The sequence below is a fragment of the Microcoleus sp. bin38.metabat.b11b12b14.051 genome, from assembly GCF_013299165.1.
Taxonomy (GTDB): domain Bacteria; phylum Cyanobacteriota; class Cyanobacteriia; order Cyanobacteriales; family Microcoleaceae; genus Microcoleus.
In genome coordinates this window covers 170679-228349 of sequence record NZ_JAAFKD010000007.1, presented here as the reverse complement: position 1 = coordinate 228349, position 57671 = coordinate 170679, and the positions used below count along the sequence as shown (strand labels likewise).

Sequence of the window (57671 nt, the reverse complement as noted above, 5' to 3'; positions counted from 1 at the left end):
TTGGTCTTGATGTCAGCAAGTCCTCGATTTCTTGCTGCTTATTGTTAGAAAAACCAACAGAACCTCGACAATTTTATTACGATTACAATTTCCATAAATTTGAAGCTACGGTTACTGGTATTTGTGGATTATTAGCACTAATTGGCAATTCATCCGAAACAATTGCGGTGATGGAACCGACGGGGGTAAATTATCAAAAATTATGGGGAACTCAACTTGCCAGGGCTGGTGTAGAAGTACGGTTAGTTGGTCATAAGGAGCTTCGCTCTTTTCGGGAACACCACCTCGCTTTACCCGACAAAGATGACGATGCAGACGCTCTAGCGTTGGCGATTTACGGCTGGGATTATTTAGATTCTCCCCGGCGATTTTTGCAAATTAGGGATGAAGCGATTGTCACTATCCGGCGGCTCGCACTTCGACTGGCGCACCTCAACCGAGTGCAATCTCCCATCATTAACCGTGCAAGACAGGATTTAGCTTGGCAGTTTCCCGAAGTAGCTCTAATTAAATCAGTCCGCCACGGCGAAAAAGTGCCGTTGTTGTGGGGCTGGCTGTGCGGTCAAAGGCCGAGCGTAAAATACGATCTGCTTTATGAAAAAACTGTTGGGTTGGGAATTGGTGACAGCGCAAGGCTTCACGCGGCAAGGTTGTGTGACTTGCAGCGGGAAGAAATGGCGATCGAACACGAACTGCGACAACTTCTGAACGCTCCTCAGTTTGTACCCTATCGCAAGGTATTTGCTCGTTTTGGCTTTGGTCAAAGGGTTGAAGCCATCCTTCTCAGTCAGATTTACCCGCTGGAAAACTATCTAAACACCGACGGCAAGCCTGAGGTACGAATCAAAAAGGGCAGGAAATCTGGCAAGCCAACTAAGCGACATTTATCTCTACGGCGGTTCATGAAGGCTCTCGGCTACGCTCCTTCGCAGGAGAGCAGTGGCGATTTGCCAAAATCAAAAGTTGTTGGCGGGTCTGACTTATGCCGAAAAGCCCTTTGGCAGTGGGTGTTTACTCGGATTGAGCCTAAGCAGCGTCGCTTAAAAAATGATATTGGAGATCAGCTTGGGAAACTCATTGATGCGGAAAAAGCTAGCGGTCGGCCGGTCAAGCTGGTGCGATCGCGCATGGCGGCTAAAGCTGTCAAATTGTTGTTTAAGGAATTGGTTCAAGAATTAAGTGGCTAGTTCTTGCACGAACTTTCACTGGGTTATTATATCCCACCGCCGATACTGCCTCGGTTCGCCACTGAATTGCTAGAGTGAAAGTTACCCCAAAGAATTGGTTGAAAGCGAATCCCTTGTAGGGATAAATTAAAATCAGACTATTGATTGCTCCAATCCTTGCTTCCAGGTAGAGGTCGCCGTCCTGCCGTCAACTCTCAACTCTCAACTCAACCGAGATTTCTTGGGTTTTGTCAACTTCTCCAAGATGTTACAATATATTCAATTAGGAAATTTGCTCAAAAGTCGATTTATTGTAAAAAGTAACAAATGTTCCTGTCGGAATGAAAAATTGTTACTCAAGGGCAGGAACTTTCTTGCCACCACTTTATTCAAAAAGATTAAGCCGCTCAGTGCAGTGTCATTTTTATCTATACGCAAGCAATTACCGACGACCATGAACACCTCACTCAACACCCCTAAATTTCGATTAAACCGGATGCTGCGACAATCGTTGTTTGCAGGCATGATTTCCGCAGCAGCTTTGGCTAGCGGATGGGCTCCTGGCTGGTACGCACAATCCTCAAGCCCAGTTTTCGGAGCGGCAGCCCAAGCTCAAGACATTAGCAACGCCGAAATTACTAGCTACGCTCGCTCAGTCTTGGGAATAGAACCCCGACGGGAGGAAGCTATGAAGGAAATTAAAGGAATGGCTGGTGGCTCGGTTCCCAGAATAGTGTGCAACGAAACTCAGGGAATTAACAGCCTATCTGGAGGTATGCGCGGCGTGGCCGTGAATTATTGCCAACAAGCTAAAAAAATTATAGAAACCAATGGTTTGACAGTTAGTCGCTTCAACCAGCTAACTTTGCTCCAGCAAGCGAACCCGGCAATCAAACAGCGAATTCAAGCTGAATTGCTGCGGTTGCAACAAGCGGGAAATCAATAAAATTGATGGTTTGAGTCTTTCTTCCTCTCCCGTTCTATTGTTGGAGTTACTGGACGGTACGCAATCATTTTTGAGTAAATGCCGATCGCCTGTAAAGAAGTGCTTGACAAAATAACCAAAACATGGTATAGAACGGGAGCGGTTGAGAAAGAGATATTTGGTGCGACTGCGTGTCGATCGCAATTAGAAAGAAAAAATATATTCCTCAAAAAGTAGATGTGAAGTCAATTCCTTTGAGGAATAGAATAGAAGAATGCTAACTTTCACAAAACATTTGCCTGCAAATCCCGATGCTGTGGTCAACTTGAGTTTGCCGATGACAGCGGACGATCGCACTCGCAGCCGCCACCGATTCGAGACGGATACGGGGGAAAGCCTGCACCTGAGTTTGCCTAGAGGTACGGTATTGCGCGATCGAGATTTATTGCAATCAGAAGACGGTAGCTGTTTGGTACTGGTAAGGGCCAAACCTGAACCGGTGCTGACAGCGCGGGCTTCGACTCGCCTGCTGCTGATGCGCGCGGCTTATCATTTGGGAAACCGTCACGTAGCCTTAGAAGTTGCTGATGATTATTTAAGGCTTTCTCCTGACTCTGTTTTGCAGGGAATGCTGGAAAAAATGGGTTTGGAAGTAATAGAGGAAATTGTGCCGTTTCAGCCGGAAATCGGGGCTTACGCGCACAGTCACTGAAGGAAGAAGGAAGAAGGAAGAGGGAAGAAGGAAGAAGGAAGAGGGAACAGGGGAGTTGGGCAACTAGCAATGTACGGGATTTAACGGATTTAACGGATGGGCGATCGGCAAATGGTAGTGTACGGGATTTAATGGATATAAGGGAATACGATTCACTTAAGATTGTCCGAAGAGAGGAACGAAGCAAACAAGAGTGTCTATTTTTCATCGGTTTTCCCTGTTCTCATCTCTTAATTGAACCCTATTGGATTATATTATGCTCTCTTTGTCTGCCTCCGCAGACTTCGTTTTTGTAGGCGCGGTTTCAACCGCCGTCTTCTTTTTTATAGGCTAGGTGAACCCTATTGGGATATAACGGATGGACGATCGCAGTAATTCTCTTTTGTATTTGTTGCAGTTAGCTTTTGCACCTGTGGGAGCTTATAGTTATTCTGAGGGAATTGAGAGTTTGGTAGCAGCGGGTGCGATCGACAGCGAGAGTAGTTTGAGGAATTGGTTGGAAAATTCGCTGGAATTTGGGGCGGTGCGAGTAGAAGCTGCTGTGGCGGTACGGGCTTTGAGGGCGGCGAAGATTGGGGATTTGAAAGCTTTGAGTTACTGGAATGCTTGGGCGACTGCGACTAAGGAAACTGAAGAGTTGCGGCTGCAAAGTTGGCAAATGGGACGGACTTTGACGCGGTTGTTGCTGGATTTGCGTGAAGCGAAGCTATCCCGCAGGGAATCGCCCGTAGCTTCTGGATTGACAACTATTGTAAAAGATTTGGTGGAAGTTGGCGGCAATCAGTGCAATTTTGCGATCGGCTTTGGGATGGCGGCCGCTTGTTGGCAGATTGAAGAAGAAGCCGCCGTGGTAGGATATTTGTACAGTTGGGCTGCAAATTTGGCGGGTGCAGGCGTGAAACTGATTCCCCTTGGTCAAACCGCCGGTCAACAGTTACTGTTAGATTTGCAATCTCAAATTAGTTTGACGGCGCGAGAAGTTTTACAATTAGAAGATGATGACCTTGGTAGTTGCAGTTGGGGATTGGGACTGGCTAGCATGGCGCACGAAACTCAGTACACTAGGTTGTTTCGGAGCTGAAAATACGAAGGAAGAAGGAAGAAGGAAGAAGGAAGAAGGAAGAAAAACAAACTATGCCCAATGCCCATTTACCAAAATCGCTATGAGTGCTTTTCGTGTAGGAATTGCTGGCCCGGTTGGTTCGGGGAAAACAGCTTTGCTTGATGCTTTGTGCAAAACGCTGCGCCAACAGTACCAGATTGCGGTTGTGACTAATGATATCTATACTCAGGAAGATGCACAGTTTTTGGTTCGGAGTCAAGCTTTGGAGAGCGATCGCATTTTAGGAGTAGAAACTGGCGGCTGTCCCCACACTGCTATCCGCGAAGATGCTTCGATCAACTTGGTAGCGATAGAAGAGTTAGAACAGAAATTTACTAATTTAGATTTAGTCTTTGTCGAAAGCGGCGGTGACAATTTGGCGGCAACTTTTAGCCCGGAGTTGGTAGATTTGACAATTTATGTAATCGATGTGGCTGCGGGTGATAAAATTCCGCGCAAAGGCGGGCCGGGAATTACTAAGTCGGATTTGTTAGTGATTAATAAAATAGACCTCGCGCCTTTTGTGGGAGCAGATTTGGGCGTGATGGAACGGGATGCGAAAAAGATGCGCGGGGAGAAACCTTTTGTTTTTACTAATCTGAAGACTCAGGAAGGCCTAGCGTCGGTGGTTGATTTTGTGAAGGTGAATGTGGTTTAGGCGAATTAAAAAGGTTCGTAGTAAGGACTTTAGTCCTCTGATTCTGCGGACTAAAGTCCTCACTACAAACCTTACTCTGATTCTGCGGACTGAAGTCCTCACTACAAACCTTTTTAATTGCGATGTGACGGCGGACATCATGTTATTTGGCTGGATAGAGACTTTACGCTTTACCCTGATTAAAAATATCTCGTTCAATTAGCAGCTCTGTCAAATTTGCGCTAGTTACTCAACAATTCCCTGACTAAATTTGCCAAACGTTCTGTACTGTCTGTCACTGCTAAGCCAGCAGCAGCTTGAGACATTTTTGCTAAATATTCGGTATCTTTTAACAAATACAGCACTTTGCTTTGTAATACCTCTGCTGTGAGTTCGCTTTGACGGAATACGAAGGCTGCACCGGCTGCGGCAAATACTTCGGCGTTAAATCTTTGGTGATCGTCGGCGGCGTGAGGAAATGGAATTAAAATAGAAGGTACTCCGGTAACAGCTAATTCTGTTAGCGCGCTCGCGCCCGATCGACTAATTGCTAAATTTGCTCGCTGCAACAAACTCGCTACATTATCATAAAATGGCATTGACAAATATTGCTCGTGCTTCAAACTCTCAGCATCCGGGTCATTATTTCCGGTGAGGTGAATTACCCAAGCACCCGCCTCAAACCAAGCCGGAGCACACTCGCGCACTAATTTATTGACTGCGACAGCACCTTGGGAGCCGCCCATGACTAAAATTACAGGTACGCTGTCAGGAATTGGTAACTTTAGAGGCTGCGGGGCGAGGAATTGCGATCGCACCGGCGTACCAGCAACCACCGTTTTCGCGCCCGGTAAATGCTTGGCGGCTGCTTCAAATCCGATCGCCACAGCAGTGCAAAAACGACTAAACCACCGCGTCACCTTGCCGGGAATTGCGTTAGATTCGTGGAGAATCACCGGCAAACCCAAAGAGCGAGCAGCCAAAATTGCCGGTGCTGCGATGTAACCGCCGGTAGTAAATACTCCCTGAAAATTTCCTGTTTTGAGCAACTTCCGCACTTGAAGGATCGAGCCGAGGAGTCCGCCCAAAATCCGTACTGTACCGAGTCCAAATCGCTGCTGAAAGCCTTCAACGGCGATCGTGTGGAGGGGGTAAAGGGAAGAAACTAACTGCGTTTCCATGCGGTCTGGCACTCCCAGCCATTCGATGTCACAGTCGTGCAACTGTGCAGCGGTGGCGATCGCCGGAAATAGATGTCCTCCCGTGCCGCTAGCTGCAACCAACAACCGCAGGGGGGCTTTTGTCAAGGTATTTGTTTGTTTTACAAGTTCCACAGGTCGATCGATTTTAGATTAGAGGTTTTAGATTATTATGCTTATTGTTCCGGCAGTTTCAGCCAATTTTCAATCAGCCATCTAAAATTAGATTGTGCCGTGTCCCTCCTTCCGTTGTCAGTTTTTCGTTGCAGGCGAACAGTAGCTCGCACCGCGGCCCCTGACAAATAACCAAGTTATCATCTAATGCGTAATTTTTTGAATTTAATGCCAAGTGTATCTCAATATTTTGCCAGCCGTCGGGACAAAAAAGCCGATCTGGCGATGGTTTTTGGCTTGAACTGCGGCGAGTCGATCGCTCAAATGTTGTTATGTTTAGCATTGGTAAGTGCTGGCGTGCTGCATCCAACTGCTGTAGGCGCGATCGGGGCGGAGGCTGCGTCGGAGCGATCGACAATTGCTCAAACCCCAGCCAACGCGCCCGCAGAGTTCGCGAAACTACTAACAGAAATGGACGCAGCAGCCAACCGGCGCGATGTCAAAGCAGTCATGGAATTTTACAGCCAGAATTTCACTCATTCTGACGGCTTAAACAGCACCATCATGGCAAAAGCCCTCACCCAACTCTGGGAGCGATATCCAAGTTTGAATTACCGCACCGAACTCAAGTCTTGGAAAACAGAAGGTAGCGCCATTGTCGCTGAAACAGTAACTACAATTATCGGTACTCAAAAAAAGGATGGGATAGACTTAAATTTCAAATCTACCATCGGTTCTCAGCAGCGGTGGGAAAGTAACAAAATAGTTAAGCAAGAGATATTAGCAGAACAAACTCAGCTTAGTTATGGCAAAAATCCGCCCGTAGTTCAAGTGAATTTACCAGAGCAAGTGAAGGTAGGCCAAGAATACCATTTTGATGCCATTGTGCGAGAGCCGATCGGCAATGACATTTTAATAGGAAGTGTTGTGGAGGAACCGGTTACAGAAAAAACATTTTTTAATCCCTCCGCAGTCGAACTGGAATTGCTGAATTCCGGGGGGATTTTTAAAGTCGGTAAAGCTCCTGCTACCCCTAACAATCGCTGGGTTTCAGCAGTGTTGATGCGGCAAGGCGGTATCACGACAGTCTCTGTGCGCCTGCGGGTTGTCCAGTGAAAGAAGCCCGTAAACTTGCAACGGGAGCATCTGATTTTAGTCATGGGGCATGGGGGATGGGGCATGGGGGATGGGGCATGGGGCATTTTACCCTCCGAGCGAAGCCGAAGGGTGGGCATGGGCCAAACGGGGCATTGGGCATTAGTGCTGTAGATAGCGATCGAACAGCAGTCATCAGTGATTATAAAAAAGCAAAACCCCAATCTGCTCGGCCCTTCCCAAATCTAAAATCTAAAATCTAAAATCTAAAATCCTATGATTTCTCTCCAAAATCAAATTGTGTTGGTTACGGGTGCGAGTAGCGGTATCGGAGCAGCCTGTGCGAAAATTTTCGCCAAAGGTGGAGCCAAACTAATTTTAGCAGCCCGCCGCCTGTCCAAGCTCGATCGCCTTGCTAACGAACTTGCAGACACCAAATTGATTGCGTCGGCGAGCGAGATTCAATTGCTAGAATTGGACGTGCGCGATCGCCCAGCAGTCGAATCGGCGATTAGTGCGCTTCCCGAAACTTGGAAAAACATCGATATTTTGATTAACAATGCGGGATTGAGCCGCGGTTTAGACAAACTCCACGAAGGTAACTTTCAAGATTGGGAAGAAATGATCGATACCAATGTCAAAGGCTTGCTGTACGTGACTCGCGCGATCGTACCGGGAATGGTCAGCCGAGGCCGCGGACACGTCGTCAATATCGGCTCAATAGCAGGCCGCCAAGCTTATCCGAAAGGTAACGTTTATTGCGCTTCCAAAGCAGCCGTGAGGGCGATTTCTGATGGGTTGAAACAAGACCTTTTGGGAACGCCTGTGCGGGTGACGGAAATAGAACCGGGTTTGGTGGAAACAGAATTTAGTAATGTCCGGTTTCACGGCGATGCAGAAAAAGCTCAAAATGTCTATAGAGGATTGACGCCGTTGACTGCTGATGATGTGGCGGATGTTGTGTATTTCTGCGCGACGCGATCGCCCCACGTCAATATTAGCGAAGTCTTGCTAGTTCCGACAGACCAAGCTACCGCAACTCTGGTTCACCGAAACGAGTTTTGAGTTTTTAGCGGTAAGTTTCCGGATTTGAAGGGAATTGTGAGGAAGCTTAATTGGTAGATGCACCCTGATTAATTAACTCCCGACCAATTTTGGCCGGGTTTTTTTTTGCGGTATCGAGGGAGATGCTAAAAAAATTTGAGATTGTCCGGATTTTGAGGGAATTGTGAGGAAGCTTAATTGGTAGATGCACCCTGATTAATTAACTCCCGACCAATTTTGGCCGGGTTTTTTTTGCGGTATCGAGGGAGATGCTAAAAAAATTTGAGATTGTCCGGATTTTGAGGGAATTGTGAGGAAGCTTAATTGGTAGATGCACCCTGATTAATTAACTCCCCACCAATTTGGGCTGGGAGTTTTTTTGTCTGTATCGAAGCTTTCGCCACAAATTATCGCAGATTTTCTGAAAGTGTCCTGAAGAAGGTGCTGTTGAGCCGGAGATTAAATTAGTAGATGCACCCTGATTAATTAACTCCCGACCAATTTTGGTTTGGGGTTTTTTTTTTGCATAATTTAGGTATGACAACACGCAGCTACAGTTTGAGGGTTCGCCCATGTCGAGAAACCCGGTTTCTACGAGTTGTGCGTGAAGTTCCCAGAAATTTACCAAGAAACCGGGTTTCTGAAATTGCAAATTTTCTGAAAATATCCTGAAGAAGGTAATGTTGAGCCGGAGATTAAATTAGTAGATGCACCCTGATTAATTAACTCCCGACCACTTTTGGCGCGGGAGTTTTTTTTCGGTATCGAAGCTTTCGCCACAAATTATCGCAGATTTTCTGAAAGTGTCCTGAAGAAGGTGCTGTTGAGCCGGAGATTAAATTAGTAGATGCACCCTGATTAATTAACTCCCGACCAATTTTGGTTTGGGGTTTTTTTTTTCATAATTTAGGTATGACAACACGCAGCTATAGTTTGATGACTCGCCCATGTCGAGAAACCCGGTTTCTAGGAGTTGTGCGCGAAGTTGCTAGAAATTTACCAAGAAACCGGGTTTGTGAAATTGCAGATTTTCTGAAAGTGTCCTGAAGAAGGTGCTGTTGAGCCGGAGATTAAATTAGTAGATGCACCCTGATTAATTAACTCCCGACCAATTTTGGTTTGGGGTTTTTTTTGCATAATTTAGGTATGACAACACGCAGCTACAGTTTGAGGGTTCGCCCATGTCGAGAAACCCGGTTTCTACGAGTTGTGCGCGAAGTTGCTAGAAATTTACGAAGAAACCGGGTTTGTGAAATCGCAAATTTTCTGAAAGTGCCGTGAAGAAGGTGCTGTTGAGCCGGAGATTAAATTAGTAGATGCACCCTGATTAATTAACTCCCGACCAATTTTGGCCGGGTTTTTTTTGTCTGTATCGAACTGGCGCCACAAATTATCGGAGATTTTTTGAAAGTGTCCTGAAGAAGGTGCTGTTGAGCCGGAGATTAAATTAGTAGATGCACCCTGATTAATTAACTCCCGACCAATTTTGGTTTGGGGGTTTTTTTTCATAATTTAGGTATCACAACACTCAGCCAAAGTTTGAGGGCCCGCGCATGGGCGTCGAGAAACCCGGTTTCTAGGAGTTGTGGGTGAAGTTCCCAGAAATTTACGAAGAAACCGGGTTTGTGAAATTGCAAATTTTCTGAAAGTGTCCTGAAGAAGGTGCTGTTGAGCCGGACATTAAATTAGTAGATGCACCCTGATGAATAAACCCCAGCCAATTTTGGCCGGGGTTTTTTTTTGATCGAAAGCTGGATTAGTCGATCGACCTACAAGACTTCAAAAGACTGCACCTCAAGCACTGGCCCGATCATTGCAAAAGTCATCACATCCTTGCGGATTTCACCTTTGACGCTGACTTTCAAAGCTGCTTTTTTCAACTCAGAAGGAGCATCCTTAAGTTCGTAAGTTTCCCCATCTTCGCCGACTAAAGCCCAAGTACCGGGGCCTAATCCTTTGCGTTCAATTACGCCTTTTACTGTAATACTCATGCTGACTGCGCCTCTGTTTTAATTGCCAAACGTGCCAATCCAAAACACAATAAAGCATTGACAATCAAGAATGTTTGTGCTACTAAACCTGTTCCCAATCCCCAAACTGCGGGAGAGAGAATAGCATTGACTGCTAAACAGCTAGCAAAGCCGATCGATGTGGCGATCGCAATCCACTTCCACTCTCTGTGTCCCAACAGCAAAACAATCAAAATGCTGGGAATCAACACGCTAGCAAATAAGGGATTCAGCATACTGCTGCCATTAATTGCGCCGCCGAGTTCGGGGATAGAACTACCCATGATTCTCATCGGCCACTGCGGCAAGTCAAAGACAAACAAGTTGCGTAGGAAAAAGAACCCAGAACTTCCAGCCATCAAGCCGCCGGAAAAGCCCCAAGTCCATTGGAACGGAAAATAATTCCGCAAAATGAAAGCCAGCAGGTAAGAACCGAGTACCATGGCAATTTTGGGTAACAGGGCGACTGCGCCGCCGTCAATCCAGAAGCGGGGGCTGAGATAACCGTTGTCGCGCAGCCAGCGGAAGAAGTCGCGGAAGTTGACTTGACCTTTTTGGGCTAGCTGAACTGCTGCGCCTGCGTCTAGGTGTCCGGAACCAAAATGGTTTAAGGGGTCTTCTGTGACATTTCGCGAGGACTGCAAGAGTATGCTGCGAATTTGGTCTGGTTCTGTGATACCCGATGCTTTGATGAGGGCTGCAACGCCGGCGACGTGGGGAGCAGCCATGCTGGTGCCTTGGTAGGCTTCAAAGACTTCGGCACCTGTTTCTGGGTCGATCGTACTTTGCAGAATTTTGCCGAGTTCAGAACCACCGGGGGCAGAAATGTCAACCCCTGCGCCGAAATTGGAATAATCGGCTTTTTCGTCGTTGGGGCCGAGGGCGGAAACGCCGATGACGTGGGGATAGCGGGCGGGATAGGAAGCGGAACTCTCGCCGGAGTTGCCGGCGGCTGCGATGATGACAACGCCTTTAGAATGGGCGTAGTCGATCGCCTCTGCCATTAACTGACTTTCGCCACCGCCGCCTAAACTCATGTTGATGACATCTGCGCCGTTGTCAGCCGCAAATTTAATCGCTTCGGCAATGTCGGAAACTGTACCGCCACCGCTGCCGCTTAATACTTTGAGTGGCATTAAAGATGCTTCGTAAGCGATGCCTGCGACGCCGTAATTGTTGTTAGTTGATTGGGCGACTGTACCGGCGACGTGAGTACCGTGGCCGTGGTCGTCGTAGGCTTCGGCGCGATCGTTTACAAAGTCGTAGCCCGGTACAAATTTGGTTTCTTTTAAGTCGGCGACGGGAGTTATGCCCGTGTCAATTATCGCTACTGTTGTGCCGCTGCCTTTGGTTTCGTTCCAGGCAGATTCTACGTTGATGCTGCGGAGATTCCACTGCTTGGTATACAGGGGGTCATTCGGAATCTCGAAGATGTCGTAGACGTAGTTCGGTTCAATGTATTCGGTATCTTTAGCCAAATTTGATTTTTTCAGGGCCGAAAGCAACGTGCGATCGCCCTTGACAACATAGACATTATCTGATGCTGAGAATTGGCTGTTGAGTTGCGGTGTGATTTGGTACTGTTGGGCGATCGCATTTACTTCTTTGGCAATCTCAGCAGCACCGATATCTTCGCGGAAATCCAGCACAATCGAGTCGTAAGTGCCTTGAGTAGCCAGTCCTGGGAAATTTGAAATTGCCCAGCCGATCCCGATTAAAAATAAGCACAAAAGGAAAAACTTTTTCATGGCCGATGTCCGTGTAGGGAAGGCTTGTTCACCACAATAACCCAATTTTCAGTGCGATCGCCAGTTTTAGGGGTTGCGACTTCTGGATAACTGGCGGGCTGGCGTTTGGTATTGGGGGGTACGGGCTGTTGCTCGATCGCAAATCATCTAATTTCTAGTTTAAATTGCCGAGCAAGTTTGAGAAGTTCAATCAATTGTATGATGATAGCAGATGGCAAACAGAAGCGGGAGTATTTTTTACAAGGATATTGCATGGAAAGAGGTTTAATGTGGCTGCCACTGCTGGCACTTTTTATCGGGCTCGCTTGGGCTGGATGGAACGAGTATCGAAAGCTAGAAGCGTATCGCGTCTGGGCGGAACAATTTGCCAAGGCAAAGTACGATATTTATGCTGTACTAGGTCAGCAAGAAGACTGTTTGACATGGGGGAAACCTACTCGCAGCGGGCCTGTGAATTTGCAAACTTTTTCCTTGAAAAATGTGCAGTCGTTACGGTTGTTAGTTAACGGTGCTGTGGTAGAAGATTTAGAGTCGCCGCCCAATTCGGGAAAGGCGATCGCCCTAGAATTTTTGTTAAAAGACGCTGCGCCAGTGCAGGTTCCTTTTACAGAAGTTCCTCTAGCGACTAAATGGGCAAAGTATTTGCAGCAAGAATTGCAGCGATTCCTCTAAAATATCGAGTCAACACCATTTCTAAATCTTCTAATTTCTGGCAGATAACCCGCCATCAAAAAGGTTCGTAGTGAGGACTTTAGTCCGCATAAAATCAGAGGACAAAAGTCATCAGTGCCAACGCAAAAAAGGTTTGTAGTGAGGACTTTAGTCCGCAAAAACCCGAGGACAAAAGTCCTCATTGCCAACGTAAAAAAGGTTTGTAGTGAGGACTTTAGTCCGCAAAACTCCGAGTCTAAAAGTCCTCATCGCCAACGTAAAAAAGGTTTGTAGTGAGGACTTTAGTCCGCAAAACTCCGAGTCTAAAAGTCATCATTACCACGTAAAAAGTGTTATGTAATCAGACTAAAAATCGTTTTACCTTCCCCTTTTCCTTCCCCTCCGAATGCAAATACAGGAATTTTTACAGCGCTATCAAGAGGGAGAGCGCAACTTTGCTCATATTGACCTCAGCGGTGCTAGTTTAAGCGGTGTCAATCTTCGAGAAATAGACTTAACTGGTGCTAACTTGACCGGTGCTAATTTGAGCTGGTCTTTTTTGAGCAATGCTAAGTTAATTGGGGCTTGTTTGCGCCGTGCAGATTTCCGCAGTGCGGGGATGGCTGGGGCGAATCTGACTGGAGCAAATTTGAGCGGAGCAAATCTTACGAAAGTCGATTTGCGGTTGGGTTGTTTGCAAGCAGCGGATCTTAATTGGGCGGCGCTGGGCGAGGCAGATTTGGGTGGTGCTAATCTTCAAGGAGTTAAATCTGACCAAATTAATTTGGAAAAAGCTAAACTCGACGGCGCGCAGTTGATGGCGGCGGAATTGATGGAGGCGAATCTGAACCGGGCGAGTCTTGTTGGTGCGAATTTAACGGGTGCTAATTTGCGGGAAGCGCATTTGGTGGAAGCGAATTTGCGATCGGCAATTTTGAGCGGTACAAATTTGATTGAAGCCGACTTGAATGGTGCTCAAATGCGATCGGCAAATCTGACTGGCGCTGACTTGCACCGAGCCGTGCTGGTGGGGGCGGATTTGACTGAGGCGGTGCTGGATCGGGCTGATTTGAGTCGAGCTAATTTGGTGGGTGCTTATCTGTTAAAAGCGAGTTTTAAACAGGCACTTTTGGTGCGTTCTAACTTGCAGGAAGTGTACTTGCTGCGGGCGGATTTGAGCGAAGCTAATTTGCGGAGTGCTGATTTGCGGAAAGCTGATTTGAGCGGCGCTTATTTGATGGATGCGATGTTGGCTGAGGCGGATTTAAGAGAAGCTTGTTTGATTGAGTGCCGTTTGATTCGGACGAATTTGGAGGGGGCGCAGCTTACGGGTTGCTGCATTGAAAATTGGCAGGTTCAAGATGTCGATCTGTCAAAAGTTGACTGTCGCTATGTTTTTACTGAGTTTGATTATATTTCCAAAGTTGCGGCAAATCGCTTGCCAGCAAATAGCGATTTTGAGTCTGGGGAATTGGGGCAGCAGTATCAACAGGAAAGTTCGATTGTGGAGGTTTGTTTTGCCCAATCTCCTAATTGGGAGGCTTTGGTGTTTACGGTGCGTCAGGTGGAGTTGGAGAGCTACGAGCTAAGGTTGAAGGTGAATTTTTTTGAGTCAGTGGGGGAACGAAATTTACTGCGGCTGAGCGCGAGCCGTTTGGTGAATGGCAAGATTTTGGGCGATCGCATTTTGGCGCTTTATCCAGATATGTTGGAAAAGGTTTTAGCTAAGGGTGCTGAAATTTTGAGTTTGCTAGGATTGGCTGTTGGCGATAACGGTTCGCAGGTGGAGTCAGCCACACCGCAGCCACCGATGCCAGTACCAAAAGAGGTGTTGCTCAGAAGGCAGGAAATCTACGAGCGAATGGTGCGCCAAATTTCGTTTATTTTGATGTCTCAGACGCCGGATAAATTCGCCCAAAGCGTGCAGCGGTTGTTGGATTATTTGAAGCAGCAAGGTATCCCGACAGAGCAGATTCAGAAGAAAGTCATCAGTCAGGCGATCGTGCAACGGGCGAAGCAAGATCCTGGTTTTCGGGAACAGTTGCTGAGGTGGGAGAAAACGGCGTCAGCGAGTGTTCGCTGTTCGATGATGGGGGAAGCGGTACGATTTGCGATCGCCCTGTTGTGGGAATAAATCGATTGGCGATTTGGGATTGTTAAAAACTGACAACTGACAACTGTCAACTGTCAACTGTCAACTGTCAACTGTCAACTGACCAATCTTGCCTCACCAGTCGGCGGCCCGCTAAGGCCCGCACTTGCTCGTCTGTGTCGGAAACTGCGAGCGATCGCACCAGCGGCAAAGTTTCTGGATTTTCGGGATAATGTTCGATAATTGCTTCGAGTGCTGTAAACCGGGGATTGTAAGCAAAAGAACCTATGCGATTGTAGGGATCGGTAAGAGCTCTCTGACGCAAAAACTCAAACATTCCCGGTTCGTCCTTCCATCCCCGGATTAACTCTACCAGGGCGATCGCCCGCACCTGCGAATCCTCATCCTGGGCGGCCCTAATTTTCAGCCACTCAAAAGTTTGAGGCCCATTTGTCCGCCCGCGGGCTAACTTTTGCAAAGCGATTTGCCTCAGAGCCGGACTCTCATCGCCCTCTGCTTTAGCCTCCAGCATCCGCAAAGTTTCAGCACCATCGGGCCAGTTGCGAGCGAGTTCATGCACCGCCACTTCGCGCACCTCTTCCTCTCTAGCCTCAAGCTGAATTTTCAACAAAGGCAAGGTTTCCGGGTCTTCGGACCATCCCCGTGCTATTTCTCGCACCAGCACGCTCAGCAAGTGAGCATCTGCTTCCGACTCCACCAGTTGCTTGAGAAAAGGCAGTGTCTCGCCCCGGTGTCCCCAGCCTCTTGCTATCTGTTCCACCGCCGTTTCTCGGACGTTGATGTGTCTGTCTGATTCAGCCAGACACATCAACCACTCAAAGACTTCGAGACTGGCTGACGGTAACGTGGCTGCTGCTACAACTACCACTTGGCGCACAGTCCAATAATCGTCTGAGGCAACAATTTGTTGCAGCAAGGGCAATGTCTCGGGGTGTTCGGGCCAACCGGAGGCGATTTGTTGCAGGGCTATTTCGCGCATTTCGGCGTCGATATCGGCAGTAGCTATATTTTGCAAAAAAGCCAGAGTAGCCGGGTTAGAGGGCCAGCCAGAGGCAATTGCTTGGACTGCTGCCTGCCGGACGCTGGAACTCGGGTCGGACTCGGCGACACTTGTCAGCAGCGGGTAAATGTCTGGTTCGTCGGGCCAGCGTGAGGCCAATTCTTCGATCGCCGCTGTGCGTACTTCTTCGCTGCTGTCGGAGGTGGCTAGGGTTTTCAGCAGCAGGCAAACCTCGGCCTCGGCGGGCCAGCCTGCTGCCAATTCCCGCACCGCTACTGTTCGCAGCGTAGAACTTCCTGTATGGGCAAGGTTTTTGAGCTGGGACAGCGTGCCTAAAATGCTGTGCCAACCTCTGGCTATTTCTTGCCACGCTACGACTCGCACTCCCAAATTTTCGTCGGATTCGGCGGCGGTTCTCAGCAGCAGCAAGGTATCTGTGCGATCGGGCCAATGAGTGGCTAATTGTTCCAGCGCGCAGGTGCGGACTGCGGGACTGCGATCGGATTGAGCCAGTATCGCCAGCAGAGGCAAGGTATCGCTCTTAGAGCGCCAACCTGAAGCCATTTCTTGGATTGCTGCCGATCGCACTGCCCAACTTCGATCGGATTTAGCCAGGTTTTTGAGCATCAGGTAAATTTCTGGTTCGTCGGGCCAACCGCAGGCTATGGCTTTGACTGCTGTAGCGCGGACTTCCCCGCTGTCGCTGGAGTGTGCCAGTATTTTCAGCCATGGCAGGGTTTGCGGGTCGTTTTTCCAAGTTTGGGCGATCGCCGCGATCGATCGATAGCGAATTTGATAAGTTTCCTGCAATTCTTGAGCGCTTTGATAAAGAATCAGAAAAACCGTGCCGTATTGCGATAGCTTTTTTAAAGCATTTAACAGTTTTTTTTCTGTTGCTTCATTGACGCCACCTTTAATTTTTGATAGACATTCTGCTGCTAAAAATAAATTAATAAATCTTTCTTGTTGCCCGTTAATAGCGGTCAGATATTCTATAATTTCATTCGCTGTTTCTCGATCGACCTTGGCTGCGATTTCTCTCAGGAATTCATGTAAAGATTCGTCGCGCCAATGCTGGCCGAAAACTTGTGTTGTAAGTTCGACCCCAGTCAGTTGACCGCTTTTGAGTTGTGCGTCGATTAACTCGGCGACAGTCTGGGGATTATTTTCGGAAACAAGTTTTTTTAACAACATACCGAGCTCTTGCCCCCTGGATTTTGTTGGTATCGAAAATCAGAAATCATCTTGGTTATTAGTTTAGAGGTTTTTGAGTTGGGCAAGTATGCAGCCGACGATCTAATCTATTTTATACCAAAGCTACTTGCTCTGGAGAGCCTCAAGGCAAAATCCGCCACCACCCACAGGAATGTTGGGTGGTGGCGGATGGATGTCGAACAATTAAGCTTTTGAATCTAGCTAACAGCTACTTGGACGCGAGATCCTGCAACCCGAACCGTAAAAGTCGGAATTTTTACGGTTTCATCGTCCAAACACTGGCCCGTGGCCAAGCTAAAATTCTGCTTGTAAATGGGAGAAGCAACTTTCAGAGTGCCGTTGCGATCGCCCACAAGTCCCCGCGACAACACAAAAGCCTTGCTAAACGGGTCGTAATTGCTCAAAGCATACACTTCATCCTCGTTTCCGACTCGGAAAACTGCCACCTGTTCCCCAGCTACTAAAGCGCACACGCCCGTATTCGGGGCGATCGCATCCAGCGAGCACACATCTACCCAAGTTGTCACTGTATCGGAAACCTGTAATGATTGAACCATTTTTTTTCCTGTTAATTTAATACAATTTCCTTCACAATTTCCGGTTACAAACCGCTAAATTGGCTTGTAGTGAGGACGCTCGCGTCCTCTTAAAACTTTTGCGGACTCAGCGTCCTCGCTACAAACGTTATCACGCTAAATTGGTTTGTAGTGAGGACTGAGAAGTCCTTTTAAAGCTTTTGCGGACTAAAGTCCTCACTACAAACCCGATCGCGGTTATTTGGTTTGTAGTGAGGACGCTCGCGTTCTTTTAAAGCTTTTGCGGACTAAAGTCCTCACTACAAACCCGATTGCGGTTATTTGGTTTGTAGTGAGGACTGAGCGTCCTTTTAAAGCTTTTGCGGACTAAAGTCCTCACTACAAACCCGATCGCGATTATTTGTCCGAAACTCCAGCTAGGGCTTTTTCACTATCGTAAGCAGGGCGAGTTTGTCCCCGTTCCTCGACGCGAACAATATTCGGATCGGGTAAATCGGAATTCACAAAATGCTGGAAGCGCTGTACTTTTTGCGGGTCTTCCACCGTTGTTTTCCACTCGCACTGATAGGTATTTACCAAATGCTCCATCTGCTCTTCCAATTCAGCACAAATGCCGAGAGAATCTTCAATTATTACTTGCTTCAAGTATTCAATACCGCCCTCAAGTTTGTTCAACCAGGTAGCGGTACGTTCTAAACGATCCGCCGTGCGAATGTATAACACCAAAAAGCGATCGATATACTTGATCAAAGTTTCTTTATCGATATCAGATGCTAGCAAAACCGCGTGCTGCGGTTTGATACCGCCGTTGCCGCACACGTACAAATTCCAACCATTCTCAGTAGCAATAATCCCAAAATCCTTGCTTTGAGCTTCCGCACATTCGCGAGTACAGCCAGAGACAGCAGATTTGAGCTTGTGGGGCGATCGCAAACCACGATAACGCAATTCAACTTCGATCGCCAAACTTGTCGAATCCTGCACCCCAAAGCGACACCAAGTGCTACCAACACAAGATTTTACAGTCCGCAAAGCCTTACCGTAAGCGTGGCCAGACTCAAATCCCGCATCGATCAAGCGGCGCCAAATATGCGGCAACTGATCCACCCGAGCCCCAAACAAATCGATCCGCTGTCCGCCAGTAATCTTAGTATAAAGCCCAAAATCCCTGCCAACTTCTCCCAAAACAATCAACTTCTCCGGCGTAATTTCTCCACCCGGAATTCGTGGCACAACTGAATAAGTACCGTCGCGTTGAATGTTTGCCAAATAGTAATCGTTGGTGTCTTGCAAACCGACGTGAGACTTCTCTAGAATATGGTCATTCCAAGTAGAAGCCAGCATCGAAGCAACAGCAGGCTTGCAAATTTCGCAGCCGCGCCCTTTGCCGTGTTTGGCGATCGTCTCATCAAAGCTTTTCAGCTCTTGAGTGCGAACCAAGTGGTACAATTCTTGACGGGAATATTCAAAATGTTCGCAGAGGTGATTTTTGACCGCAAACCCGGCTTTCTTCATCTCCGACTTAAAGATGTCTGTCACCAAAGGCACGCAGCCGCCGCAGCCCGTACCAGCTTGAGTGCATTTCTTGACGCTGGCGACATCTGTTAAATTGCGATCGCGAATCGCCTCACAAATCTGCCCTTTACTGACATTATTGCAAGAACAAATTTGAGCCGAATCTGGCAAACTCTCCACACCAAAACCCGCAGCCGCTCCGCCTTCCCGCGGTGGCATCAACAAATCTTCAGGATGCGGCGGCAAAGCAATTTCATTTTGCATGAATTGCAGCAAAGTTCCGTAAGCAGAAGCATCTCCGACGAGAATACCGCCTAAAATCCGGCTGCCATCTTGATTTAAAACTAATTTTTTGTAAGTACCTTGGAATGTGTCAGCAACAACAATCTCTTTAGCACCAACAGACTTGGCAAAAGCATCACCAAAACTCGCCACATCCACTCCCAAAAGTTTGAGTTTCGTGGACATATCTGCACCGGTGAAAGTGCTAGCGCTCTCCTCTGCTGCGCTGCTCAAAATATCTGCTGCAACGCCAGCCATTGTATAGCCCGGGGCAACTAAGCCGTAGATGCGATTTTGATAAAGCGCGCATTCGCCGATCGCATAAATATCAGGATCGGAAGTTTGGCAGCGATCGTTAATCGTAATCCCACCACGTTCTCCCACTTCTATCCCGCAACCTCTGGCAATTTCATCGCGCGGGCGAATACCAGCAGAAAACACAATCATATCTGTTGCCAATTCCGAACCGTCAGCAAACAGCATTGTAGTAACTTTGCCATTTTCGCTAACAATTTCGGTGGTAGATTTGCTGGTGTGAACCGAAACCCCTAACTCCTCAATTTTATTACGGAGAATCGCACCACCAACCTCGTCAACTTGCACGGGCATCAGCCGCGACGCAAACTCAACCACATGAGTTTTCAAGCCCATATTTTGGAGAGCATTAGCGCATTCTAAACCCAACAAGCCGCCACCAATTACCACACCAACTTGGCAATTTTTAGCATAATCCGACATCGCCTCCAAGTCGTCAATTGTCCGGTAAACAAAAGTACCAGCAGCGTCTTTGCCTTTGATCGGCGGTACGAATGGATAGGAACCCGTAGCGAGCACAATTTTGTCGTAGGGAACCTCTAAACCGTTGGCTGAAGAGACTGTTTTTTGTTCCCGATTGATGGTGACTGCTTTGTCACCGATGTGAATCTTTATGTCATTTTTGTGATAAAATCCAGGTGCAACTAGGGATAAATCTCCCGCTGTTTTGCCAGAGAAAAATCCGCTGAGGTTTACGCGATCGTAAGCAACGCGCTGCTCTTCACAGAAAGTAATTAAATTCCAGTTTTTGGCAGCATCCGAGCTCACCATTAACTCTAGGAATTTGTGACCTACCATACCATTGCCGATTACAATCAGGTTTTTTTTGGCTGTCATAAAAAATCTCGGTAAGTGGGAAACGAGCGTGGCTTGAGCCTCGCTCGTGGGAAACAACGCGGGTGGTTTTAACCACCGTGAATCTTTCCATTACCGCCTTGGGAATTGTTTGACTCTTGTGTACTTTTGTAATGTACTTTCAATGGGACAATTACCATTTCAAGCTTCACAATCCGCGATCGCATAATGGTTGCCTTTGTTGGGCCTCCCTTGCGGGGTAATGTTCGCTTCGCCAATGTTATGAGGGCTTGTGAGGCTAGCAGCACTGTCTCAGTGACTTTAAGACTGTTTAACCACTAGCGATAGAGCGGAAAACTAGCGTCGCATTCTCCGGTATCGTGACCCAAATAACGTAGACCTCAAAAGTCTTAGGCTGGTCAGAATAGCTTGCTTCGAGACTTGCTCGCGACCAAGCTCAGTGTCTTTAGACCTGAGTTCCTGACTAGAATCTCTTTTATCTGGTTTATCCGTCGTTGGCTTTATTAATATAAGAGTTTGTTATAAACTTTTGTATATCTAGATACAAAATATTATTTTTTATGCAATTTTTGAATGCTTCCGATTGCATTTTTGCATGAGGTCTGGTGGCAGTTGGCAGTTGACAGTTGATATAGCAATCCTAAATCATTATCAAAACCATAACATAAATTTGATTTCCCCAAAGTTCATCAGTACACTGACACATGGAAAATTATTTAAGATTGCTATATAATAAACTTAATACAACTTTACTGCCTATTCCCAGGAAATTTATAATTAAACCACGTCCGGTTAAAACAAAACCTATGACCTACACCCCATCCAAACTACTTAGGTTTGAGGAATTTATTACCCAATATGGGGATAATACACGCTATGAACTCATTGACGGAGAACTCAGAGACATGGAACCGACTGGCCCTCACGAAGCAGTTGCAGGAAGTATTGCGGGTAGAATTTATGTCGAAATATTTCGTGCTAATTTCAATTGGTTAGTGCCAAAAAATTGTTTAATAAAACCCCTATATGCTGAAGCAACAGCACTGCGTCCTGACGTAATTGTTTTAGATAAAGCAGAAATTGGTACTGAACCGCTTTGGCAAAAAGAACCAGTAATTTGTAAAGGTAGTACCGTTAAGCTTGTTGCTGAAGTAGTCAGCACTAATTGGCAAGATGATTATGCAAGGAAAGTGGAAGAATACGCTTTTTTGAATATCCCAGAATATTGGATTGTAGACTTTCGGGGGTTGGGTGGTTTCCAATTTATCGGCAATCCCAAACAACCTACTTTCACCATCTACCAGTTAGTAAATGGGGTGTACCAGCAGCAACAATATCGCTTGGGAGATACTATTTCTTCTTACCTATTTCCAAATTTACAATTAAAACTAGACGATATTATGCCCACTTGAAACTTCTTTATTTTGTTACTTTTACGTGTGGTTTGCCTCTGTCAACTGTCAACTGTTTAAGCTCCCATGCCCGAATACTGCTTCAAACCCTGCCGCCACAGCCAGCGATTCCACACAAAAAACAGTGCCACCCAACCCAGCATCACCAACAAACCGCGGCCAACATCAACAGGTAATCCTATCAAAATTGAAGCGGGAAAATGAATTAAATAAGGAAACGGAGTCCATAAAACCACTGCGCGCACCTGTGGTGGAAACACTTGTAGCGGTGCGATAAGTCCCGATAAAAACAGATAAATCAAAAACCAGAATTGTTCGATCGCCGTTGCGCGCTCTATCCAAAAAGCAAACAGCGCAAAGGTATACTGGATCAGGAACCGCAAGCAAAAAGCCAAGACGATAACCAAACAAAATAGCAAAAATCTACCGAAACTCGGCAGCCAAAAAGCTTGGGGATAAAGTGCAAAAAACAGCAGGATCAATCCGAATACAAACGGGAGCCTCGCAAACCTTTCGGAAACGTGAGACGCGAAGTGGTGCCATACTGGATCTAAAGGCTGCAACAATCTATTGGATAAATTGCCTTGCACTACTTGTTTTTCAAAGTCCCAAATCACCCAAACTACATTAGTTTGCCGTACAATGAAAGCTGCTAAAAAGTAACGGGCAAAATCGAGCGAATTCAGCCCGAATTGACCAGTTTGTGATGCCTGCATCCACACGCCCATCAAGATAAATGGTAAAGCTCCCGACAGCGCCCACAAAAATAACTCCGCCCGATACTCGAGCATATAAGCGTAGTAGGTGACGAGCAAAGTTTTAGCAATTATGATGATTTTTTTCATAGAGCGCATCTCAATAAATTGTGTAATTTTAGAGTTAGATGGTGTCTGTTGAATTGCCCGCGATCGAATTTTATCGATGGGTGGGGGCGGGTTTGTATATTTCCTCAATGTGAATGAAAGATTGTTGGTTAGCCCGCCCTATAATTATTGTGCTTAATTCAATTGCACTCTATTTTTCCTTCGCATAAATTACACTTTTCCTGTGCGAAATACTCGGCCGATAACCTCTTCAATTGGCGGGTCAGTAACGGTCAAATCTATCACTTCCAAATCAGCTAAAATCTTTGATACACTCGCTGTCAACTCCTCTCTTTTTACCAAAAATCGCACTGAATTACCTTCAATCGATTCTACCTCGCCGTAAGCAAAAGCGCTATTTTTTGCGATCGGTTCCGCTAATTTTACCTGAACTTCTCGATAAGGTGCAAATCTGTCGAGCAATCCGTCCAGACTGCCATCATAAACTAATTGCCCTTCATGGATTAACAAAACTCGCTTGCACAAAGCAGTAATGTCAGCCATGTAGTGACTTGTCAAAAGCACCGTTGCTTGAAATCGCTCGTTATATTCCCGCAGAAATTGTCTGACGCTAAACTGGGCGTTGATATCCAAACCTAAAGTCGGTTCATCTAAAAATAGTACCTCCGGTTGATGCAGCAGCGCGGCCATCAATTCAGCTTTCATGCGTTCGCCCAAAGACAACTTACGCACCGCCTGGTTTAACTTGCCTTCTAGTGACAGCATTTCTGTCAATTCTCCGACTCGTTGGCGGTAATCTTTATCGGAAATTCCGTAGACAGCGGCATTGATTCGCAGGGAGTCGAGTACGGGTAAATCCCAAATTAGCTGCTGTTTCTGCCCCATGACTAAGGTGATTCTTTGCAGAAAATCTGCTTGGCGGCGGAAAGGAATACGATCGCACACTGTCACTGTACCACTAGACGGATAAATCAAACCAGTCAGCATTTTCAGCGTCGTAGTTTTGCCCGCACCGTTAGCCCCGAGAAATCCCACCACTTCCCCGGGTTCAATCTTGAAAGAAACGCCCTCAACTGCTTTGATATTGCGGTAATTGCGCTTAAAAAAGTGCTGCAATGTTCCTTTGAGTCCCGGTTCCTTAATGGCTACCGGATAAACTTTGCTCAAGTCTTCAACTAAGATAATTGGCATGGGATCTACTTTTAACTTTTATTTTAATCTGCGATGTGGCGATCGAACTTGTGCCAAGATGGAGCAAGCTGTCTAGCAGGGTGTGCCCTTTGCACAAAAAGTAACTTGGTTCGGGTACACCGTACTAAACTGTAGAATATTCCCAAGAATATTCCCAGATATCCATTATCACATCCCACAAAATTTACAACCATGGTACTCACCCCCGATAATTCAGGCATCTCTCGTTTGGTAGGAGACAATACTGCTGAAAATATTACACTCGCACCTGGACAACTTGCTCGTTTTCCTGGGGGAGTTTGGATGCTGGGCGGTAATGATACCGTCAGGGGCGCATCAGATGCAGAAAGGATTTTTGGTAACGATGGTAAAGACAGTCTATTAGGCGGTGCCGGCGATGATTCTATTTACGGCGGCAAAGATGACGACGATGTTTTGGGAGAAGCTGGGAACGATTTCTTGACAGGAGATAGAAATAGCGATTTCATCGATGGCGGTGCGGGCAATGATTTGCTGCGCGGCGGACAAGGTGTTGATTTATTGGTTGGGGGTGAAGGTAGCGATACTTTAATTGGCGATAGAGATGTGGATATTTACAAAGGAGGTGCGGGGAACGATGTGTTTGTTTTTAGAGTCGATCAAGCGGGCATCAAATCTGCGGGATTTGAACTTCCTGATGCGGTAATTGTGGACTTTGACAAGTCTAGCGATTCGATCGGCATTAGTACGGCTTTTACCAGCAGTAATATCACTTTTGAACAGGTAAGTTATAGCTTGAACGATCCGAGACTGCTGCTGCTAGATCCAGGAACTATAGCGGGGGGAACGAGTTTGTTAGCTAAGGGTGGAATCTCGCAACGAAGTCTCGATCCCGATGGCAACGGCCGCGTGGAAGCGACTAATATTAGATTTGGTTTGACGAATGCTTTGTTAGGAACTGTGTTGAATGTGACTCCGGCAGATTTAACCGGCCGTTTGATTAATGCTAGTTCTGTGCTTTAATTTGTAGGTGTAGGGTGCGAATTACGCACCTTACCCATGATCCACGATCTAACTCACCGTCAAAACTGCACGATAGCGGACTTGATTGTCGCGGACTTTCTGCATTGCTTCATTGGCTTGTGCGATCGCAAAAACTTCGACAATCGGCTCAATCCCAAACTTATCTGCGATCGACAGCATTTCATTAATCATAGCGCGACCGCCGATCGGAGAAGCCATAATTCGGCGGCGCTTTGCTAGCAGTGAAGATAACGGAATGCTCAAAGGTGCGTTGGGAACTCCGACAAAAGCAAGCGCACCGTCAGAATCGAGACAATCAATGTAGGGAACCCAATCTAAAGCAGCAGGAACAGTGCTCAACAAAATATCTAATTTGCTGCTGGGCGCTTGAGGGCTTTCGCCATTTCCTACTACAATAGCTTCGTCTGCTCCCATTTTATGTGCAAGTTCTGCCTTATCTTGGGAAGTAGTAAAAACTGTAACGCGGTTGCCTAACTTTTTGGCAAATTGCACCGCCATGTGTCCCAAACCGCCGATACCAAGAATGCCAATTTCTTGCCCGGAACTCATGCCCGCATTCCGCAAACCCTCATAAACAGTAATTCCACCGCACAACAGCGGCCCGGCTGCTTTAGAATCGATGCCTTTGGGAATAGGAAAAGCAAAGCGGGAATCTACCATCAAATAGTCGGCAAAACCGCCCGGGCCTGTAACAATTAATGCTTGAATGTTATCGCAGAGATTTTCGTTACCGCGCAAGCAGTCGCGGCACTGCAAACAAGATGACCTTTGCCAGCCGACACCGACACGATCGCCCACTTTTAAATGAGTCACTTGCGGCCCTATTTCCGCCACTTCTCCGACAACTTCGTGGCCGGGAACCAGGGGATATTTCGATTGACCCCAATCGTTGTCAATCATGTGCAAATCAGAGTGACAGATGCCACAACTCAAGACTTTGATCAGACATTCGTGTACTTTTGGCGATTCGACATCAAATTTGTATTCCTCAAGCAATCCGCCTGGTTTTTTGACTGCTAGTGCTTTAATTTGCATGATGGTATTTCCTGGTTTGCTTGTCATTATAGTTAATAATGATTCGCTCCGGAGCTGCTTGAAAAATATCTTTCTTTAGTGGTATATATTTGGTTGACCCGCCTCTATGACTCATGCCCATAGTGTACGCAATGCACGCCTTACTAATTCCCCACTCCCTATTCCGCGTTACAAATTAGGTAGGATTATAACTTGCCTTTTTCCATTGCCCACTGCATCAAACCGGGGAATAAGCGATCGGCTTCCGATTAGGTAGGATTATAACTTGCCTTTTTCCATTGCCCACTGCATCAAACCGGGGAATAAGCGATAGGCTTCCGACGCCAAAAAGGCAGGCCCGACGGTAACTTCTGCACGCTGATTCTTCACAGCATCCCAGACTGCTTTAGCAACATCTTCCGGCTGGCTTGCTCCAGGAGATTGCAGCATTTCGGTCATTTGTTGGCGGCGCAATTCGACTGCGGCATCGTCTCGATCGCGAAATTGAGCTCTTTCGAGAAAATCGCTGTTAATCAAACCCGGATGTACGGCGCAAACGTGAATGCCTCGGGGCGCCAATTCCAATCGCAAAGTTTCTGTTAAACCTGTTACTGCATATTTGCTGGCGCAATAGGCAGTCATTTGAGGTAAGGGCATTTTGCCACCAATGGAGCCAACATTGACGATCGTACCCGTTTTGCGTTCGAGAAAATGTGGCAAAATTTCTTGAATTGTGTTAACGCAGCCCCAAAAATTGGTATTCATTAATTGGTGGAAGTCTTCGGAGGTGGTTTGCTCGATCGCCCCCGCGAGACAAATCCCTGCATTATTCACCAAAACATCGATGTTCCCGCAGGTATCCAGGGCTTTTTGGACGATCGCCCGCACTTGTTCAACGTCGCCCACATCCCCCGCAATCGCGATAGCAGAAGTGCCTTCACGCTGCACCTGAGCTGCTGCTGCTCCCAATCTCTCCGGCTCGCGAGCCACCATCACCACGTCGTAACCTTTACTGGCAAATAACAGTGCCGTTGCTTTGCCGCTTCCTTGAGAAGCGCCTGTAATCAAAACTGTAGGAGCCATAGATAGTTATAATTTGTAAGTCGGGACTTCGTTTGCTGCTGTATTGGAACTATAACAGATACCAAGTATTTTGGGGCGCGCTCTACATTGATAGTTTTGTTGAATATGGAAAGTTTTAATGATTGGTGGTTAGGTTTTTTTTTACGAACCGCGAAGACGCGAAGGGCACGAAGGAAGAGAGGAGAAGAGAAGGGAAGAACGAAAATTATGAGTTGTACAAAGATTGTATGTATTTTTGATAATTACCAATGACCTCCCTTCGGCTCCCCTCTTCGGGCAAGATGAGCAATAACCAATTACCAATAACGTTCGATCGCGGGTAGAGCATTAATGACAAATGACGGCAGGACTAATGACAAATGACGGCAGGACTAATGACGGCAGGACTAATGACGGCAGGACTAATGACGGCAGGACTAATGACGGCAGGACTAATGACGGCAGGACTAATGACGGCAGGACTAATGACTAATCACTAAAAAAATGAATGTTCCGAAAAAACCGCCGAATTGGTCGATCGCCCTCGTCTTAATTATCGGCGTGTTAGCCGTCTCAACCGCCTCAATCTTAATCCGGCTGGCCAACCTGAAAGCAGGTGCGGGCGGCTTCGGTTTCAGTCTGGTGCTCGCCGCCTCTCGCTTGAGTTTATCTGCTTTAATTCTGCTTCCGGCTTGGCCGAAAATTCAGTGGAAAGCCCTACAACCCGGAGCTCGGCGCTATGCTGCTGCTGCGGGTTTGTGTCTCGCCCTCCACTTTGCTCTCTGGATTACTTCGCTGTCTTATACTTCGATCGCAGCTTCCACAGCCCTCGTCACCACAAATCCGGTTTGGGTAGCCCTCTTATCCCGCTTCTGGTTTGGTGAAAAAATCAGCAAACTGTCGATCGCTGGCATTACTATAGCTCTTGCTGGCGGAATGACGATCGCCCTCGGGAGTGCGGGCGCAGCGAATGCCGGAAATAGTCAACTGCTGGGCGATTTTCTGGCTCTGGCTGGTTCCTGGGCTGTCAGCTTATATCTGTTACTGGGCCGGGAAGCTCAACGGCGGGGATTGGGAATTGGCGGTTATATCGCGATCGCCTATACTATTGCTGCGATCGTCCTCCTACCTCTCCCCCTCATCTTCGGCACCAGTTATACAGGTTATCCCAACATTGTATATCTGTATATTTTGTTAACCGCCGCCTTGCCTCAATTAGTCGGACACACCATTTTAAACTGGGCTGTAGTGCAGATTTCCCCAACTCTGGTAACTCTTGCCATTTTATTTGAACCCGTGGCGGCGAGTTGTTTAGGTTATTTTTTGTTTGGGGAAATGCCCGCTCCAGCCGTACTTGGAGGTGCCGGAGTCCTCCTGTTTGGCGTAGCCACGGCGACTTTCGGAGCGCAAAAATCTTAGTAAAAAAGTCACAATTAAAAAAAGATAGCAAAGATATTCGCTTCTAAACTCTCAACTGTCAATCTCTCGGCTTCGCCGGCTGGCTCTTCTGTCAACTGTCAACTGTCAACTGTCAACTGTCAACTGTCGGCTGCTCTAAAAACCTATTTTCTGTCTCTGATTGTAAAAATTGCAATTCGGTGTTGCAATTATTGCATTTGTCTTAATAAAATGTAATATTTGTGACAAACTGCCCGGGACAGCTTTGATATCTTACTTTTTGTAGATGACGCAGTAAAACATCTGCGTGTGTAAAAAACATATCGAGGCAGGAAAAAATGTCTAAATTAATTGTTGGCTTAAGTGCTAGTTTATTGGCATCTGGATTATTTGGTAGCGTTGGTGAATTGGTTCAACCTCCTACTGTTAACAGTACAATTATTGCTCAAGCAAACGACCAAGCTCTCATTCAGCAAAATCGAGATTTGCTATTAAAAAATGGTCAAACAGCTAAGAATATTGCTGCTAAATTAGGCGCAGCAGTTAGCAACGAGGCAGCGCCATCAGGTAGCAATCCTTTGCAAGTTAACCAACAGCTAATCCTACAAAACAGAGCTACTTTTACCAGTATCGCTACAAAAGTAGGCGCAACTGTACCTAGCGTCGCAGGCCCAGCGGGCGGTGACTTAGCCACAGACAACCACAAATTATTGTTGGGAAATAGACAAATTGTCCGTGCGATCGCTGAAAAATTAGGCGTTAAACTGCCCGCTCCCCCAGAATTAACTGGCAGCATGGTGCAGAAAAATAACGCGCTGCTCAAAGGCAACGGCAATGCTTTAGCCGCGATCGCCGCCAAAGTCGGTGCCACAGTCGCTAAATAGCAAAATGCGATCGATATAGCCGTTGTTGTTATATCGATCGTCAAACGATATTAGTCTTGGACGCGCGGGTGGCCAGAAACCGGGTTTTTCCCTTGAATACTGTGATTGGCAGATTTGGGGAAAAACCCGGTTTCTTTGTCGAGCCGTGCGTAAGTCTGCACAAACGCCGAGAAACCGGGTTTTTTCGATAATACTTGGTTGTGATTGGCAGATTTGGGGAAAAACCCGGTTTCTTTGTCGAGCCGTGCGTAAGTCTGCACAAACGCCTAGAAACCGGGTTTTTTCGATAATACTTGGTTGTGATTGGCAGATTTGGGGAAAAACCCGGTTTCTTTGTCGAGCCGTGCGTAAGTCTGCACAAACGCCGAGAAACCGGGTTTTTTCGATAATACTTGGTTGTGATTGGCAGATTTGGGGAAAAACCCGGTTTCTTTGTCGAGCCGTGCGTAAGTCTGCACAAACGGCGAGAAACCGGGTTTTTTCGATAATACTTGGTTGTGATTGGCAGATTTGGGGAAAAACCCGGTTTCTGTCATAGTTTATTGATAATAACCCCGGATCGAGAACGAGAGAATATGGGGTTGCGGAATTTGGTTGGCGATCGAATTAGCAGGTTTAACAATGTGCGCCATGACAACTCTCTGCGGTTTGGTATTTGCCACCGTCGCTATCCTGAGGCAGGATAGATATCAAGCAGAAATAATCTGGTTTGCACTGGCATCTGTATCATGATTTTCTGAGTCCAGCGCTTTTGGCTCGCACAGCGAGCGGTATCGCGCATTCAACGCCGCTGTGATACCACCCGTCAGTTAAATATTGACTCAAAAGTAAAAAATATCAGCATTTTTAGGTTCTGCTTTCTGCTACTAGGGTGCCTTTCGGAGAAAAAATTTATGCTCCCAGAACAACTACAGCGCATTATCGGCTACTTTCTCGAAGAAGCCACAGAACACATCCAAATCATCGAACAAGGCTTGCAAGGCCTGCAAAACCCCGTGCAAGCTCCCCAAAGGATACACCAGCTTATCCGAGCCTCGCACTCGATTAAAGGCGGAGCAGCTATGCTAGGATTTAGCAGCATTCAGCGTATAGCCCACCGTTTGGAGGATTATTTAAAACTGCTCAGAGAATGTCCGATCGCTATTGATAGCAGGCTGCAATCGCTGTTAACTGAAGTTTTTGATATTTTAGCGGCCCTGGCGCACAAAGTTTCTAAGGCTTTTGGGCTCAACCACGAAGAGGCCAACCAGATGCTGTCCCTCGCCGAACCGGTTTTTGACGATCTCGACGCTTACCTGAGAGTGCTGATTCCCACTCGCCTCACGGTGAGAGCGACTACCGACGAACACATTCATGTTTTCTCGGGTTACTGCAATTCGTTGGGGGAATTTTCCTCTGCTATTTCCTCACGCGTCGGCCTCTTGGGGGGCACTATTACCCGCCACGAGCAGGAAGGTGAGGGCATCCGCGTTTATATTGACATTTACCTGCCGCCTTACAGCAGGATTGAAAACATCCGCGAAGCTGTTGAACTTTCAGGGGCGATTATCGGGACTGTTCAAACTCAGCGAGATTTTTCGCTGCTGGGGGGTGCGGATTATCCCGTTTACCAAAGTGCGATCGAACCTCCAGCAATTTGCATGGGATGCCGCTACTATTACGGCAGAAGCGACGGCGGCTACCTGCTCAACTGCGCCCTCCATCCCCGCGGCCCGGAAACAAAAGATTGTCGCGATCGCGAATTGCTATAAGCACGATCGCATCAGGACTCCGAATTAGTAATCTCGAACCAGGGAAAACTTTAGGAAAAACTAATATTATCCCTGACCAAAAAACGAGCCCGCCGGGCCCCTGGCTTCAGACACGGGGAAAAGTCGGCGGCGGTTTCAACCGCCTTCAATATTTCTTTACACTTTAAATTACACTATACGTCCACCAGCCTGTATACTGTAAAGATGAAAGTAAAACTAAAGTCAAACGCCAACGTAACTTACTCTTGTAACTATCATATTGTTTGGTGTCCCAAGTATCGGAGATCGGTATTGATCAAAGGTGTAGATATTCGACTGAAAGCTATATTGCAAGAAGTTTGCACCGAATTCAATGCCGAGTTGCTGGAGATGGAGGTTATGCCAGATCACGTTCATGTCCTGGTAGGAGTAGACCCACAATTCGGAATAGCAAAATTGATTAGATACTTGAAAGGACGCTCATCTCGACTGTTGAGACAAGAATTTCCTTGGCTAAAAAGCCGATTACCAACTCTTTGGACAAATAGTTATTTTGTTGCAACAGTTGGCGGTGCACCATTGTCTGTCGTCAAACAGTATATCGAGAACCAGAAAAATGTCTAATTACGGCTGCCAGCAAAACTTAATTAGTCCCGACTCTAGTCTGAAAGCGATTTTAGAATTTGTATGTAGTGAATCGAATAAGTTGGCTAATTGTGCCATTTACTATGGTCGGCAGTTATATTTCAAGACAATAAATATTCCCAGAAAAAATGATTTGCATAAAATGTTCAAGTCGAACTTGCATTTTAAAACCCTGTATTCTCATGTCGCCCAGCAAACTTTAACTAGGGTTGCTGAATCTTTTAGTTCGTACATTGGACTGCTAAAAGGAATTAAATCTGGAACGGTAACGCAACATCCAAAGCTACCGGGATACAAAAAAGATTCTTTTAAATTGGTTACATTCCCCAAGGCTGATGTCAAATTAAAGGATGGACTGCTGCGATTTCCATCTTCGTAGCAAGGTTAAGCTTTGGTTTGGAGTCGGAGAATTCTTTCTGCGGATGCCCTCTAATTTGGATTACAAAAAGTTGGTCGAAATTCGGATTCTTCCCAGAAACCGCTGCTTTTATGCCGAGTTTGTGTATCGCACAGAGGAATTAGCTGTAGAGTTCAACCCGGATCATGTTTTGGGATTAGACCACGGAATCAACAACTGGTTAACAGGAGTATCCAACGTGGGAACTTCTTTTATTGTTGATGGGCTGCATTTAAAGTCCTTAAATCAGTGGTATAACAAGCGCGTATCTGTCTTAAAGGAGAATCAACCCCAAGGCTTTTGGTCGAATCAATTAGCTCGGATTACTGAGAAAAGAAATCGACAGATTAGAGATGCAGTAAATAAGGCAGCGAGAATTGTCGTTAATCATTGTATTGAAAATAAAATAGGAACATTAGTTTTTGGGTGGAATAAAGACCAGAAGCAAAATGCAAATATGGGTAAAAAGACGAATCAAAAGTTTGTACAAATTCCCACGGGTAGACTGAAAGATAGGATATCTCAGTTGTGTAAACAACATGGAATTAATTTTGTAGAAACTGAAGAAGCTTATACTTCAAAGGCTAGTTTCCTGGACAATGATTCGCTACCTAAGTTCGGTGAAAAACCTGAAGGGTGGAAAGAATCAGGGAAAAGAGTAACTCGCGGACTATACTGTTCGGCAGGCGGTACAAAAATCAATGCCGATGGCAATGGGGCGGCGAATATTATCAGAAAAGTAGCGGTGAAACTAGGATTAAATCTTAGTAGAATCAGTAGCGGCGATTTGATGGCGCCTTTGAAGATCCGACTCTGGACTCTTCAAGAATCCCCGTCTATGAAAGGGCTGGGGAGTATCAAATCTTTCAGAATGCCAGATGCCAATTTTTTACTGCTTCCTTCTTTCGGAGAGCGCTAAAATTGTATCGGTTACATCCCGTACATTACACGCTGCCGAACTTCCTCGATCGCCACTCGGATTAATTGCATCATCCTAGAAGGATGCCCCGCTGCCGAAGCATTGATAGCCAGACAAGCGATCGCCATAACGAACAAGATGTATAGCAGTTCTCAAAAAGATGAGGTATTGAGCAATAAATCCCTCAATCCTTGCCCTCCGAGGGAAGCCGCTCCGGGCAAATCTCAAATCTCAAATCGAAAAATGGAAAATCTCAACCTCTACCTCACCTTTTTGAGACTCGGCTATAGCAGTTCTCAGAAAGATGACGCACCGGACCAATTAATCCCTCAATCCCTCAATCCCCCAATCTAAAATCTCAAATCTAAAATCTCAAATCAGAACCTGTACCTCACATGAGTGAGACTCGGCTATATATGTCGGAGGCATTACTACCCCGATCGCGAACCAGGTAAAAATGTGCAAGATGTTGCGGTATTTGTCTGATGGTTCAAATGGTATCCGTGACATCGGTTACTTGCATCCGTTGCCGAACTGCCTTCTTGCTGCTTGCTGCTTCTAAACCTCGCCTGAAAGCTGATACCGCCACTCGGATTAATTGCATCATGCTAGAAGGATGCCCCACTGCCCAGACATTGATAGCCAAACAAGCGATCGCCATAACTAGCAAGATGTATGTCGGAGGCATTACTACCCCGATCGCAAACCAGGTAAAAACGTGAAAAATCATTGCTGTTGCCCAAAGCCCGGCCACAGCCGCAGACGCCCATACTTGCATTCGAGGTCGGTTTAGTCCTGTCAAAATCCCTGTGTACAAAGTAGTCAGCAAATTTGCCGGAACTAAAAAGGCACAGATAGCTATGCAGTAGCTATGCGAGAACTCAGTAACTGTATTGAAGTCGAGCATCACTCTAATTGTCGGGCCTGTTGGATATACTTAAAAAGCTTAACGCGACTTGACTTTCAAATCTTGTCACCCTTACCTTAACTTAATATTTTCGTCACTCTGCCGGTCTGGAGACACATTTCTATCCTCCTGTTTCTCCGTCTCAAAATCTTACCATAAATATTAATTTTGTGGAACATGATTCAAATCACTTGAACTATGGGAACAATTGCTGCAATAATTAATATTGGCCACAAATCGTATATAAGAGTCGAGTTCGCAAACACATCCAGAATGCTCGCGCCAGTCTAGCAGCAACACTTCTGGTAGGCTGATTTTCCACTCTATTATTTTCGACTCGCTGATTTGAGGTCAGATGCCTGAGCTGTGTCGGTCAAGGGAGCAAGCCGTCATGCGATCGAACAATATCAGATTATCGAAAATCCCATCTGACCTCAAATCTAAAATATAGATAACTCTCTCGAAATTTTACAGCGGAAAACAGAGACAATGGAGCGACAAATTCAAATTCCAGCCCTCGAAGAAGTGGACTTGACAAACTGCGACAGAGAGCCGATTCATATATCGGGGCACATTCAGCCACACGGAGTTCTCCTGGTAGTACGAGAACCTCAACTAGAAATACTGCAAATCAGTGAAAATACGCAAGATTTGTTGGGAGTTGATGCCAAAAGCGCGATCGGTCAAGATTTAAGCTTATTACTCGATCGCACTCAGCTAGAAAAACTCAAAGCCTGTTTGCAGAAAGACAACTTAAAAACCATCAATCCCATTAAACTGTCTGTCGAAAAAGCAGGCAAGTCTTTAGAATTTGACTGGATCCTCCACCGAGGAGAAGGAGTTTTGATCGTCGAGTTAGAATTGGCAACCACCACAGAAAATTTTTCAGTTTTTAGCTTTTATCATTCAGTGAGATCCACTGTCAGCAAAATTCAAAGCGCCAGAAATCTCAAGGAATTATGTCAACAGACTGTGGAAGAAGTCAGGAAAATTTCGGAATTTGATAGAGTGATGGTCTATCAATTCGATCCCGAAGGCAACGGCGCTGTAATCGCTGAAGACAAAGCAGAAAACCTGAGTGCTTTCTTAGGCTTAAACTACCCCAGCACAGATATTCCCAAACAAGCCAGAAAACTATATTCGTTAAATTGGTTGAGGTTAATACCAGATATTAATTATCAACCAGTCTCCCTCGTCTCAGCAAACAATCCTGTTACCAACCAGCCCCTCGATCTCAGTTTCAGCGTATTGAGAAGCGTTTCCCCCATGCACATAGAATACCTGCAAAATATGGGCGTGACAGCTTCGATGTCCATCTCGTTAATCAAAGATAAAAAACTGTGGGGATTGATTGCTTGCCACAACTATACACCAAAATACCTCAACTATGAAGTGCGCGCAGCCTGCGAATTTATCGGGCAAGTAATGTCCTTAGAACTGCAATCAAAAGAAGGAAACGAAGACTACGACTACAAACTACACTTAAAATCAATTCAAACTCAGATTTTTGAAGACATATCTACCTCCGAAAATTTATCGGAAGTGTTAGTTAAATGTCAGCATAATTTGCTGGAAGCAGTCAACGCCCTGGGAGCAGCAATAATATTTGGAGACAATTGCTATCGAGTCGGACAAACACCTCCGGGAGAATCACTCAAATATTTAACTAAGTGGGTGCAAAAGCACCTAGCAAAAGAAATATTTTATACAGACTCGCTGACCAAATTCTATCCAGAAGCTGAGGAATTCAAAGACACAGCCAGCGGGTGTTTGGCTATCGCAATATCGCCGAGTCAACAAATATACGTTTTGTGGTTTCGTCCGGAAGTAATTAGTACCGTAAACTGGGCTGGCAACCCCAATAAACCCGTTGAAATAGATGTAGATGGCAGCCAGAGACTGTCTCCTAGGAAATCTTTCGAGCTGTGGAAAGAAAATGTAAAGTGCAAATCTTTGCCCTGGAAACAATGCGAAATAGACGCTGCATTGCAACTAAAAAAAGCCATGATAAATATCGTGCTGCGCCAAGCAGACAAGCTCGAAAAATTAAATAAAGCACTAGAAGCATCAGTCGCCAGAGAACGCGAAAAGACTGCTCATTTAAAAACAGCGATGTCCGAGCTACAACGCGCGCAAACTCAATTGGTGCAGAGCGAAAGAATGTCGAGTTTGGGACAGTTGGTAGCGGCGGTAGCTTACGAAGTCACTAACCCGATTAACTTCATTTACGGAAATCTTAGCTATGCTGACGAATATACTCAAAAAATTATCAATTTATTGCTGCTTTACGAGGAACATTACCCATCGCCTTCGCTGGAAATTAAAGCCGAAATAGAAGCAGCAGAAGTAGAGTTTATAGTTGAAGACTTGCCGAAGTTGTTGGGTTCTATGAAAGTTGGAGCTCACCGCATTCGCGAGATAGTTCAGTCGCTGCGAAACTTCTCTAGAATTGACGAAGCAGAGATTAAACCCGTTGACATTCACGACGGATTGGACAGCGCTTTGCTGATTTTGAGCAACCGACTCAAACCGAAGCCCGTGAAGCAAAGCTATCCCGTAGGGAATCGCCAGACAATTCATCTGATCAAAGAATATGGCTCTCTGCCTTTAGTTGAGTGTTATGCAGTTCAAATCAACCAAGTGTTTATGAATGTACTCACAAACGCAATTGATGCTCTAGAAGAGTCCTTTGTAAACACAAAAATATCGCCCCCATATGGGGGCGAAGCACCATCAGTGAAAGTCGGACAAATTCGGATAGTAACAGAAGTTTGTCCGGGACAAAAAGCCGTAGCAGTGAGGATTAAGGACAACGCTTGGGGCATGGAAGAAACAGTTAGCCAAAAAATATTTGAGCCGTTTTTTACCACAAAACCTGTGGGTAAAGGTGCAGGCATAGGTTTGGCAATTTGTCACGAAATTGTGGTAGAACAACACGGCGGCAAATTGAGCTGCATCTCAGCCCCCGGAGAGGGAACCGAGTTGATTATTGAGATTCCCTTGAGCCAAACTCATCTCAAACCCCATGTCAGATGATTTTAGATTTTAGATTTTAGATTTTAGATTTTAGATTTTGGATTGGGGATTGGAGATTGGGAATGAGTTACTGAATCAGGGTTGGGATATCAGCTAAAGTGGCATTCTTTTGTAAAAATGGTATCAAGTAAAAAAAAGTGCGATCGCCCGCCAACGCACAAATCTAAAATTCGATTAAAATACAAAAGCAGCTAAGTAGATTTGAGCCAACTCTGAGGAAGCGACTGTGACTGAAAAAAATACCGCCCAATGGGATGCCGGCAGATTTGTCAAAACCTTGGCTTATTTCGGCGTCATTCCCTTCATCGGCAGCATTAGCTGGCTGCAACAATTGTTCGGAAGCAGCAGCAACATTAAAAAAGACAAGCCCAAACTCGTACTGGTAGCCGGTGCCACCGGTGGCGTCGGGAAGCGAGTTGTCAAGCGGCTGCAACAGCGAGGATATCAAGTGCGCTGTCTGGTGAGAGATATTAAAAGAGCAACCGAAATTCTTGGCAAAAATGTCGAATTAGTCGAGGGAGATATCACTATCGCCGAGACGCTAACAGCGCGCGTCACTGAGGGCGTGGAAGCAGTTATCTCCTGTACGGGTACCAAAGTTCAACCTGTAGAAGGAGATACTCCAACTAGGGAAAAATACTATCAAGGCATCAAGTTTTATCTGCCGGAAGTTGTGGATGTTCCCGAAGTTGTGGAATACAAAGGCCTGAATAATTTAGTACAAGCTGTACGCAGCCAGCTCATGAAAGCAGGCGAAAAAATCATTTTTGACTTCACAAAACCTACTCAAGATTTAAAGGAAACTTGGGGCGCTCTCGATGATGTGGTGATGGGCGGGACTAGCGAAAGTTCGATCGTACTTACAGACAGTACAGCTATCTTCACGGGCAATGTTTCCACCGCCAACTCCGGCGGTTTTGCTTCTGTCCGCACCCGTAACTTCGATTCTCCGCTCAATCTCACAGGATTTAACGGCTTCCTGATGCGGGTCAAGGGGGATGGTAAGCGCTACAAATTGATCGTGCGTAGCGAGGCTAAATGGGATGGCATTGGCTATTGCTATTCGTTCGATACTGTGTACAATACCTGGATTACGATCGCAGTTCCCTTCGATAAGTTGATTCCAGTATTCCGCGCCAAAACTGTGAAAGACGGCTCTAAATTCGATCCCACCAGTATTTATTCTTTTCAGCTAATGCTGAGCAAGTTTGAATATGATGGCGCGCTAAATCCGAAATTTACACCCGGTGTGTTTCAACTGGAATTAGAATCTATTAAAGGTGATGGCGGGCAGACTTTGCCGCAATTTGTGATGGTGAGTTCGGCTGGAGTTACGCGCCCAGGGCGCCCCGGACTGATTTTGGAAGAGGAACCGCCGGCTGTCAGGATGAATGATATGTTGGGCGGAATTTTGACTTGGAAGTTGAAAGGGGAGGATTGCGTGCGATCGAGCGGCATACCTTATACTGTTGTCAGACCTTGTGCTTTGACTGAGGAACCGGGCGGCAAAGCTTTGATCTTCGAGCAAGGAGACAATATTCGCGGTAAAGTTAGTCGGGAAGATATTGCAGAATTGTGCGTGCAAGCTTTGTCACAACCGCAGGCTTGTAAGGTTACTTTTGAGGTAAAAGAGGGGGAAAATTCTATTGCTCCGGGAGATTGGGAACGTTTGTTTTCTGGGGTGAAATAACTATTGTTTGTAGGGGCGCAATGTCCACCGATTGCAACGGCGAATGGAAAACGGCGGTTGAAACCGCGTCTACACAGACAAAACCCGCCTCCGCGGGTTGAAGAATTAGATAGATAAAATGGTGAATTAAAAACGGCGAATCGAATTCGCGTCTACACAGACAAAACCCGCCTCCGCGGGTTGAAGAATAAGATAAAATGGCGAATGGAAAACGGCGAATCGAATTCGCGTCTACACAGACAAAACCCGCCTCCGCGGGTTGAAGAATAAGATAAAATGGCGAATGGAAAACGGCGAATCGAATTCGCGTCTACACAGACAAAACCCGCCTCCGCGGGTTGAAGAATAAGATAAAATGGCGAATGGAAAACGGCGAATCGAATTCGCGTCTACACAGACAAAACCCGCCTCCGCGGGTTGAAGAATAAGATAAAATGGCGAATGGAAAACGGCGAATCGAATTCGCGTCTACACAGACAAAACCCGCCTCCGCGGGTTGAAGAATAAGAGCGGGCGACAAATGGAATTACGTTGTTTTCTTCTGTCCGCGGAGGCGGACATTGTTTGTATAGGCGCGGTTTCAACCGCCGTCTTATTTATTAACCAATACCAATTATGTATTTGAAATTTTTCCGACGCTATTCTACACCTTATTTATTTCTATTTCCGGCTTTGTTTGTTTTGACTTTGACTGTGTTATGGCCGGCGGTGCAAGCTTTTTATTTGAGTTTTACTAATTACGAATACGATTTAACTCAAATGCCGCAGTGGGTGGGTTTGAAGAATTTTGAGCGCTTGTGGGGCGATCGCACTTTTTGGCAAACTTTGACCAATACGCTGCTGTATCTGATCTGTGTTGTGCCTGTATTGGTTGTTCTACCGTTGGGAATGGCAATTTTGTGCAATCAAAAGCTGCGCGGGATGAACTGGTTTCGCGCGGCATACTACACGCCTGCGGTGATTTCGATGGTTGTCGCCGGGATTGCTTGGAAGTGGCTGTTTGCGGAGACTGGATTGCTAAATCAGTTGGGGGAAGTGTTGGGTTTACCTCCGGTTTCTTGGCTGGCAAATCCGAAGGTGGCAATCTTTAGCGTGATGGCGGTTACTGTCTGGAAAGGATTAGGTTATTACATGGTAATTTATTTGGCGGGGCTGCAATCTATCCCGGCAGAACTTTATGAGGCAGCGGCGATTGATGGTTCGGAAGGTTTGCGGAAACATTGGGATATTACTGTGCCCCTGATGAAGCCTTATTTAGTTTTGGTGGCGGTGATTTCGGCAATTTCTGCTACTAAGGTTTTTGAAGAAGTTTATATTATGACTCAGGGCGGGCCTCGCAATAGTTCTAAGACTGTTGTTTATTATCTTTACGAACGGGCTTTTAAGGATTTGGAAATCGGTTATGCTTGTACGATCGCTCTAGTGTTGTTTTTGCTGATTTTGGGTTTGTCGGTTTTGCAAGTTAGCCTCCAGGGCTTGACTCGCAATGATTAGTTGACAGTTGACAGTTGACAGTTGACAGTTGACAGTTGACAGCGTTAATCAGTTGACAGTTGACAGTTGACAGTTGACAGCGTTAATCAGTTGACAAAGAGAACAATATTAAGACGGCGGTTGAAACCGCCGGTTATTCAACCCGCGGAGGCGGGTTTTGTTTGTGTAGACGCGGTTTCAACCGCCGAGTCTTTTGACGGCGGTTTCAACCGCCGGTTATTCAACCCGCGGAGGCGGGTTTTGTTTGTGTAGACGCGAATTCGATTCGCCGAGTCTTTTGACTTCAACCCGCGGAGGTGGTCGCTGAGCTTGTCGAAGTGCGGGTTTTGTTTGTGTAGACGCGGTTTCAACCGCCGAGTCTTTTAACGGCGGTTTCAACCGCCGGTTATTCAACCCGCGGAGGCGGGTTTTGTTTGTGTAGACGCGGTTTCAACCGCCGAGTCTTTTAACGGCGGTTTCAACCGCCGGTTATTCAACCCGCGGAGGCGGGTTTTGTTTGTGTAGACGCGGTTTCAACCGCCGAGTCTTTTAACGGCGGTTTCAACCGCCGGTTATTCAACCCGCGGAGGCGGGTTTTGTTTGTGTAGACGCGGTTTCAACCGCCGAGTCTTTTTAAGTTAAATATAGCACATTAATTATACGTAATAATACGTAATTACGATCGACTTAAATATTAAGCTAAATAGCTAATGACAAAGCTGTGAGACTTGCACTAAGGTTGATTATATCTCACGAGTTTTGCCGATCGCCCGCGCCCATCACCCGTCTAACAGAGGCGATCGACTCCCGCCCACAGCACAACTCCTGCAAATTGGCTGCAAACCCTTTGAATTTAAATTTATTAAACTATGATTTCGCTAAAAGGCTATCAAATCACCGAACAAATTTACTCTGGTGTCAATACCGTGATTTATCGGGGAATATGGCAAAAACACAATTTGCCAGTCATCGTCAAAACCCTGAAAAGCGAGTATCCAACTCTCGAAGAAATTACCCGTTTGAGACACGAATATAAAATCAGAAAAAATCTCAAAAATATTGAAGATATTGTCAATTGTTACCGCCTAGAAAACAATCAAAATGGTGTGGCGCTGACAGTCGAAGACTTTGGAGGCTTGGCTTTATCGATTTTTTTAAAGGCGACCAGACTCAACTTAATCCAAATTCTCAAGATAGCGATCCAACTAGCTGAAAGTTTGGGTAAAATCCATCAAAACCAAATAATTCACAAAGATATTAAACCGCACAATATCATCATTCATCCTGAAACCTATCAGGTTAAAATTACTGACTTCAGCATCTCGTCGCGCTTGGTTCGAGAAAACGCAACTTCTAGCTATCCCAATTTGCTCGAAGGCACGTTAGCTTATATTTCGCCGGAACAAACTGGTAGAATGAATCGGGCGATCGACTATCGCAGCGATTTTTATTCGCTTGGTGTCACTTTTTACGAGATGCTGACTGGTGAATTGCCATTTAGCGCGATCGACCCTTTAGAATTAGTTCACTGTCATATCGCTAAAATCGCACCCACGCCACACAGTTTGCAGCCGGAAATTCCCGAAGCCATCTCTGACATCGTGATGAAGCTGTTGGCGAAGACGGCGGAAGATAGGTATCAAAGCGCCGACGGGCTGAGGTTTGACCTCGAAACTTGTCTCGCCAAACTCCAAGCTAGTGGCAATATATCTGATTTTACGGCCGGAAATGCCGATCAAGCCGGTCAACTCCTCATCCCCCAAAAACTCTACGGTAGAGAAGCCGAAGTCGCCACTTTGTTGGCAGCCTTTAACCGAGTTAGCGGTGTCGAACCCCCCCAACCCCCCCTTGTTAAGGGAGGGCTTCTGGAAATTTCTTCACCTACGCCCGCCTTTAACCGAGTTAGCGGTGTAGAACCCCCCCAACCCCCCCTTGTTAAGGGGGGGCTTCTGGAAATTTCTTCACCTACGCCCGCCTTTAACCGAGTTAGCGGTGTAGAACCCCCCCAACCCCCCCTTGTTAAGGGGGGGCTTATTGAGGTTTCTTCACCCCCCTTAACAAGGGGGGCAGGGGGGGTAGAATTAATCCTGGTTTCCGGTTACTCCGGCATCGGCAAATCCTGCTTAGTAAACGAAGTTCAAAAACCCATAATTCGGCAGCGTGGCTATTTTATTGGTGGCAAATTTGACCAATTCAAACGCAATATTCCCTACGCTTCCGTGATTCAAGCATTCCAGTCATTAATTCGGCAGTTGCTCACAGAAAGTGCAGCATCTATCGGAACTTGGAAACAAAAATTGCTAGCCGCTTTGGGAAGCAACGGCAAAGTTATCACAGACGTGATTCCCGAAGTCGAACTGATTATCGGAGAACAGCCGGAAGTCCCGCAATTGGGGCCGACAGAATCGCAAAACCGATTTAATCGGGTGTTTAAACAATTCATTAGCGTGTTTACTGCCCGCGAACACCCGCTAGTAGTTTTTCTCGACGATTTGCAGTGGGCAGATTCCGCATCGCTGAAATTAATTGAACTGCTAGTGACGGATTTAGAAAGCAAATATTTGCTGCTAATTGGAGCCTATCGAGATAACGAAGTCAGCGCCACCCATCCGCTGATTCAAACCATCGAAAACATCCAAAAATCGGGGGCAAGAATGCCAGAAAGAATCAGCAATATTGTTCTCGCTCCCTTAGAATTGAGTCATGTAGAGCAATTAATTTCGGAAACTTTAAAAAGCGGAATATCGGAAAATATTAAACTTTTAGCAGAGCTACTTTTCAACAAAACCCAAGGCAATCCCTTCTTTTTGACTCAGTTGCTGAGAACTCTTTATCAAGAAAATCTGTTAGTTTACGATTTTCCATCGGGTGCGTGGCAGTGGGATCTCGGACACATCCAAGCGATAGGCATTACCGACTGCAATGTCGTAGAGTTAATCGCTCGCAATATTCGGAAATTGCCCGTAATGGCGCAGTCAGCATTACAATTAGCGGCTTGTATTGGCAACCAGTTTAATTTAGAAGTGCTGGCAATTGTCAGCGAAAAATCTCAGAAGGAAACAGCATTAGCTCTCTGGGATACTCTTCAGGCAGGTCTAGTTTTGCCACTGAGCAACGATTACAAAATTCCGCTGGTTTTTGAAGGTTCAGAAACGGGGCTGTCGGGGCTGCAAGATGTGCGGGTTGATTACAAGTTTTTGCACGATAGAGTGCAGCAAGCGGCTTATTCTTTGATTCCCGATGGCGACAAGCAAGCAACACATCTGAAAATCGGTCAACTGCTGCTCAACAATACTCCCGCCTCTGAGATTGAAGAAAATGTCTTTGATATTGTCAATCAACTGAATTTCGGTGTTGAATTCCTCGTAGAAAAAGCCGCCAAAGACGAACTAGCCAAACTAAATCTCATCGCTGGAAAAAAAGCTAAAGCATCCAGTGCTTACGAAGCTGCTGTCAGATATCTGAATGTCGGTTTGGAACTGATTAATTCGGAAAAACGAGGGTTTTGTAGGGGTAGTGGATGGTGCGGGCCTACCCCCTCCACCAACGATTTGTTCGTCGTTTCAAGTATGGGGGCAACCACGGGGGGATTGCCCCTACAAGAGAATGAAACAGCCCTGCCCCTAAGTATCAGCTCAAGTTGGCAGACTGATTATGACTTGACGCTGAATCTTTATGTAGAAGCGGCGGAGGCGGAATATCTCAATACTAACTTTGCGCGATCGCAAGAATTAGCGGATATCGTGTTGCAACAAGCTACAAACCTGCTCGACAAAGTTAAGGTTTACGAACTGCAAATCCAGTCTTATTTGTCTCAAAACCAGATGCTTGAAGCCATCGATACTGGTTTAAAAGCTTTAGAAATTTTGGGATTTACATTGTCGGAAATCCCCCCAGAGGGCTTGACTGCAATTAAGTTACCTCAGCTTGAGGAACTAGAAAACGTTCCGCTAATGACTGATGGCTATGAGTTGGCCGCAATGCGGATACTTTCGGCTGTTGTTTCTCCTGTTTTTGTGGCCAAACCAGAACTCTTGTCGCGGGTTATCTTCACAATGGTGGATTTTTCTATTAAACGAGGTCATTCAGCGCTTGGGGCGATCGCCTATATTTGGTATGGCTTGCTGCTGGCTGGAGCATTAGGAGAGATCGACGCTGGATATCATTCTGGACAGTTAGCTCTGAAGCTGTTAGAGCAATTCAATGCCAAACAATTTAAATGCAAAGTTTACCACCTGTTCAACACTTTTGTGCGCCACTGGAAAGAACACGCTAAAGAGACAATTGCCCCCTTAATAGAGAGCGTTCAAAGCGGTCTGGAAACGGGAGATTTAGAATTTAGTAGTTATGCTGCTTTAAACAGTTGCTCTTGCCCTTTTTTGATTGGAGAACAACTAGATATTGTCGAACAAAAACAAGTACAATACTTTACTTTAGTACAAAATCTCAAACAAGAACTTTCGATGGAATTGCTGGGCATCTGGGGGCAAATTATTTTAAACTTGCGAGGGAGAGCCGCAAACCAATCTCAATTAATAGGTGAAAAATTTAATGAAGCAGAAATGTTGCCTCGGCTGCAACAAGCTAACAATTATATGTCACTGTTTAATGTTTATCTGGCTAAATTAGTGCTTAATTACGTATTTAAACAGCCCAAAAAAGCAGTTGCTGACGCATCTTTAGCGACCGAATATGCTTCAGCAGCAATTGGCTTCATGATGATTGGTACGCACAATTTTTACTATTCGCTGGCACTTCTGGCTGTGTATCCAACTGCTGACAGCGAAACACAAGAAAAATACTTGATGCAGGTAGCAGCGAATCAGGAAAAAATGCAGAAATGGGTGCACCACGCACCGATGAATTACCAGCACAAATATGAGTTAGTTGAGGCTGAAAAAGCGCGGGTGTTGGGAGAAAAAGACCGGGCGATCGATTATTACGATCGCGCAATTCAACATTCCCGCGAACAGGGATACATTCAGGAAGAGGCTTTAGCCAATGAATTAGCTGCTGAATTTTACCTGTTGGCGGGCCGGGAGAAGGTGGCTAAGGTTTACATGACGGATGCTTACTACGGTTATATCCGCTGGGGTGCGAATGCTAAGGTTGCTGATTTGGAGGAACGCTATCCGCAGTTAATTGCACGGATGCCGGAAAGTGATAGTCTCACAATTAACGATCGCCCAACTGTGACTTTAACTTCTTCAACCCTGACTGACAGTCACAAAGCTTTGGATTTCGATACTGTGATGAAAGCATCTCAGGCTATCTCCGGCGAAATTGTCCTCGATGCTTTGCTGGACAAATTGATGCGGATTTTGCTGGAAAATGCCGGGGCTCAAACTGGGTGTTTGATCGCGTCGAAAAATGGTGAATTTGTCATTGAAGCTGCGGGAGAGGTTGGCGGGGATGTGCGGGTGCTCTCGGGCGCGGGCTTGGATGGTGCGTATCCGCGATCGCTAATCAATTTTGTCGATCGCACTCTCGAAGATATTGTCCTCCACGATGCCCGCAGCGAGGCAATTTTCAACGCTGACCCCTACATCGCCGAATTTCAGCCCAAATCGGTGTTGTGCGCGCCGATCGTCTATCAAGGCAAATTAACCGCCATCCTTTATCTAGAAAATAATTTGGTCGCCGGCGCCTTTACAGGCGATCGGTTGGAAGTATTGAAGCTGCTTTCTTCCCAAGCTGCGATCGCCCTAGAAAATGCCCGCCTTTACACAAACTTAGAAACTGCCAACAAACAACTCGCAGAATACAACTTTACCCTAGAAGCAAAAGTTAAAGAACGTACCCAAGAATTATACGAAAAAAACTCGCTGCTTTCCGAAGAAATTAAAGAACGCCAAAAAGCCGAAGCCATCGCCCGAGATGCCAGCCGCGCCAAAAGCGAATTTTTAGCTAACATGAGCCACGAATTGCGAACGCCCCTCAACGGCATTTTAGGTTACGCTCAAATCTTTAAGCGCGACCAAAATTTAACCTCGCAACAGCAGAATGGAATTAGCGTTATCCACCGCTGTGGTGAACACTTACTCGCTTTAATCGAGGATATTTTAGACCTTTCTAAAATTGAGGCTAGGAGAATGGAAATCGTGCCTACCGAGTTTAATTTTTTAGATTTTATTCAAGGCATAAATGCCATTTGCAGCATCCGGGCAGGTCAAAAAAATATCGCTTTTAATTGCGAATATCTTTCGTCTCTTCCCAATGCCATCTCGGCAGATGAAAAGAAGTTGCGCCAAATTTTAATTAATTTAATCGGCAATGCTGTTAAGTTTACGGAAAGGGGAGGCGTTACTTTTAAGGTTTCAGTAGTGGATGCTGTAAGAGATGGAACGCGGACTGAAGTCCTTACTACGAACCTTGATGGAACGCGGACTGAAGTCCTTACTACGAACCTGAGGATGCGGTTTCAAGTTGAAGATACAGGAATTGGCATCGCTGCTGATGAATTGCCAAAGATATTTGCACCTTTTGAACAAGTTGGTAATACCCGCCGCCATACTGAAGGCACAGGCTTAGGATTAGCAATCAGCCGCCAATTAGTCGAGATTATGGGCAGTGAATTGAAAGTAGAAAGCACTTTAGGCAGAGGTAGCATTTTCTGGTTTGAATTAGATTTGCTAGCAGCAGATAAGCCTGAGAAAAATACAAATAATTTTCCACAATTTATCAAAGGTTTTAAGGGTAGTAAGAAAAAAGTTTTGGTGGCGGACGATATGTGGGAAAATCGCTCGGTTTTAATTCACCTGCTAGAACCGTTGGGTTTTGAAATAATTGAGGCGACAGACGGTCAAGATTGTTTGAAAAAAGCCCTAGAATTTCAACCAGATTGTATCTTGATTGATTTGGTAATGCCCATCATGGACGGATTTGAAGCGATGCGGCAAATTCGCAAGTTGCCCCCTTTGCAAAATGTGGTGGCAATTGGCACTTCTGCTAGCATTATGGAAGTGGAAAAGCAGGGAAGTTTAGCAGCAGGATGCAATGCTTTTCTCCCCAAGCCGATCCGCGCTGAGGAACTTTTAAATTGCTTGCAAGTTCATTTAGAGTTAGAATGGATTTACGAGGAGTTGCAAGATAGAGCTGAATCAGAAGTTTCCCAGAATCAATCTCAAATTCACGATCAAAAAATCATCCCTCCTCCGGCCGATGAAATAGCTGTACTTTTTGAATTAGCAATGATGGGTGACTTAGGAGGCATTCAAAAACAAGCAGAAAAATTGGCCCAAATGGATGCAAGATATGTCTCTTTCGCCAACAATCTCAATCAATTAGCTAAAAATTTTGAAGAAGAAAAGATTTTAGAATTCGTAGAACAATACAGGAATTAATGAAGATATGAGCATCTTACCTTGGGAAGAGAGTGTTATTTTAATCGTTGATGACAACCCGAATAATTTGGCAGTGCTGTTTGATTTTTTGACAGCATCCGGCTTTAAAGTGTTGGTGGCGCGGACGGGGGAGAGCGCTCTCAAAAAAGCTGAATACTCCCTGCCGGATTTGATATTGTTGGACGTACTGATGCCAGGGATTGACGGGTTTGAAACTTGTCGGCTTTTGAAGGCTGGCGATTTGACAAAGGAGATTCCGGTGATTTTTATGACGGCGCTGGATGAGACAGAAGATAAGGTGAAAGGATTTAGTTTGGGCGCTGTTGATTACGTTACTAAGCCGATTCAAAATGAAGAAGTTTTAGCTCGCGTTAAAGCGCATCTGAGCATCCGCAGGCTGACTCAAAAACTTCAGCAGCAAAATGTCCAGATGCAGCAGGAAATTGTCGATCGCCAACTCGCTCAAACTAACCTGGAAGAAATGGCGGCTGAGTTGGAAAAACGAGTAGAATCGCGCACTGTGGAACTTTTTCAAGCTAACCAGCAGTTACAGGAAGAGGTTAAGGAGAAGCAGCAAACACAGGAGAATTTGCAGAAGTCAATGCACGAACTTCAGCAGGCTCAATCGCTGTTAATTCAGAGCGAAAAAATGTCGGCTTTGGGGCAAATGGTGGCGGGGATTGCTCACGAAATTAACAATCCGGTAAATTTTATCTGCGGCAATCTCAATTACGTTCGCGATTATACTGAAGATATTCTCAAGGTGCTCGATCTTTACCAGCAACACTATCCCAAACCCGCACCCGAAATAACATCAACAGCAGAAGCGGTGGAGCTAGAATTTATCAAGGATGATTTGCTGAAAATGCTAGACTCGATGCGGGTAGGTGGCGATCGCGTTCGGGATATCATCTTGTCTCTGCGGTATTTTTCGCGGCAAGAAGGCCGGGAAATGCAGCCGATTAATCTTCATGAAGGTATTGACAGCACGCTGATGATTTTGCAAAATCGGCTGAAATTTAAGGCGAACCGTCCCGGGATTGAGGTGATTAAAGAGTACGATCCCGATTTAAAAGATATAGAGTGCTGCGGCGGCGAGCTCAATCAGGTATTTATGAATATTTTAGCTAATGCGATCGATGCGATAGAAGAATCCAGCAGTGAAAAAACTTTCGAGGAAATTCAATCCAGGCCCCACCGGATTCGGATTTGTACGAAAGTCAGCAACGCCAACACCGCAAGTATTAAAATTTATGACAGCGGGCCGGGAATCAGCGAGGAATTGTGCGATCGTATTTTTGACCCGTTTTTTACCACAAAGCCTGCGGGAAAAGGTACGGGAATCGGCCTGTCAATTAGCTGGCACATTGTCACAGAAAAGCACGGCGGGAGTTTGCGGTGTTGTTCGACACCGGGCCAAGGAACCGAATTTGCGATCGAACTTCCCATTTCCCAAAAAATGCGAGAAATGGCAGTCTCCGGTTCCCAAATAGGAAGCCGCTAATCATTTCCCTTGTGGCGCCCCAGAACCGATAAAAAAGCAGGTTTGTGAGCGAAAAAATCCGTCTAAGACTGTAAAAAATTAACCTATAAATCCGGCATTTAATGAGATACTCCCAAAAACAAAAAGCATCGCCATTTATCAGCCAATACGATTTACTTAAGAAAGATCCCCCCTAACCCCCCTTAAAAAGGGGGGGACAAGAAATCTCTCAAAGTCCCCCTTCTTAAGGGGGATTTAGGGGGATCTCCGGGGCATAAATAGTCTTAAGTAAACAGTATTGCTTTATAAGCGGCGATGCTGTTTTCAAAGAGCGATTATTCTATTCGGGAAAATCAGGGACTACCCATTTGGGAGGTTCCCTCCGTTTCTTTCTCAGCGCTTCCTCTGCCATTTCTAGCATTTTGTCGAGAGAAGTATTTTCAATAAAGTTCGATGTTGATTCTGCGTACTCCCGCTTCGGGCATTTGTCGCCCAAAACGCAGCCGTTGACGCAAGCTACAGCACAATCGACAGTGTTCTCCACCATAACTCTTTTCCTTTGACGGTTCCAACAACTAGCAGGCAGATGCTCTCGGTGAATTTGTCAAGAGACTGCCATTTATCTTTATTTTACGTTACAAAGAGCGATCGAATGTCGATCGCCCGGACAAAACTGTTATAAAATCAAAGCAACCTACCAAATTTGCCGATTATGAGCAATTTTCTGCGCCGCTTAAAACTTTTACCTTGGCGAGAAATGCTGCAAATTGCCGCCCTCGTCAACTCCATCGTGATTGGACTGGAGCTATTTTTAGCCTGGGGTTTCACGCAATCGCGGGTAATCCGCAACATCCTGACACTTCTCTACAGCCCCTACCTGGGGATATTGATACCTGTCGCCACAGCAGTGGGAATGGGAGCTTTAGCAGTGTACTTTTTGGAATATTGGCAGCAGCAATTTTTGCTCAACCGGACTAATTTGTGGGTTTTAGTTTTGTGTGTACTCTTGGGTTTGGTGTTAAAGTCATTTTTACCCATACCTGCTTTGTTAGCAAGTTTATCGGAAGCTGCACTAATTGGAGTTACGGTGGGAGTTTTTTGGAAGGGCCGACCTTATTGGCGGCGATAGTTTTTAGTCATTGGTCATTTGTTGTTAGACATTCGTTGTTAGATTGTAGAGTGCGTCAGTTATTGTAGGGTGCGTCAGGGGAGCAAATATCTTGGGTGTAAATTAAAAACTTTTGCCCCTGACGCACCCTACGATTAGTTATTGTAATAGTGATTGTAGGGTGCGTCAGGGGAGCAAATATCTTGGGTGTAAATTAAAAACTTTTGCCCCTGACGCACCCTACGATTAGTTATTGTAGTAGTGATTGTAGGGTGCGTCAGGGGAGTAAATATCTTGGGTGTAAATCAAAAACTTTTGCCCCTGACGCACCCTACGATTAGTTATTGTAGTAGTGATTGTAGGGTGCGTCAGGGGAGTAAATATCTTGGGTGTAAATCAAAAACTTTTGCCCCTGACGCACCCTACGATTAGTAGTGATTGTAGTGATTGTAGGGTGCGTCAGGGGAGTGAATATCTTGAGTGTAAATTAAAAACTTTTCCCCCTGACGCACCCTACGATTAGTTACTGATGACTGATGACTGATGACTAATGACTTCTTCCTTCTGATTATGGCAGCCAAAAATCGGGAATAACAGCTTTAGTCAAACTGCGAGCAAACTGATTAATCTGTCTCCCGATTTGAATGTGCGGCTCGTCAGCTTCCACCGGAATAATTTCGGCTTTTTTCCCGATTCCGAAACGCGAAACTACCAAATTAGCAGCCTCCAAACCAGTAACATAAGCCTTTTCCTGCGACCAAGAACCGTGACGAGTTACAACCCAATCACCGCTCATCAATACATTATCATAACTTGTGACCGCAGGCAACAAATACTGATAACTTCCCGGTGCAAAATGTGTCACCGCCCGCGACAAACGAATCGCGCTGCTGTCAATTACTTTAGCCTCCCGAAAAGCCGGAATGCAAGTCGCTAAATCCCGCTGAACTAGGGAAACTATTTCCTCATCTTTCAGGGTAATTAATTGATTGGCGTGATAAAAATCAGCTTCGATAACTGTTCCCGGTTCGTCTCGAAACTCGTCGTGCAAAGCATTCAAATCAAAAAATGTCCATCCGGTAGTCGAACTAAATCCAAAACAGGCATTAGAAGGCAACGGAATATCAATTTTTCTGTCAAACCATAGGCGAACAGCCAACACGTCAACAGCGCCCAAATTCATCACGTCCCGAAACTCTGGGCGGCGTTGCAAAGCTGGACTGCTGCTGATAATTTTTTGCATTCCCGTGACACCAACTGCAAAAATAACTGCATCTGCCTCGAAGGTTTCGTCGCCACACACAACGCCCGTCGCTCGGTTGTTGCTGTCAACTATTACATCAGTAACTCGCCGCTTTGTCAATACTTTGGCGCCGATTTGTTCCAGTCGTTCCACCCACGGGCGAAATATTTTTTCTCCGACTGTGCCGCGACACCAAACTACATCAAAATCTGGTTGGTGTGCTAAAATGAAATAATAAAGCATTCCCAAAGCTGCGGCCGCCGAACACTGTTCTCCGGGTGCAAATAAACCTACTAATAACATCGGTTCAAAAGCATCGCGGTACAGCCTCGCTGATACGCCAAACTGTTTGAACAATTCGCGGGCGGTGACGCTATCGTACCTGCGCCAAGCTTCGTCCGAGTTGTCGAAATCTAGGACGGCGTAGAGTAAAGGTAAGGCTGAAAGGCGATCGACTAATGGCAGTCTTTTAAATCTGGTGTAGAGGAAGGTTCCTAACGGTGTGGGAAGTCGCGGCTCGTCCTGAAAAATGGGCGATTCTACTTCCAACCCGGCGGGGGAATACTGACAAGAACGAGTCCAAGGTGTGAAGGGGTCTAGTCCTAATTGCTTGACTAATGAAAAGATATTCTTGTAAGGATACCAGAAGCCGTGAATGCCTGCTTCTACGGAACGCCCGCCTGCGGTTTTCCACCCCGCAACTAAGCCTCCCGGCTGAGGGCCTGCTTCTAATAAAGTTACGTCATAGCCTTGCTGGGCTAGGTGATAGGTGGCGCCTAAACCGGCCCATCCGGCACCGACTATGACTATTTTTGGGGTTGGTGATTCTGCTGACATTGCGTACCTCTTGATTATTTATTTATGATGACATGATTTATCAAATCAAGTTAAATATAGATTTTGTTATTTAGCTGAGGTGTGTCTAGTAATGGGGAATTGGTCGCGCTTGACCAAGCTCATTTGATAAGCGCTATATGAGATAAATTATCTGAAAGTTAGAGGAGGTTTTTTTGACGGCGATAGCTGTTATATTAAAACGTTAAGGTTGGTTTTTCCCAGAATTGAGATTAAAGTAAAATACACAAACAGAATGAGTTGTCAATATGCAATTAATTAATTATTTGACTGCTGTTTTTGGGGTAATTTGGCAAAATAGCATTTTTCACTGGGCGGCGCTGATTTTGCTGTGCGGGGCTATTTGGGGCGAGTACACTTCTGTGAAGCAGTACCAGCGTTATGTGGCGGCCAAAAGCCGATCGACTTTTGAGGCTGTCAACTATTTGAGATCGAAGCTAGAAAGCGGTACATCAGGGGCGATCGAATTGCAGCAGTGGGAAACACCAGCCGACACTTGGAAACTGCTGCTAGACTGGTTTAGCGAACACTTGGCGGGCGAAATAACCCCCGATGGCGAGGGTTATAGGGCGCAGGTAAAATCCGGGCGGTTTGTCTTATTTCAGTATCCGGCAATTTTAGGGCGATCGGCACCTCGGAGTCAGTGGCGGTTTGTACCCAGCGTTTTAGTCGCGTTGGGGGTTTTAGGTACATTTTACGGCATTCAAACCGGCTTGCAAGATGTTAACTTGGGTTCGCTGGAAGATACCAAACAATTGCTACCCTCGATTAGCACGTTGCTGGAGGGGATGAAAACGGCGTTTTCGACTTCTCTGATGGGTTTGGGCTCTTCTAGTGTATTTACGATCGTGTTGGCGTGGGGCGATCGCGCGCGGGTTGCTAAACGCGACAATTTACGCAACAAATTAGATAAAATCGCCCAATTACAAACCCCCGAACAACTGTTTTCCCGTGCTAATTCTAGCGGTGGGGATGCTGCGGAGGCGATCGCCCTTGCGATCGAGACAATGAGAACCGGATTTGCTCAAATCGTCGAGGCGCAAAGCAATGTCAACTCTCAGGCGATAGGACAACAAATCGGTTTAGCAATGACTCCTGTTTTCCAAGATATCCGCCAAGAATTATCCGCACTCCAACAGATTAAATCAGACCAAGGCGAACAGATATTAAACAACCTACTTTCAGGGCTGCGCACCGAAGTAATTGAGCCTGTTGTGGGGCGATTGGATCAAAGTGCTCAGTTAACTCAAGAAGCATCCGAAGCTGTCAGAGAACTCAAGAACGAATTGGGCGGAATATCTTCTAGTTTAGCACAATCTATCCTAACAATTCAAACTTTCCAGCAAGATACATTAGTGCAGTTACAGGAATTTGCCAACAACTTGCAGCAGATTTTAGGACAATTCCAGACAGACACCCACAGCGTTTTGCAGGAAATGGCCACCGAAATACGATCGGGAGTTGGAGAAAGCATTGAAGGCATGAAAGCGCAAAGAACAGCATTTCAAGAAAGCGCCCAAGAAGCGGCCAACACCTTTAGAGGAATTCAGGACAATTTGCAAGCATCTCTCCACACTCAAGCCGAACAAGAAAGAGAAATGCTGCAAGGTGTGGAAACCAGGATGACCAATATTTTAAATGCAACGCATACAGCTTTCCAAACTCAGTCAGACACGCTCAAAGTAGTAGGTGATGAAGCATCGGGACTGATGGACACAGCGCGAGAAAATTTGGTGGGAAGCTTGCAGAATGTTGACTCCATGCTGCAAAACACTCGCGTCACAGTCCAGGAAGAACTAGACAACTTCCGGGTAACATATCAAGACTCTCTCCAGCAATTCTTTACCCAACAAAACAATTTACTCGAAGGTACTTTAGGTAAGCAGCAAAAAGGTCTAGCGCAGGTTGTACTCGGCTTGCAAAAAGTTTTTCAAGAAGAATCGGAGAAACGCAAATTGATGTCGCAGCAAGTTGACCAAAGTATGAGTCAAATTTTAACAACAGCCTCTGAAGTCAGTCAGTTTGCTAATTCTGTGGGCTTGAATTCCAGCCAGCGTTTGGCACAGTTGCAGGAATTAGCAAAGATTACCGGACAAGAAGTGCTGCGGGTAGAAAGCGTTTATGAAAAAATGGCGAATCAGTTCAATACAGAAGGAGAAAGAATGCAAACTACCTATACAAATTTGGTGAATCAATTAAATGCAGCTTTGCAAGCAGAACAAGAACAAGTGCAGCGGGTTGAGAGTGCCTATCAAAACATGACAAGTCAGTTCGATCGCGCGCTACAGTTGGGCAACAATCAATTAATGGGCTATTTGGAAACAACTACGTCATCGCAGCACAAGTTTTTTGAAGAAGCGGATTCTTCGATGGCGAAAGTGTGTACTGGATTGCAAGAAAGTTCCGACGGTTTGATGCAGGTTGCTCATTATTTGGTAGCGGCGGCTGATAATTTGGGGACGAAGAAATAAACTTTTAACAGCAAGGTTTGTAGTGAGGACTTTAGTCCGCAATAAGAAGGACTGAAGTCCTCACTACGAACCCAAGATTAAGGTTTGTAGTGAGGACTTTAGTCCGCAATAAGAAGGACTGAAGTCCTCACTACGAACCCAAGATTAAGGTTTGTAGTGAGGACTTTAGTCCGCAATAAGAAGGACTGAAGTCCTCACTACGAACCCAAGATTAAGGTTTGTAGTGAGGACTTTAGTCCGCAATAAGAAGGACTGAAGTCCTCACTACGAACCCAAGATTAAGGTTTGTAGTGAGGACTTTAGTCCGCAATAAGAAGGACTGAAGTCCTCACTACGAACCCAAGATTAAGGTTTGTAGTGAGGACTTCAGTCCGCAATAAGAAGGACTTCAGTCCTCACTACGAACCTATAGGAACCAGGAAAAGCTATATTTATAATGAGATCCCAAGTCCTTACTACCAAATTTCAAATCAACATATCATGTACGAGTACCGGACGCTGACACCACAACAACGTGCTGAATTAGTTCGACAACGCTTAGCCAAAGGCTACCCACCCCACAGACCACCACATCTAATACGCGATCGCACTTTTTACCTGCTGACAGGCACCTGTTACCAACATAAGTATTACATGGTAGATCAATCTCGCCGCCAGCAACTCCTAGATCGGCTATTTGAAGCATTTGTAACTAAAGGTATAGAAATACTCGCCTGGGTTGTATTGCCCAATCACTATCATCTTTTGGTACAGGTTGCGAACTTTAACCATTTAAGTAAATTATTTCATGCAGTTCATGGGTCAATATCTCGTCAATGGAATCTGGAAGATGGAGCTACAGGTGGTCGAACAGTTTGGTATAGTTACAGTGATAGAGCTATTCGTTCCGAACGGCATTACTATACAACACTCAATTATATCCACAACAATCCTGTCAAACACCTATGGGTAAAGTCTCCTTATGATTACGCTCAAAGCAGTATTCACTGGTATTTGAAATATTATGGACGGGAATGGCTGCGTCATTTGTGGAATGAATATCCAGTTAAAGACTATGGTCGCGCTTGGGATGATATTTAGAAATAGGTTCAGGACTAAAGTCCTCACTACAAACTAATTAACAATGCAAAAATGAGAAATTTATCCGATTTAGACAACGCACCAGAAACAGAAGAAGAGGAAGATTCCAGCGTACTGCTATCCATCGGTGATTTAATGTCCGGCTTGCTGATGTTGTTCGCCCTCCTGTTCATCACCGTGCAGATTCAACTCAGCGAAAAGGCGAAAATGCTCGATGCAAAAATCCTTCAGGTGGAAAAACTGCGACAGGAATTGCAGCAATATCAAAAGGCATTTGAAGGACTACCCCAGATTATTGTCAATGCTTTAGAGGGAAAAGTTGGAGACAAAGATATTTTTACGGTTGACCCCGGAACCGGAGATGTCAGCATTCGCGATCGCATTTTGTTTGATAATAACAGTTCCGTCCTCAAACCCGAAGGCAAAAAGTTTCTCCAAGCCTTCATTCCCATTTACAGTCAAGTGCTTTTTGCTAACCAACAGTTTGAAAAACAAATTGCTCGCGTTGTCATCGAAGGACATACCAGTTCCAACGGTTCCGATTCCAAAAATCTGGATCTGAGTTTACGCAGGGCTTTAGCTGTTTCTAATTATATGTTTTCCGATGAGGTGAATTTTCCTAAAAAAGCCCAATTGCAGCAGAAAGTATTAGTTTCGGGACGGGGAGAATTAGATGCAAATCCGACTCAAAATGCAGCGGGCGATCGCAAAGTGGTTTTCCGCTTCCAATTCCGCCGCGAAAACTTGAATGTTGACGTAAACGGCCAATTACCCTCGCCCCCAGTCAAAACCCCGAATTCTACCCCTAAATAAATGCTGCGGCTTGACCTGCGGATTTGATATAAAATGTGTGGGATTATTAGTCCTATACCCACGGGTAGCCAGAAACCCTTATGAAATCGCTCTTTCCCGATCGCAAATCGCAAATCGCAAATCGCAAATTATATAACCTGTTGCTGCTATTATTTCCTGCGAGTGCATGGCTGATCGTTTTCTTCATTCTGCCGGTGCTAATTGTACTGTTGTACAGTTTCTTAGAACGCGGTACTTACGGCGGTATTACTTGGGTATTTACTCTCAGCAACTACCAGCGCTTGTTTAACGGGGTTTTCTTAGGGGTAATTGGGCGATCGCTCTTTTTAGCTTTTTTGACAACCGCCGCTTGTTTGTTAGTCGGCTATCCCCTCGCATTTTTCATCGCCACCCGTCCCCCCCGCTGGCGAAATGCCTTGCTGTTGCTGATAATTATTCCATTTTGGACTAATTTTTTGGTGAGAACCTACGCCTGGATGCTGCTGCTGCGGAGCGAAGGAGTGGTTAACACAGCCCTGCAAAGCCTGCATATAATTAGCGAACCGTTAAACTTGCTGTTTACGCCTTTCGCTGTGGCGATCGGTTTAATTTACGGCTATTTACCTTTTATGGTTCTGCCTTTATATTCTAGCATAGAACGCTTCAATTTTTCATTAGTTGAAGCAGCTCAAGATTTAGGAGCAAATGATATTCGCACTTTTTGGCGCGTGTTTTTACCGCTGACAACTCGCGGCATTGTTGCTGGCTCAATTTTGGTTTTCGTTCCCGCAGTGGGAGCTTTCATTACACCGGATATATTGGGCGGCTCGAAAACAATTATGGTGGGAAATTTGATTCAAAATCAGTTTATGAAATCTCGCGATTGGCCTTTTGGTTCGGCGCTTTCCATGCTGTTGACTGCAATTATCTTGATTCCTGTTTTAATTTATTTTCGCGTGTCTGACGAAACTCAATAACCAGTACACTCTGCGCGATTTATGTTTACCTTAAGATAGCCCAATGCCCAATGCCCAATGACCAATGCCCAATGCCCCATGCCCAATGCCCAATGCCCAATGACTAAAATAAAACTAGATTTGTTCGTGCGGGCGATCGGCAAACAGTGGCTTTGGGTACAAGCTGCACTAGCCTTTGCCTTTCTTTACTTGCCAATTCTCATCTTAATTATTTACTCCTTCAACGCTTCCAAATTTAACGCAGTTTGGCGCGGTTTTACTCTCGATTGGTACGGTAGCTTGTTTAGCAATGCAGGCGCGACGATTGCTACCAGCAGCAGCGCCGGAATTTTGCCAGCACTCAACAACAGTTTGCTAATTGCAGCGATTTCGACGGCTTTAGCAACAATTTTCGGTACCATGCTCGCCCTAGCGCTGGAACGCTTTCATTTTCCGGGGCGCAAAGCAGTAGAAGCTTTACTGTTTTTGCCGGTGATTATGCCCGAAATTACGATCGGCATTTCACTGCTAGTTTTCTTTA

The 57671-nt window shown here is 45.8% G+C and carries 47 protein-coding genes (2 of these 47 cut by a window edge); 31 read left to right on the top strand and 16 right to left on the bottom strand.

What is annotated here, in order from left to right:
- From QZW47_RS10630 to ureG, 5 genes are all read left to right on the top strand, one after another.
- A protein-coding gene (locus tag QZW47_RS10630; RefSeq protein ID WP_293126862.1) for a transposase crosses the window boundary here: on the top strand, positions 1 to 1187 show its 3' portion. Its footprint begins 10 nt before the window's first position; only the last 1187 of its 1197 coding nucleotides appear in the window; its start codon lies beyond the left edge, outside the window; its stop codon occupies positions 1185 to 1187.
- A 433-nt stretch (positions 1188 to 1620) separates the two neighbouring features.
- Entirely contained in the window at positions 1621 to 2112 is a 492-nt protein-coding gene (locus QZW47_RS10625) for a DUF4168 domain-containing protein (RefSeq protein ID WP_293126860.1), read from the top strand.
- A gap of 253 nt (positions 2113 to 2365) precedes the next feature.
- Positions 2366 to 2803, top strand: coding sequence for an urease accessory protein UreE (ureE, locus tag QZW47_RS10620; protein ID WP_293126858.1), 438 nt, complete (start codon positions 2366 to 2368; stop codon positions 2801 to 2803).
- 358 nt (positions 2804 to 3161) lie between these two features.
- Positions 3162 to 3884 carry an urease accessory protein UreF gene (locus tag QZW47_RS10615; protein WP_293126856.1) on the top strand — a complete coding sequence of 241 codons (723 nt, stop codon included), beginning with the start codon at positions 3162 to 3164 and terminating at the stop codon, positions 3882 to 3884.
- 82 nt (positions 3885 to 3966) lie between these two features.
- Positions 3967 to 4563 (top strand): urease accessory protein UreG, encoded by a 597-nt coding sequence (gene ureG / locus QZW47_RS10610; protein ID WP_293126933.1) that lies wholly within the window; start codon positions 3967 to 3969, stop codon positions 4561 to 4563.
- Between the two features lie 221 nt (positions 4564 to 4784).
- Here ureG and murG read toward each other — a convergent pair whose 3' ends face one another.
- Positions 4785 to 5876: an undecaprenyldiphospho-muramoylpentapeptide beta-N-acetylglucosaminyltransferase gene (gene murG / locus QZW47_RS10605; RefSeq protein ID WP_293126854.1), complete on the bottom strand. Its 1092-nt coding sequence runs from the start codon at positions 5874 to 5876 to the stop codon at positions 4785 to 4787.
- Positions 5877 to 6062: 186 nt separating this feature from the next.
- On the opposite strand from murG, the gene QZW47_RS10600 reads away from it, so the two are divergent.
- From QZW47_RS10600 to QZW47_RS10590, 3 genes are read left to right on the top strand one after another with little or no spacing between them, the layout of a single operon-like run.
- Positions 6063 to 6971, top strand: coding sequence for a nuclear transport factor 2 family protein (locus QZW47_RS10600; RefSeq protein ID WP_293126852.1), 909 nt, complete (start codon positions 6063 to 6065; stop codon positions 6969 to 6971).
- The gene (locus QZW47_RS10595; protein ID WP_293126850.1) at positions 6968 to 7213 is read left to right on the top strand and encodes a hypothetical protein; all 246 of its coding nucleotides are present in this window, start codon (positions 6968 to 6970) and stop codon (positions 7211 to 7213) included. The genes QZW47_RS10600 and QZW47_RS10595 overlap by 4 nt, the downstream gene beginning before the upstream one ends.
- A 13-nt stretch (positions 7214 to 7226) precedes the next feature.
- Positions 7227 to 8015 carry an SDR family oxidoreductase gene (locus QZW47_RS10590; RefSeq protein WP_293126848.1) on the top strand — a complete coding sequence of 263 codons (789 nt, stop codon included), beginning with the start codon at positions 7227 to 7229 and terminating at the stop codon, positions 8013 to 8015.
- A gap of 1209 nt (positions 8016 to 9224) precedes the next feature.
- Here the strand turns inward: QZW47_RS10590 and QZW47_RS10585 are convergent.
- The 3 genes from QZW47_RS10585 to QZW47_RS10575 form a co-directional block, all read right to left on the bottom strand.
- Positions 9225 to 9503 carry a hypothetical protein gene (locus QZW47_RS10585; protein ID WP_293126846.1) on the bottom strand — a complete coding sequence of 93 codons (279 nt, stop codon included), beginning with the start codon at positions 9501 to 9503 and terminating at the stop codon, positions 9225 to 9227.
- A gap of 260 nt (positions 9504 to 9763) precedes the next feature.
- Positions 9764 to 9985: a hypothetical protein gene (locus QZW47_RS10580; protein WP_293126844.1), complete on the bottom strand. Its 222-nt coding sequence runs from the start codon at positions 9983 to 9985 to the stop codon at positions 9764 to 9766.
- Positions 9982 to 11751, bottom strand: a complete 1770-nt coding sequence (locus QZW47_RS10575) for a S8 family peptidase (protein WP_293126842.1) — start codon at positions 11749 to 11751, stop codon at positions 9982 to 9984. The genes QZW47_RS10580 and QZW47_RS10575 overlap by 4 nt, the downstream gene beginning before the upstream one ends.
- Before the next feature lie 252 nt (positions 11752 to 12003).
- Between QZW47_RS10575 and QZW47_RS10570 the strand changes: the two genes are divergently transcribed.
- Together QZW47_RS10570 and QZW47_RS10565 are read left to right on the top strand one after the other, a co-directional pair.
- Positions 12004 to 12423, top strand: a complete 420-nt coding sequence (locus QZW47_RS10570) for a hypothetical protein (RefSeq protein WP_293126931.1) — start codon at positions 12004 to 12006, stop codon at positions 12421 to 12423.
- Between the two features lie 385 nt (positions 12424 to 12808).
- Positions 12809 to 14536, top strand: a complete 1728-nt coding sequence (locus QZW47_RS10565; RefSeq protein ID WP_293126840.1) for a pentapeptide repeat-containing protein — start codon at positions 12809 to 12811, stop codon at positions 14534 to 14536.
- Positions 14537 to 14603: 67 nt separating this feature from the next.
- Here QZW47_RS10565 and QZW47_RS10560 read toward each other — a convergent pair whose 3' ends face one another.
- Positions 14604 to 16709: a HEAT repeat domain-containing protein gene (locus QZW47_RS10560; protein WP_293126838.1), complete on the bottom strand. Its 2106-nt coding sequence runs from the start codon at positions 16707 to 16709 to the stop codon at positions 14604 to 14606.
- A 51-nt stretch (positions 16710 to 16760) separates the two neighbouring features.
- Between QZW47_RS10560 and QZW47_RS10555 the strand changes: the two genes are divergently transcribed.
- The gene (locus QZW47_RS10555; protein WP_293126836.1) at positions 16761 to 16925 is read left to right on the top strand and encodes a hypothetical protein; all 165 of its coding nucleotides are present in this window, start codon (positions 16761 to 16763) and stop codon (positions 16923 to 16925) included.
- A 2-nt stretch (positions 16926 to 16927) separates the two neighbouring features.
- Here QZW47_RS10555 and nirD read toward each other — a convergent pair whose 3' ends face one another.
- Entirely contained in the window at positions 16928 to 17287 is a 360-nt protein-coding gene (nirD, locus tag QZW47_RS10550; RefSeq protein ID WP_293126834.1) for a nitrite reductase small subunit NirD, read from the bottom strand.
- Between the two features lie 375 nt (positions 17288 to 17662).
- Positions 17663 to 20215 (bottom strand): nitrite reductase large subunit NirB, encoded by a 2553-nt coding sequence (gene nirB, locus QZW47_RS10545; RefSeq protein ID WP_293126832.1) that lies wholly within the window; start codon positions 20213 to 20215, stop codon positions 17663 to 17665.
- Between the two features lie 785 nt (positions 20216 to 21000).
- Between nirB and QZW47_RS10540 the strand changes: the two genes are divergently transcribed.
- Positions 21001 to 21606, top strand: a complete 606-nt coding sequence (locus QZW47_RS10540) for a Uma2 family endonuclease (protein ID WP_293126830.1) — start codon at positions 21001 to 21003, stop codon at positions 21604 to 21606.
- Positions 21607 to 21662: 56 nt separating this feature from the next.
- Here the strand turns inward: QZW47_RS10540 and QZW47_RS10535 are convergent, their stop codons facing one another.
- Positions 21663 to 22451: an ABC-2 family transporter protein gene (locus QZW47_RS10535; protein ID WP_293126828.1), complete on the bottom strand. Its 789-nt coding sequence runs from the start codon at positions 22449 to 22451 to the stop codon at positions 21663 to 21665.
- A 189-nt stretch (positions 22452 to 22640) separates the two neighbouring features.
- Positions 22641 to 23621 carry an ATP-binding cassette domain-containing protein gene (locus tag QZW47_RS10530; protein ID WP_293126826.1) on the bottom strand — a complete coding sequence of 327 codons (981 nt, stop codon included), beginning with the start codon at positions 23619 to 23621 and terminating at the stop codon, positions 22641 to 22643.
- Positions 23622 to 23813: 192 nt separating this feature from the next.
- On the opposite strand from QZW47_RS10530, the gene QZW47_RS10525 reads away from it, so the two are divergent.
- Positions 23814 to 24623 carry a calcium-binding protein gene (locus tag QZW47_RS10525; protein ID WP_293126824.1) on the top strand — a complete coding sequence of 270 codons (810 nt, stop codon included), beginning with the start codon at positions 23814 to 23816 and terminating at the stop codon, positions 24621 to 24623.
- A 48-nt stretch (positions 24624 to 24671) separates the two neighbouring features.
- Here QZW47_RS10525 and QZW47_RS10520 read toward each other — a convergent pair whose 3' ends face one another.
- Complete coding sequence (locus QZW47_RS10520) at positions 24672 to 25706, bottom strand: NAD(P)-dependent alcohol dehydrogenase (RefSeq protein WP_293126822.1); 1035 nt, start codon at positions 25704 to 25706, stop codon at positions 24672 to 24674.
- A 231-nt stretch (positions 25707 to 25937) separates the two neighbouring features.
- Positions 25938 to 26741 carry an SDR family oxidoreductase gene (locus QZW47_RS10515; RefSeq protein WP_293126820.1) on the bottom strand — a complete coding sequence of 268 codons (804 nt, stop codon included), beginning with the start codon at positions 26739 to 26741 and terminating at the stop codon, positions 25938 to 25940.
- 483 nt (positions 26742 to 27224) lie between these two features.
- On the opposite strand from QZW47_RS10515, the gene QZW47_RS10510 reads away from it, so the two are divergent.
- A complete protein-coding gene (locus QZW47_RS10510) occupies positions 27225 to 28139 on the top strand; it encodes a DMT family transporter (protein WP_293126818.1) in 915 nt (304 codons plus the stop codon).
- Between the two features lie 317 nt (positions 28140 to 28456).
- Entirely contained in the window at positions 28457 to 29002 is a 546-nt protein-coding gene (locus tag QZW47_RS10505; protein WP_293126816.1) for a hypothetical protein, read from the top strand.
- A 50-nt stretch (positions 29003 to 29052) separates the two neighbouring features.
- On the opposite strand, the gene QZW47_RS10500 is transcribed toward QZW47_RS10505, so the two are convergent.
- The gene (locus QZW47_RS10500) at positions 29053 to 29262 is read right to left on the bottom strand and encodes a hypothetical protein (protein WP_293126814.1); all 210 of its coding nucleotides are present in this window, start codon (positions 29260 to 29262) and stop codon (positions 29053 to 29055) included.
- A 6-nt stretch (positions 29263 to 29268) separates the two neighbouring features.
- Positions 29269 to 29538: a hypothetical protein gene (locus tag QZW47_RS10495; protein WP_293126812.1), complete on the bottom strand. Its 270-nt coding sequence runs from the start codon at positions 29536 to 29538 to the stop codon at positions 29269 to 29271.
- Positions 29539 to 29895: 357 nt separating this feature from the next.
- On the opposite strand from QZW47_RS10495, the gene QZW47_RS10490 reads away from it, so the two are divergent.
- The 5 genes from QZW47_RS10490 (at position 29896) to QZW47_RS10470 (ending at position 33047) form a co-directional block, all read left to right on the top strand.
- Positions 29896 to 30753, top strand: coding sequence for an Hpt domain-containing protein (locus QZW47_RS10490; RefSeq protein WP_293126810.1), 858 nt, complete (start codon positions 29896 to 29898; stop codon positions 30751 to 30753).
- Positions 30754 to 30957: 204 nt separating this feature from the next.
- Positions 30958 to 31356, top strand: coding sequence for an IS200/IS605 family transposase (gene tnpA / locus QZW47_RS10485; protein WP_293126808.1), 399 nt, complete (start codon positions 30958 to 30960; stop codon positions 31354 to 31356).
- Entirely contained in the window at positions 31349 to 31756 is a 408-nt protein-coding gene (locus QZW47_RS10480; protein WP_293126806.1) for a hypothetical protein, read from the top strand. Before tnpA ends, QZW47_RS10480 begins: the two co-directional genes overlap by 8 nt.
- Positions 31728 to 32693, top strand: a complete 966-nt coding sequence (locus QZW47_RS10475) for a transposase (RefSeq protein ID WP_366930836.1) — start codon at positions 31728 to 31730, stop codon at positions 32691 to 32693. Before QZW47_RS10480 ends, QZW47_RS10475 begins: the two co-directional genes overlap by 29 nt.
- 102 nt (positions 32694 to 32795) lie before the next feature.
- Positions 32796 to 33047, top strand: a complete 252-nt coding sequence (locus QZW47_RS10470) for a hypothetical protein (protein ID WP_293126802.1) — start codon at positions 32796 to 32798, stop codon at positions 33045 to 33047.
- Between the two features lie 136 nt (positions 33048 to 33183).
- On the opposite strand, the gene QZW47_RS10465 is transcribed toward QZW47_RS10470, so the two are convergent.
- Positions 33184 to 33471: a hypothetical protein gene (locus QZW47_RS10465; RefSeq protein ID WP_293126800.1), complete on the bottom strand. Its 288-nt coding sequence runs from the start codon at positions 33469 to 33471 to the stop codon at positions 33184 to 33186.
- A gap of 618 nt (positions 33472 to 34089) precedes the next feature.
- On the opposite strand from QZW47_RS10465, the gene QZW47_RS10460 reads away from it, so the two are divergent.
- The 5 genes from QZW47_RS10460 (at position 34090) to QZW47_RS10440 (ending at position 48646) form a co-directional block, all read left to right on the top strand.
- A complete protein-coding gene (locus QZW47_RS10460) occupies positions 34090 to 36636 on the top strand; it encodes an ATP-binding protein (RefSeq protein WP_293126798.1) in 2547 nt (848 codons plus the stop codon).
- 226 nt (positions 36637 to 36862) lie between these two features.
- Positions 36863 to 38326, top strand: a complete 1464-nt coding sequence (locus tag QZW47_RS10455; RefSeq protein ID WP_293126797.1) for a CIA30 family protein — start codon at positions 36863 to 36865, stop codon at positions 38324 to 38326.
- Positions 38327 to 38941: 615 nt separating this feature from the next.
- Entirely contained in the window at positions 38942 to 39820 is an 879-nt protein-coding gene (locus QZW47_RS10450; protein ID WP_293126795.1) for a carbohydrate ABC transporter permease, read from the top strand.
- Positions 39821 to 40668: 848 nt separating this feature from the next.
- Positions 40669 to 47142, top strand: coding sequence for an AAA family ATPase (locus QZW47_RS10445; protein ID WP_293126793.1), 6474 nt, complete (start codon positions 40669 to 40671; stop codon positions 47140 to 47142).
- A gap of 7 nt (positions 47143 to 47149) precedes the next feature.
- Positions 47150 to 48646: a response regulator gene (locus QZW47_RS10440; RefSeq protein WP_293126791.1), complete on the top strand. Its 1497-nt coding sequence runs from the start codon at positions 47150 to 47152 to the stop codon at positions 48644 to 48646.
- A gap of 319 nt (positions 48647 to 48965) precedes the next feature.
- On the opposite strand, the gene QZW47_RS10435 is transcribed toward QZW47_RS10440, so the two are convergent.
- Positions 48966 to 49172 carry a hypothetical protein gene (locus QZW47_RS10435; protein ID WP_293126789.1) on the bottom strand — a complete coding sequence of 69 codons (207 nt, stop codon included), beginning with the start codon at positions 49170 to 49172 and terminating at the stop codon, positions 48966 to 48968.
- Between the two features lie 165 nt (positions 49173 to 49337).
- On the opposite strand from QZW47_RS10435, the gene QZW47_RS10430 reads away from it, so the two are divergent.
- Positions 49338 to 49754 carry a peptide chain release factor 1 gene (locus QZW47_RS10430; RefSeq protein WP_293126787.1) on the top strand — a complete coding sequence of 139 codons (417 nt, stop codon included), beginning with the start codon at positions 49338 to 49340 and terminating at the stop codon, positions 49752 to 49754.
- A 547-nt stretch (positions 49755 to 50301) separates the two neighbouring features.
- On the opposite strand, the gene QZW47_RS10425 is transcribed toward QZW47_RS10430, so the two are convergent.
- A complete protein-coding gene (locus QZW47_RS10425) occupies positions 50302 to 51813 on the bottom strand; it encodes an FAD-dependent oxidoreductase (RefSeq protein WP_293126785.1) in 1512 nt (503 codons plus the stop codon).
- Positions 51814 to 52079: 266 nt separating this feature from the next.
- Here QZW47_RS10425 and QZW47_RS10420 point away from each other — a divergent pair, with 266 nt between their 5' ends.
- From QZW47_RS10420 to QZW47_RS10400, 5 genes are all read left to right on the top strand, one after another.
- Positions 52080 to 54302, top strand: a complete 2223-nt coding sequence (locus tag QZW47_RS10420) for a hypothetical protein (protein ID WP_293126783.1) — start codon at positions 52080 to 52082, stop codon at positions 54300 to 54302.
- 480 nt (positions 54303 to 54782) lie between these two features.
- Positions 54783 to 55382 (top strand): transposase, encoded by a 600-nt coding sequence (locus QZW47_RS10415; RefSeq protein WP_293126781.1) that lies wholly within the window; start codon positions 54783 to 54785, stop codon positions 55380 to 55382.
- Between the two features lie 51 nt (positions 55383 to 55433).
- The gene (locus QZW47_RS10410; RefSeq protein WP_293126779.1) at positions 55434 to 56195 is read left to right on the top strand and encodes an OmpA family protein; all 762 of its coding nucleotides are present in this window, start codon (positions 55434 to 55436) and stop codon (positions 56193 to 56195) included.
- A gap of 80 nt (positions 56196 to 56275) precedes the next feature.
- Positions 56276 to 57151: an ABC transporter permease gene (locus QZW47_RS10405; protein WP_293126777.1), complete on the top strand. Its 876-nt coding sequence runs from the start codon at positions 56276 to 56278 to the stop codon at positions 57149 to 57151.
- Positions 57152 to 57250: 99 nt separating this feature from the next.
- Positions 57251 to 57671: the 5' end (the start) of an ABC transporter permease gene (locus QZW47_RS10400; protein ID WP_293126775.1), read on the top strand. Its footprint extends 437 nt past the window's final position; the window shows 421 of its 858 coding nt (coding positions 1-421); it begins with the start codon at positions 57251 to 57253; its stop codon lies beyond the right edge, outside the window.

What these genes read in the sequence shown, in the direction of transcription:
- QZW47_RS10625 (WP_293126860.1), top strand. Translation starts at nt 1,621, where the DNA reads ATGAACACCTCACTCAACACCCCTAAATTTCGATTAAACCGGATGCTG.
- ureE (WP_293126858.1), top strand. Translation starts at nt 2,366, where the DNA reads ATGCTAACTTTCACAAAACATTTGCCTGCAAATCCCGATGCTGTGGTC.
- QZW47_RS10615 (WP_293126856.1), top strand. Translation starts at nt 3,162, where the DNA reads ATGGACGATCGCAGTAATTCTCTTTTGTATTTGTTGCAGTTAGCTTTT.
- ureG (WP_293126933.1), top strand. Translation starts at nt 3,967, where the DNA reads ATGAGTGCTTTTCGTGTAGGAATTGCTGGCCCGGTTGGTTCGGGGAAA.
- QZW47_RS10600 (WP_293126852.1), top strand. Translation starts at nt 6,063, where the DNA reads ATGCGTAATTTTTTGAATTTAATGCCAAGTGTATCTCAATATTTTGCC.
- QZW47_RS10590 (WP_293126848.1), top strand. Translation starts at nt 7,227, where the DNA reads ATGATTTCTCTCCAAAATCAAATTGTGTTGGTTACGGGTGCGAGTAGC.
- QZW47_RS10585 (WP_293126846.1), bottom strand. Translation starts at nt 9,503, where the DNA reads ATGAAAAAAAACCCCCAAACCAAAATTGGTCGGGAGTTAATTAATCAG.
- QZW47_RS10580 (WP_293126844.1), bottom strand. Translation starts at nt 9,985, where the DNA reads ATGAGTATTACAGTAAAAGGCGTAATTGAACGCAAAGGATTAGGCCCC.
- QZW47_RS10575 (WP_293126842.1), bottom strand. Translation starts at nt 11,751, where the DNA reads ATGAAAAAGTTTTTCCTTTTGTGCTTATTTTTAATCGGGATCGGCTGG.
- QZW47_RS10570 (WP_293126931.1), top strand. Translation starts at nt 12,004, where the DNA reads ATGGAAAGAGGTTTAATGTGGCTGCCACTGCTGGCACTTTTTATCGGG.
- QZW47_RS10565 (WP_293126840.1), top strand. Translation starts at nt 12,809, where the DNA reads ATGCAAATACAGGAATTTTTACAGCGCTATCAAGAGGGAGAGCGCAAC.
- QZW47_RS10560 (WP_293126838.1), bottom strand. Translation starts at nt 16,709, where the DNA reads ATGTTGTTAAAAAAACTTGTTTCCGAAAATAATCCCCAGACTGTCGCC.
- nirD (WP_293126834.1), bottom strand. Translation starts at nt 17,287, where the DNA reads ATGGTTCAATCATTACAGGTTTCCGATACAGTGACAACTTGGGTAGAT.
- nirB (WP_293126832.1), bottom strand. Translation starts at nt 20,215, where the DNA reads ATGACAGCCAAAAAAAACCTGATTGTAATCGGCAATGGTATGGTAGGT.
- QZW47_RS10540 (WP_293126830.1), top strand. Translation starts at nt 21,001, where the DNA reads ATGACCTACACCCCATCCAAACTACTTAGGTTTGAGGAATTTATTACC.
- QZW47_RS10535 (WP_293126828.1), bottom strand. Translation starts at nt 22,451, where the DNA reads ATGAAAAAAATCATCATAATTGCTAAAACTTTGCTCGTCACCTACTAC.
- QZW47_RS10530 (WP_293126826.1), bottom strand. Translation starts at nt 23,621, where the DNA reads ATGCCAATTATCTTAGTTGAAGACTTGAGCAAAGTTTATCCGGTAGCC.
- QZW47_RS10525 (WP_293126824.1), top strand. Translation starts at nt 23,814, where the DNA reads ATGGTACTCACCCCCGATAATTCAGGCATCTCTCGTTTGGTAGGAGAC.
- QZW47_RS10520 (WP_293126822.1), bottom strand. Translation starts at nt 25,706, where the DNA reads ATGACAAGCAAACCAGGAAATACCATCATGCAAATTAAAGCACTAGCA.
- QZW47_RS10515 (WP_293126820.1), bottom strand. Translation starts at nt 26,741, where the DNA reads ATGGCTCCTACAGTTTTGATTACAGGCGCTTCTCAAGGAAGCGGCAAA.
- QZW47_RS10510 (WP_293126818.1), top strand. Translation starts at nt 27,225, where the DNA reads ATGAATGTTCCGAAAAAACCGCCGAATTGGTCGATCGCCCTCGTCTTA.
- QZW47_RS10505 (WP_293126816.1), top strand. Translation starts at nt 28,457, where the DNA reads ATGTCTAAATTAATTGTTGGCTTAAGTGCTAGTTTATTGGCATCTGGA.
- QZW47_RS10495 (WP_293126812.1), bottom strand. Translation starts at nt 29,538, where the DNA reads ATGACAGAAACCGGGTTTTTCCCCAAATCTGCCAATCACAACCAAGTA.
- QZW47_RS10490 (WP_293126810.1), top strand. Translation starts at nt 29,896, where the DNA reads ATGCTCCCAGAACAACTACAGCGCATTATCGGCTACTTTCTCGAAGAA.
- tnpA (WP_293126808.1), top strand. Translation starts at nt 30,958, where the DNA reads ATGAAAGTAAAACTAAAGTCAAACGCCAACGTAACTTACTCTTGTAAC.
- QZW47_RS10480 (WP_293126806.1), top strand. Translation starts at nt 31,349, where the DNA reads ATGTCTAATTACGGCTGCCAGCAAAACTTAATTAGTCCCGACTCTAGT.
- QZW47_RS10475 (WP_366930836.1), top strand. Translation starts at nt 31,728, where the DNA reads ATGGACTGCTGCGATTTCCATCTTCGTAGCAAGGTTAAGCTTTGGTTT.
- QZW47_RS10465 (WP_293126800.1), bottom strand. Translation starts at nt 33,471, where the DNA reads ATGCAAGTATGGGCGTCTGCGGCTGTGGCCGGGCTTTGGGCAACAGCA.
- QZW47_RS10460 (WP_293126798.1), top strand. Translation starts at nt 34,090, where the DNA reads ATGGAGCGACAAATTCAAATTCCAGCCCTCGAAGAAGTGGACTTGACA.
- QZW47_RS10450 (WP_293126795.1), top strand. Translation starts at nt 38,942, where the DNA reads ATGTATTTGAAATTTTTCCGACGCTATTCTACACCTTATTTATTTCTA.
- QZW47_RS10445 (WP_293126793.1), top strand. Translation starts at nt 40,669, where the DNA reads ATGATTTCGCTAAAAGGCTATCAAATCACCGAACAAATTTACTCTGGT.
- QZW47_RS10440 (WP_293126791.1), top strand. Translation starts at nt 47,150, where the DNA reads ATGAGCATCTTACCTTGGGAAGAGAGTGTTATTTTAATCGTTGATGAC.
- QZW47_RS10435 (WP_293126789.1), bottom strand. Translation starts at nt 49,172, where the DNA reads ATGGTGGAGAACACTGTCGATTGTGCTGTAGCTTGCGTCAACGGCTGC.
- QZW47_RS10430 (WP_293126787.1), top strand. Translation starts at nt 49,338, where the DNA reads ATGAGCAATTTTCTGCGCCGCTTAAAACTTTTACCTTGGCGAGAAATG.
- QZW47_RS10425 (WP_293126785.1), bottom strand. Translation starts at nt 51,813, where the DNA reads ATGTCAGCAGAATCACCAACCCCAAAAATAGTCATAGTCGGTGCCGGA.
- QZW47_RS10420 (WP_293126783.1), top strand. Translation starts at nt 52,080, where the DNA reads ATGCAATTAATTAATTATTTGACTGCTGTTTTTGGGGTAATTTGGCAA.
- QZW47_RS10415 (WP_293126781.1), top strand. Translation starts at nt 54,783, where the DNA reads ATGTACGAGTACCGGACGCTGACACCACAACAACGTGCTGAATTAGTT.
- QZW47_RS10410 (WP_293126779.1), top strand. Translation starts at nt 55,434, where the DNA reads ATGAGAAATTTATCCGATTTAGACAACGCACCAGAAACAGAAGAAGAG.
- QZW47_RS10405 (WP_293126777.1), top strand. Translation starts at nt 56,276, where the DNA reads ATGAAATCGCTCTTTCCCGATCGCAAATCGCAAATCGCAAATCGCAAA.